Origin of the sequence: Cedecea davisae DSM 4568 (assembly GCF_000412335.2) — a bacterium.
Classification (GTDB): domain Bacteria; phylum Pseudomonadota; class Gammaproteobacteria; order Enterobacterales; family Enterobacteriaceae; genus Cedecea; species Cedecea davisae.
The window spans coordinates 785,923-843,173 of the sequence record NZ_KE161030.1; the positions used below are offsets into that span (position 1 = coordinate 785,923).

Annotated in this window: 51 protein-coding genes (1 of these 51 running past the window's edge); 27 read left to right on the top strand and 24 right to left on the bottom strand. The window is 55.3% G+C overall.

Features of this window, described 5'->3' with window-relative positions:
* Positions 1-104: 104 nt before the first annotated feature.
* Positions 105-914, bottom strand: a complete 810-nt coding sequence (gene proC, locus HMPREF0201_RS03725; RefSeq protein ID WP_016535136.1) for a pyrroline-5-carboxylate reductase — start codon at positions 912-914, stop codon at positions 105-107.
* A gap of 170 nt (positions 915-1,084) precedes the next feature.
* Between proC and HMPREF0201_RS03730 the strand changes: the two genes are divergently transcribed.
* A complete protein-coding gene (locus HMPREF0201_RS03730; protein ID WP_016535137.1) occupies positions 1,085-1,546 on the top strand; it encodes a YaiI/YqxD family protein in 462 nt (153 codons plus the stop codon).
* On the opposite strand, the gene HMPREF0201_RS03735 is transcribed toward HMPREF0201_RS03730, so the two are convergent.
* Entirely contained in the window at positions 1,543-2,283 is a 741-nt protein-coding gene (locus tag HMPREF0201_RS03735; RefSeq protein WP_016535138.1) for a DUF2076 domain-containing protein, read from the bottom strand. The two genes, HMPREF0201_RS03730 and HMPREF0201_RS03735, sit on opposite strands and share 4 nt — an antisense overlap.
* A 353-nt stretch (positions 2,284-2,636) precedes the next feature.
* Between HMPREF0201_RS03735 and aroL the strand changes: the two genes are divergently transcribed.
* The 3 genes from aroL (at position 2,637) to ppnP (ending at position 4,505) form a co-directional block, all read left to right on the top strand.
* Positions 2,637-3,161, top strand: a complete 525-nt coding sequence (aroL, locus tag HMPREF0201_RS03740) for a shikimate kinase AroL (protein WP_016535139.1) — start codon at positions 2,637-2,639, stop codon at positions 3,159-3,161.
* 291 nt (positions 3,162-3,452) lie between these two features.
* The gene (locus tag HMPREF0201_RS03745) at positions 3,453-4,130 is read left to right on the top strand and encodes an AroM family protein (protein ID WP_016535140.1); all 678 of its coding nucleotides are present in this window, start codon (positions 3,453-3,455) and stop codon (positions 4,128-4,130) included.
* An 81-nt stretch (positions 4,131-4,211) separates the two neighbouring features.
* Entirely contained in the window at positions 4,212-4,505 is a 294-nt protein-coding gene (gene ppnP / locus HMPREF0201_RS03750; protein WP_008454495.1) for a pyrimidine/purine nucleoside phosphorylase, read from the top strand.
* 46 nt (positions 4,506-4,551) lie between these two features.
* Here the strand turns inward: ppnP and rdgC are convergent, their stop codons facing one another.
* Entirely contained in the window at positions 4,552-5,463 is a 912-nt protein-coding gene (gene rdgC / locus HMPREF0201_RS03755) for a recombination-associated protein RdgC (protein WP_016535141.1), read from the bottom strand.
* Positions 5,464-5,588: 125 nt separating this feature from the next.
* Between rdgC and mak the strand changes: the two genes are divergently transcribed.
* Positions 5,589-6,500, top strand: coding sequence for a fructokinase (mak, locus tag HMPREF0201_RS03760; protein ID WP_016535142.1), 912 nt, complete (start codon positions 5,589-5,591; stop codon positions 6,498-6,500).
* Positions 6,501-6,561: 61 nt separating this feature from the next.
* On the opposite strand, the gene sbcC is transcribed toward mak, so the two are convergent.
* The gene (sbcC, locus tag HMPREF0201_RS03765; RefSeq protein WP_016535143.1) at positions 6,562-9,717 is read right to left on the bottom strand and encodes an exonuclease subunit SbcC; all 3,156 of its coding nucleotides are present in this window, start codon (positions 9,715-9,717) and stop codon (positions 6,562-6,564) included.
* Complete coding sequence (gene sbcD, locus HMPREF0201_RS03770; protein WP_039897964.1) at positions 9,714-10,931, bottom strand: exonuclease subunit SbcD; 1,218 nt, start codon at positions 10,929-10,931, stop codon at positions 9,714-9,716. Before sbcD ends, sbcC begins: the two co-directional genes overlap by 4 nt.
* 199 nt (positions 10,932-11,130) lie before the next feature.
* Between sbcD and phoB the strand changes: the two genes are divergently transcribed.
* The 5 genes from phoB (at position 11,131) to malZ (ending at position 18,298) form a co-directional block, all read left to right on the top strand.
* Positions 11,131-11,820 carry a phosphate response regulator transcription factor PhoB gene (gene phoB / locus HMPREF0201_RS03775; RefSeq protein WP_008454506.1) on the top strand — a complete coding sequence of 230 codons (690 nt, stop codon included), beginning with the start codon at positions 11,131-11,133 and terminating at the stop codon, positions 11,818-11,820.
* A gap of 22 nt (positions 11,821-11,842) precedes the next feature.
* Positions 11,843-13,150: a phosphate regulon sensor histidine kinase PhoR gene (gene phoR / locus HMPREF0201_RS03780; protein ID WP_016535145.1), complete on the top strand. Its 1,308-nt coding sequence runs from the start codon at positions 11,843-11,845 to the stop codon at positions 13,148-13,150.
* Positions 13,151-13,575: 425 nt separating this feature from the next.
* Positions 13,576-14,895 carry a branched-chain amino acid transporter carrier protein BrnQ gene (gene brnQ / locus HMPREF0201_RS03785; RefSeq protein WP_016535147.1) on the top strand — a complete coding sequence of 440 codons (1,320 nt, stop codon included), beginning with the start codon at positions 13,576-13,578 and terminating at the stop codon, positions 14,893-14,895.
* 71 nt (positions 14,896-14,966) lie between these two features.
* The gene (gene proY, locus HMPREF0201_RS03790; RefSeq protein ID WP_016535148.1) at positions 14,967-16,340 is read left to right on the top strand and encodes a proline-specific permease ProY; all 1,374 of its coding nucleotides are present in this window, start codon (positions 14,967-14,969) and stop codon (positions 16,338-16,340) included.
* A gap of 140 nt (positions 16,341-16,480) precedes the next feature.
* Positions 16,481-18,298, top strand: coding sequence for a maltodextrin glucosidase (malZ, locus tag HMPREF0201_RS03795; RefSeq protein WP_039897965.1), 1,818 nt, complete (start codon positions 16,481-16,483; stop codon positions 18,296-18,298).
* A gap of 57 nt (positions 18,299-18,355) precedes the next feature.
* Here the strand turns inward: malZ and HMPREF0201_RS03800 are convergent, their stop codons facing one another.
* Positions 18,356-18,958: a peroxiredoxin C gene (locus tag HMPREF0201_RS03800; protein ID WP_016535150.1), complete on the bottom strand. Its 603-nt coding sequence runs from the start codon at positions 18,956-18,958 to the stop codon at positions 18,356-18,358.
* Between the two features lie 200 nt (positions 18,959-19,158).
* Complete coding sequence (gene acpH, locus HMPREF0201_RS03805; protein WP_016535151.1) at positions 19,159-19,740, bottom strand: ACP phosphodiesterase; 582 nt, start codon at positions 19,738-19,740, stop codon at positions 19,159-19,161.
* 115 nt (positions 19,741-19,855) lie between these two features.
* On the opposite strand from acpH, the gene queA reads away from it, so the two are divergent.
* The 7 genes from queA to HMPREF0201_RS03840 all read left to right on the top strand — a co-directional run bounded on the left by queA (position 19,856) and on the right by HMPREF0201_RS03840 (position 26,764).
* Positions 19,856-20,926, top strand: a complete 1,071-nt coding sequence (queA, locus tag HMPREF0201_RS03810) for a tRNA preQ1(34) S-adenosylmethionine ribosyltransferase-isomerase QueA (protein ID WP_039897966.1) — start codon at positions 19,856-19,858, stop codon at positions 20,924-20,926.
* A 221-nt stretch (positions 20,927-21,147) separates the two neighbouring features.
* Positions 21,148-22,275, top strand: coding sequence for a tRNA guanosine(34) transglycosylase Tgt (gene tgt, locus HMPREF0201_RS03815; RefSeq protein WP_016535154.1), 1,128 nt, complete (start codon positions 21,148-21,150; stop codon positions 22,273-22,275).
* 21 nt (positions 22,276-22,296) lie between these two features.
* Positions 22,297-22,629: a preprotein translocase subunit YajC gene (gene yajC, locus HMPREF0201_RS03820; protein ID WP_008454538.1), complete on the top strand. Its 333-nt coding sequence runs from the start codon at positions 22,297-22,299 to the stop codon at positions 22,627-22,629.
* A 27-nt stretch (positions 22,630-22,656) separates the two neighbouring features.
* Entirely contained in the window at positions 22,657-24,504 is a 1,848-nt protein-coding gene (gene secD, locus HMPREF0201_RS03825; protein ID WP_071704073.1) for a protein translocase subunit SecD, read from the top strand.
* Between the two features lie 10 nt (positions 24,505-24,514).
* Positions 24,515-25,486: a protein translocase subunit SecF gene (gene secF / locus HMPREF0201_RS03830; RefSeq protein WP_016535156.1), complete on the top strand. Its 972-nt coding sequence runs from the start codon at positions 24,515-24,517 to the stop codon at positions 25,484-25,486.
* A gap of 132 nt (positions 25,487-25,618) precedes the next feature.
* Entirely contained in the window at positions 25,619-25,984 is a 366-nt protein-coding gene (locus HMPREF0201_RS03835) for a VOC family protein (protein WP_016535157.1), read from the top strand.
* Positions 25,985-26,044: 60 nt separating this feature from the next.
* Positions 26,045-26,764: a helix-turn-helix transcriptional regulator gene (locus HMPREF0201_RS03840; RefSeq protein ID WP_016535158.1), complete on the top strand. Its 720-nt coding sequence runs from the start codon at positions 26,045-26,047 to the stop codon at positions 26,762-26,764.
* 26 nt (positions 26,765-26,790) lie between these two features.
* On the opposite strand, the gene HMPREF0201_RS03845 is transcribed toward HMPREF0201_RS03840, so the two are convergent.
* Both HMPREF0201_RS03845 and HMPREF0201_RS03850 read right to left on the bottom strand, forming a co-directional pair.
* Positions 26,791-27,669, bottom strand: coding sequence for a nucleoside-specific channel-forming protein Tsx (locus HMPREF0201_RS03845; protein ID WP_016535159.1), 879 nt, complete (start codon positions 27,667-27,669; stop codon positions 26,791-26,793).
* Between the two features lie 362 nt (positions 27,670-28,031).
* Positions 28,032-28,592, bottom strand: a complete 561-nt coding sequence (locus HMPREF0201_RS03850; protein WP_016535160.1) for a SadB/YajI family lipoprotein — start codon at positions 28,590-28,592, stop codon at positions 28,032-28,034.
* Between the two features lie 153 nt (positions 28,593-28,745).
* Here HMPREF0201_RS03850 and nrdR point away from each other — a divergent pair, with 153 nt between their 5' ends.
* From nrdR to thiL, 5 genes are all read left to right on the top strand, one after another.
* Positions 28,746-29,195, top strand: coding sequence for a transcriptional regulator NrdR (gene nrdR, locus HMPREF0201_RS03855; protein ID WP_016535162.1), 450 nt, complete (start codon positions 28,746-28,748; stop codon positions 29,193-29,195).
* Between the two features lie 5 nt (positions 29,196-29,200).
* Positions 29,201-30,319, top strand: a complete 1,119-nt coding sequence (gene ribD, locus HMPREF0201_RS03860) for a bifunctional diaminohydroxyphosphoribosylaminopyrimidine deaminase/5-amino-6-(5-phosphoribosylamino)uracil reductase RibD (RefSeq protein WP_016535163.1) — start codon at positions 29,201-29,203, stop codon at positions 30,317-30,319.
* A gap of 76 nt (positions 30,320-30,395) precedes the next feature.
* Positions 30,396-30,866, top strand: a complete 471-nt coding sequence (gene ribH, locus HMPREF0201_RS03865; RefSeq protein ID WP_016535164.1) for a 6,7-dimethyl-8-ribityllumazine synthase — start codon at positions 30,396-30,398, stop codon at positions 30,864-30,866.
* Between the two features lie 20 nt (positions 30,867-30,886).
* The gene (gene nusB, locus HMPREF0201_RS03870) at positions 30,887-31,306 is read left to right on the top strand and encodes a transcription antitermination factor NusB (RefSeq protein ID WP_016535165.1); all 420 of its coding nucleotides are present in this window, start codon (positions 30,887-30,889) and stop codon (positions 31,304-31,306) included.
* A gap of 63 nt (positions 31,307-31,369) precedes the next feature.
* Positions 31,370-32,344 carry a thiamine-phosphate kinase gene (gene thiL, locus HMPREF0201_RS03875; RefSeq protein ID WP_016535166.1) on the top strand — a complete coding sequence of 325 codons (975 nt, stop codon included), beginning with the start codon at positions 31,370-31,372 and terminating at the stop codon, positions 32,342-32,344.
* A 32-nt stretch (positions 32,345-32,376) separates the two neighbouring features.
* On the opposite strand, the gene HMPREF0201_RS03880 is transcribed toward thiL, so the two are convergent.
* Genes HMPREF0201_RS03880 through xseB form a run of 4 tightly spaced genes read right to left on the bottom strand, consistent with a single transcriptional unit; the run spans position 32,377 to position 36,441 of the window.
* Entirely contained in the window at positions 32,377-33,351 is a 975-nt protein-coding gene (locus HMPREF0201_RS03880; protein ID WP_039897967.1) for an aldo/keto reductase, read from the bottom strand.
* Positions 33,352-33,405: 54 nt separating this feature from the next.
* On the bottom strand, positions 33,406-35,268 hold the full coding sequence (dxs, locus tag HMPREF0201_RS03885; protein WP_016535168.1) for a 1-deoxy-D-xylulose-5-phosphate synthase: 1,863 nt from the start codon (positions 35,266-35,268) through the stop codon (positions 33,406-33,408).
* A gap of 29 nt (positions 35,269-35,297) precedes the next feature.
* The gene (gene ispA / locus HMPREF0201_RS03890) at positions 35,298-36,197 is read right to left on the bottom strand and encodes a (2E,6E)-farnesyl diphosphate synthase (RefSeq protein ID WP_016535169.1); all 900 of its coding nucleotides are present in this window, start codon (positions 36,195-36,197) and stop codon (positions 35,298-35,300) included.
* A 1-nt stretch (position 36,198) separates the two neighbouring features.
* A complete protein-coding gene (xseB, locus tag HMPREF0201_RS03895; protein WP_016535170.1) occupies positions 36,199-36,441 on the bottom strand; it encodes an exodeoxyribonuclease VII small subunit in 243 nt (80 codons plus the stop codon).
* A 220-nt stretch (positions 36,442-36,661) separates the two neighbouring features.
* Here xseB and thiI point away from each other — a divergent pair, with 220 nt between their 5' ends.
* Positions 36,662-38,110, top strand: a complete 1,449-nt coding sequence (thiI, locus tag HMPREF0201_RS03900; RefSeq protein WP_016535171.1) for a tRNA uracil 4-sulfurtransferase ThiI — start codon at positions 36,662-36,664, stop codon at positions 38,108-38,110.
* A 141-nt stretch (positions 38,111-38,251) separates the two neighbouring features.
* On the opposite strand, the gene yajL is transcribed toward thiI, so the two are convergent.
* Together yajL and panE are read right to left on the bottom strand one after the other, a co-directional pair.
* The gene (yajL, locus tag HMPREF0201_RS03905; protein WP_016535172.1) at positions 38,252-38,848 is read right to left on the bottom strand and encodes a protein deglycase YajL; all 597 of its coding nucleotides are present in this window, start codon (positions 38,846-38,848) and stop codon (positions 38,252-38,254) included.
* The gene (panE, locus tag HMPREF0201_RS03910; RefSeq protein WP_016535173.1) at positions 38,808-39,725 is read right to left on the bottom strand and encodes a 2-dehydropantoate 2-reductase; all 918 of its coding nucleotides are present in this window, start codon (positions 39,723-39,725) and stop codon (positions 38,808-38,810) included. Before panE ends, yajL begins: the two co-directional genes overlap by 41 nt.
* A gap of 140 nt (positions 39,726-39,865) precedes the next feature.
* Between panE and HMPREF0201_RS03915 the strand changes: the two genes are divergently transcribed.
* Positions 39,866-40,357, top strand: coding sequence for a YajQ family cyclic di-GMP-binding protein (locus HMPREF0201_RS03915; protein ID WP_016535174.1), 492 nt, complete (start codon positions 39,866-39,868; stop codon positions 40,355-40,357).
* Between the two features lie 16 nt (positions 40,358-40,373).
* Here the strand turns inward: HMPREF0201_RS03915 and HMPREF0201_RS03920 are convergent, their stop codons facing one another.
* The 6 genes from HMPREF0201_RS03920 to cyoA form a co-directional block, all read right to left on the bottom strand.
* A complete protein-coding gene (locus HMPREF0201_RS03920) occupies positions 40,374-41,738 on the bottom strand; it encodes an MFS transporter (RefSeq protein ID WP_016535175.1) in 1,365 nt (454 codons plus the stop codon).
* Between the two features lie 147 nt (positions 41,739-41,885).
* Positions 41,886-42,773, bottom strand: coding sequence for a heme o synthase (cyoE, locus tag HMPREF0201_RS03925; RefSeq protein ID WP_016535176.1), 888 nt, complete (start codon positions 42,771-42,773; stop codon positions 41,886-41,888).
* Positions 42,774-42,784: 11 nt separating this feature from the next.
* Positions 42,785-43,114, bottom strand: coding sequence for a cytochrome o ubiquinol oxidase subunit IV (locus HMPREF0201_RS03930; protein WP_016535177.1), 330 nt, complete (start codon positions 43,112-43,114; stop codon positions 42,785-42,787).
* The gene (locus HMPREF0201_RS03935) at positions 43,114-43,722 is read right to left on the bottom strand and encodes a cytochrome o ubiquinol oxidase subunit III (RefSeq protein ID WP_016535178.1); all 609 of its coding nucleotides are present in this window, start codon (positions 43,720-43,722) and stop codon (positions 43,114-43,116) included. The genes HMPREF0201_RS03930 and HMPREF0201_RS03935 overlap by 1 nt, the downstream gene beginning before the upstream one ends.
* Positions 43,712-45,703, bottom strand: a complete 1,992-nt coding sequence (gene cyoB, locus HMPREF0201_RS03940) for a cytochrome o ubiquinol oxidase subunit I (RefSeq protein ID WP_016535179.1) — start codon at positions 45,701-45,703, stop codon at positions 43,712-43,714. The genes HMPREF0201_RS03935 and cyoB overlap by 11 nt, the downstream gene beginning before the upstream one ends.
* A gap of 19 nt (positions 45,704-45,722) precedes the next feature.
* Entirely contained in the window at positions 45,723-46,685 is a 963-nt protein-coding gene (cyoA, locus tag HMPREF0201_RS03945) for a cytochrome o ubiquinol oxidase subunit II (protein ID WP_016535180.1), read from the bottom strand.
* Between the two features lie 540 nt (positions 46,686-47,225).
* Between cyoA and HMPREF0201_RS03950 the strand changes: the two genes are divergently transcribed.
* Positions 47,226-48,926, top strand: a complete 1,701-nt coding sequence (locus HMPREF0201_RS03950; RefSeq protein ID WP_016535181.1) for a molecular chaperone HscC — start codon at positions 47,226-47,228, stop codon at positions 48,924-48,926.
* 2 nt (positions 48,927-48,928) lie between these two features.
* Positions 48,929-50,254, top strand: coding sequence for a J domain-containing protein (locus tag HMPREF0201_RS03955; RefSeq protein ID WP_016535182.1), 1,326 nt, complete (start codon positions 48,929-48,931; stop codon positions 50,252-50,254).
* 47 nt (positions 50,255-50,301) lie between these two features.
* On the opposite strand, the gene HMPREF0201_RS03960 is transcribed toward HMPREF0201_RS03955, so the two are convergent.
* Entirely contained in the window at positions 50,302-51,813 is a 1,512-nt protein-coding gene (locus tag HMPREF0201_RS03960) for an anion permease (RefSeq protein ID WP_039897968.1), read from the bottom strand.
* Positions 51,814-52,462: 649 nt separating this feature from the next.
* Between HMPREF0201_RS03960 and HMPREF0201_RS03965 the strand changes: the two genes are divergently transcribed.
* On the top strand, positions 52,463-55,240 hold the full coding sequence (locus HMPREF0201_RS03965) for a flavocytochrome c (protein ID WP_016535185.1): 2,778 nt from the start codon (positions 52,463-52,465) through the stop codon (positions 55,238-55,240).
* A 67-nt stretch (positions 55,241-55,307) separates the two neighbouring features.
* Here the strand turns inward: HMPREF0201_RS03965 and ampG are convergent, their stop codons facing one another.
* Both ampG and HMPREF0201_RS03975 read right to left on the bottom strand, forming a co-directional pair.
* Entirely contained in the window at positions 55,308-56,786 is a 1,479-nt protein-coding gene (gene ampG, locus HMPREF0201_RS03970) for a muropeptide MFS transporter AmpG (protein WP_016535186.1), read from the bottom strand.
* 56 nt (positions 56,787-56,842) lie between these two features.
* On the bottom strand, positions 56,843-57,251 hold the 3' portion of the coding sequence (locus tag HMPREF0201_RS03975) for a lipoprotein (protein ID WP_016535187.1). Its footprint extends 170 nt past the window's final position; 409 of the gene's 579 nt are visible here — the last part of the coding sequence; the start codon falls outside the window, past its right edge; its stop codon occupies positions 56,843-56,845.

Sequence of the window (57,251 nt, forward strand, 5' to 3'; positions counted from 1 at the left end):
TTACTCGATCTAATCTCCTCTCCCTTATGGGGAGAGGGTTGTTACTCGATCCAATCCCCTCTCCCCTGTGGGGAGAGGGTCAGGGTGAGGGGGTGTTTCCAAAATCAGGACTTCCCGAGCAATTCCGACTTCGCCATGCATTTCACCATTGCTTCCATCACGGCGGCGCGGAAGCCTTTCTCTTCCAGCACTTTCACCGCTTCAATCGTGGTGCCGCCCGGCGAGCACACCATATCCTTCAGCTCACCCGGGTGCTTGCCGGTTTCCAGCACCATCTTCGCGGAGCCCATTACCGCCTGGGCCGCAAACTGGTAGGCCTGCTTGCGCGGCATACCGCCAAGTACCGCCGCATCTGCCATCGCTTCGATAAACATAAATACATACGCCGGAGCGGAGCCGCTCACGCCGACCACCGGGTGGATCATTGCTTCGCTGACCACTTCCGCCTGGCCGAAGCTGCGGAAAATGCTTACCGCATCGGCAATATCTTCAGGCGTGACCAGCGCGTTTGGCGTTACGGAAGTCATGCCCGCGTTAACCAGCGCCGGCGTGTTTGGCATGGCGCGGATTATCTTGCGATCGTGGCCGAGCACTTTAGCCAGCGTATCCAGGGTGATGCCCGCGGCAATAGAGATAATCACCGTGTCTTTATTCAGGCTGGAATTCACTTCGCTCAGCACTTTCAGCATGATGTTTGGCTTCACCGCGCCAAAGACGATGTCCGCTATCTGGGCAACTTCCTGAGCGCTTTCGGCGGCATTAATTCCGTACTCTTCGCACAGCGCCTGAACCTTGTCCGGAGAAGGGGTGTAAATCCAGATATTACCGGCCGGAACCAGGCCGCTGGAAATCAAGCCGCCGAGGATAGCCTTCCCCATATTGCCGCAGCCAATAAAACCAATTTTCTTATCCATAGCGTTACTCCATGGTTATTTGTTTCGTTATCTTATGCTTATAGCTTAACGTGCTTTCCGGCACTTAGGCTATGTTTGCGCTTAAACGGCTCCGCAGGCGCAGATAAACTTTGCCATTCTGCAAAAGCACGGCAAAATTGCTCCCATTCCCGCGACAGTCAGGAGCAACAATGCAAATTTGGGTGGATGCCGATGCGTGTCCTAAGGTAATCAAAGAAGTCCTTTTTCGCGCCGCCGATCGCGCTCAGGTGATGGTGACGCTGGTTGCCAATCAGGGATTAAAAACGCCGCCGTCGCGCTTTATTCGCAGCCTGCAGGTGGCCTCGGGCTTTGACGTTGCGGATAACGAAATTGTTCGCCGCTGTGAGAAAAACGACCTGGTTATCACCGCGGATATTCCGCTGGCGGCCGACGTGCTGGAGAAAGGGGCGATTGCGCTGAACCCGCGCGGCGAGCTTTATACACCCGCGACTATTCGTGAGCGCCTGACGATGCGTGATTTTATGGATACGCTGCGCGCCAGCGGCGTGCAAACCGGCGGCCCGGACAGCCTGAACCAGCGCGACCGCCAGCAGTTTGCCAACGAGCTTGAAAAATGGCTGCTGAGGGTCGCGCGGGCGCAGAAGTCTTAAATAAAGCTGTCGTCGTCGTCGCCGTAATCGTCACCGCCAAAATCATCGTTACCGAAATCAGCGTAGTCGTTCGCGTTATCCTGAGGCTGGCTCAGGAACTGCCTGTCATTGACCTGGCTGTAGTCGTTGACGGAATCAAATGAGCTATTGTCGAAAGACGGAGCCGGTTCGTTGATGATGTTGACTATCTCTTCCGGCTGGCTGCGGTGGAACATGCTGGTCAGCATTTCTGCCACCACTACGCCGCCCGCAACGCCTGCTGCCGTTTGTAACGCTCCGGACAGGAAACCGCCGCCCGCGCGTGGTGCGCTGGCCGGTGCGGCCTGAGGCGCGCCGTAACCTGCTGGTGCCGCGTTTGCGCCATATCCGGCATTACCCTGCGGGGCCGAAGAAGCATAATTCTGGCTGCCGGGAATAGGATCGGACCCGCGTGAGCTGTTGCTGTTGCCGCCGCCGAATAGCCCGGCCAGGAAACCACCGCTGCTTTGCTGCTGGCGAGACTTTTGCTCGAGCTCGGCTACCTGGGCTTCCAGCGCCTGAATTTTACCGTTCAGCTGCTTCATTGCCGCTTCCTGGATAAGGATCGTCTGCGCCATATAGTACGCGGCCCCAGGCTGCTGGCTGAGGTGCTGCGCAATCCGCTGTTCTGCGGCCGCATCGCGAGTGGAACTTTGGCTTTCGGCCTGTTTCAGGCGGTCAAAAAGCCCGTCGATAAGACGCTGCTCTTCAGATTGCATGGCTCATACCTCTGTCATAATGAAGACCCGGGATTCAGTGTTGCTCAAATCGGGCGTCGCTTAAACGCCTTAATCGTAAAGCTAACCATAAATGTGTTACCGAATCTCAGATTAAGGGTTGTCATTGGCCTGGCGTTTAAAGTATTGTGGCGCTGTTGGCGGGTGGCGGCTTTAGTTTACACTTGTTGAAGTTTGATTCAGGCCGTTATAGCTGGTTTTTTGCTGAAGTCCTTTGCTGATTGTAATTAAATGTTTACACTATTTTCTCGTACTAGTTTGATGATATCATCGCTATCCGTTCCTGCTTTTGTCCCGTCTGGCCCTCAGGTCAGCGCTTCCGAGGATTATCTCTGATGACTCAACCCCTATTCTTAGTCGGCGCTCGCGGCTGTGGTAAGACGACCGTCGGTCAGGCACTGGCGAGGACGCTGGGTTATGAATTTGTGGATACCGACAGCTTCCTGCTGACCAGCACCGGAAAAAGCGTGGCTGAGATAGTCGCCGAAGAGGGCTGGCCGGGCTTTCGCGCCCGCGAGTCCGAAGCTTTACAGCAGGTAACGGCTCCTGCAACCGTGGTGGCAACCGGGGGCGGCATGGTGCTGGCCGAAAATAATCGCCAGTTTATGCAGGAAAACGGCATTGCCATCTGGCTGCATGCCCCGGCGCAAATCCTGGCCTCGCGCCTGAACGCATCGCCGGAAGAAGGGCAGCGCCCGACGCTTACCGGTAAAGGCGTGACCGATGAAATTGTTGACGTCCTGGCCGCCCGCGAAGGGCTCTATCGCGAGGTTGCATACCATATTGTCGATGCTACCCGCACGCCGGACGCGGTAGTCGAAGCTATCCTCAACGCGCTGCAAATGGCTCGCGCCAGTTAGCCTATACTTAACGCAAATCCCCACCCGAAAGACCGACAGTAAGTGGGGTTATCTTGCTCTTGTCCCTGCTGAAATGCGCTTCGCTTTTCGATAGACAGAGCTTTTATCTGTTTAATTTCTTTAAAATATATTCAGTTAAAAATGTTACCAAGTGGTTGATGATTTGTTAAGGGTTCTGGCGGTATGCTGCGCGATGACGAGCAAAAAACCACGACCCCGGCGAGTTGTCTCATTAAGGATGTGTATCGGCGCAATGGAGAGGGCAGATTCTGAGTAATTGCGGAGCGAAGCATGAGACCAACTGTAGCCATTCTCACTATCGGCAGCGTGTCCGTAAGTGAAGTCCTTCCCTTCCTGACCGAACATATTTCTGAGCAACAAATTACCCACGTTAGCCTGCTGGGCGAGTTGTCTCGCGAAGAGGTTCAGCGGCTTTATTCACCCGCGCAGGGAGAAGCGTCTCTGCTGACGCTACTGGCGGATAACACTCTTACCCACGTCGGCCGCGACAAAATCTCCATCGCCATGCAGGGCATCATCGAGCAGCTGGATAACCAGGGCTACGAAGTCATTCTGTTAATGAGCACCATGCCTCTACTCGGATTAAGCGCTCGTAACGCCATTTTGCTGGAGCCGGACAGGATAATCCCGCCGCTGGTCGCCTCGATTGTTGATGGCCACCAGGTGGGGATTATTTTGCCGATGCCCGAGTTGATTAAGTTTCAGGAGCAGAAGTGGCGCAAGCTAAGCAACCCGCCGCACTACGCCCTGGCTAACCCAATCCACGGCGGCGACGAAGAGCTGCTGGAGGCGGGGCGCAAACTGATGGCGGAAGGGGCGAATGTTCTGGTGCTGGACTGCCTCGGGTTCCACCAAAAACACCGCGATTTACTGCAAAAGCAGCTCGATGTCCCGGTGTTATTGTCCAACGTGCTGGTGGCCAGGCTGGCGGCAGAACTGCTTACCTGAGAGGATTTAACAATTTACGTGACAGGCCCGAGAGTTCACCTCTATAGTGGATTTTTCACTATATCGATAAAGGGCCAGTCCATGCTTCAGAGTAATGAATACTTCTCCGGTAAAGTAAAATCCATTGGTTTTACCAGCAGCAGCACCGGCCGTGCCAGCGTTGGCGTGATGGCGGAGGGGGAGTACACCTTCGGGACCGCTCAGCCGGAAGAGATGACCGTGGTTAGCGGGGCATTGCACGTCCTGCTGCCGGGAGAAACAGAGTGGAAAACCTACGCGGCGGGTGAAGTGTTTAACGTGCCTGGACACAGCGAGTTCCACCTGCAGGTTGCAGAGCCGACCTCTTATCTTTGCCGTTATCTGGCCGATAAATAATTGCGTTTTTTCCCCTCTCTGCGCGTCGCCAGAGAGGGGAAAAGCATTAACGCTGTGCTTCGCCGCCCAGCGCTTCTACCAGGTTGTTGATAAGCGCGGCTAATTCGCCGGTCATCAAAATAAAGTCGGCGTCAAAACGTCCGCCAAAATCTTCCCGCTCGATATCGTCGTTCTGCTCGCGCAGCGTGTCGGCAAACTTCAGGCGTTTAATCGAACCGTCGTCTGCCAGCACAAACTGAATGCGTTCCTGCCAGTCCAGCGCCAGTTTGGTGACCACTTTGCCGGTTTCAATATGCGCGGCGATTTCGTCACACACCAGCTCCTGCTGCTTGCAGCGGATCACGCCGCCGCCTTCGAGAATCGCTTTCAGCTCGGCTTCGTCCATCAGCGCGAAACCGGCCGGCACATCCCCAGACCGCACCCATTCGGTCAGCGTCAGCTCGATTGGATTTTCCAGAGCCAGCGGAACCACCGGCAGCGAACCCAGGCTTTTACGCAGCAGGGCGAGAGTATCTTCGGCTTTTTTCGCGCTGGCGCAGTCGACCATAATCAGGCCGTTTACCGTGTCTATCCACATCATTGTCTGGCTGAAGCGGCTGAAAGCGCGAGGCAGCAGGGAGTGCAGCACTTCGTCTTTCAGGGAGTCTTTCTCGGTCTTTTTCAGCTTACGTGCCTGCTCCGCTTCGAGCTTATTGATTTTGGCTTCCAGAGCCTGTTTGATAACCGGAGCCGGCAGAATTTTTTCTTCTTTACGGGCGCAAATCACAATCTGGCCGTTGGCAACATGGGTTAATGCATCGCTGTGCGAGCCCATCGGCGACACCCAGCCGGTTTTTGCCATGTCCTGGCTGCCGCAAGGGGTGAAGGTGAAGGCGGCTAACTGTTTTTCCATTGCATCCGCCGTCAGCGTGATGTCACGGCTTAGACGGTAAACCATTAAATTTTTAAACCACAGCATGATTCTGTCCCAGATTGTCAGTTAAACGCAGCGGGCATGATAACGAATTGACGGCCTCGTTTCATCGCATTTGCTTAGATGCCATTCTATACTATTGATAATTATCACCAAATGAGGAAGTTCATGTGCGCATAGGTATCGATCTCGGTGGTACAAAAACAGAAGTAATCGCGCTGGCAGATGACGGAAAGCAGCTCTACCGCCACCGGCTGCCAACGCCTAAAAATGACTACCAGGCCACCCTCAAAAACATCGTTGAGCTGGTGCGGCTGGCGGAAGAAGCAACGGGCGAGACCGGTACGGTTGGGCTGGGTATTCCGGGGTCAATCTCCCCTTATACCCGGGTAGTGAAAAACGCGAACTCGACCTGGCTTAACGGCCAGCCGTTCGACAAAGATCTCAGCAGCGCGCTCAAGCGCGAAGTCCGGCTGGCAAATGACGCCAACTGCCTTGCGGTATCAGAAGCTATCGATGGCGCGGCTGCCGGGGCACAGATTGTGTTTGCGGTGATAATCGGCACCGGCTGTGGCGCAGGTATTGCCATCAACGGCCACAGCCTGATTGGCGGCAACGGCACGGCGGGAGAGTGGGGCCACAACCCTCTGCCATGGATGGATGAGGACGAGCTGCGTTTTCGCGCTGAAGTGCCGTGTTATTGCGGCAAACAGGGCTGTATTGAAACCTTTATCTCCGGCACCGGGTTTGGCACGGACTACCAGCGCCTGAGCGGGAAAACGCTGAAGGGCAATGAGATTATCAACCTGGCTGAACAGCAGGATCCGCTGGCCGAGCTGGCCCTGAGCCGCTATGAAACGCGGTTGGCTAAATCTCTGGCGCATATTGTTAATATTCTCGACCCGGATGTGATTGTGCTGGGCGGCGGGATGAGCAATGTGGAGCGTTTGTATCGCACCGTGCCGCAGCTGATTAAGCCCTGGGTATTTGGCGGCGAGTGCGAAACGCCGATTCGCAAAGCCGTGCACGGGGATTCCAGCGGCGTTCGTGGCGCGGCGTGGCTTTGGCCGTTAGAGAAGTAAATCGCACCCCTCATCCTCCAGGAGGGTGAGGGGCGATTTTCGTTATTCCCAGGGTAAAAGGTCAATCCACCGCGAAAACCTTATCCAGCCGGCTCACGCCCAGTCCGTTAATTTTCTTCACTTTAATCTGCACCGGAATACGCTCCTTCATCGCCTCAACGTGGCTGATTACGCCGATGGTTTTCCCGCTGGCGTTCAGGGTGTCCAGCGCGTCGAGCGCGGTATCCAGCGTCTGCGCGTCCAGAGTGCCAAAGCCTTCATCAAGGAACAGCGAGTCGATGCGGGTTTTGTGGCTTACCAGGTCGGAAAGCGCCAGCGCCAGCGCCAGGCTCACCAGGAAGCTTTCGCCGCCGGACAGCGTGCGGGTGTCGCGCACCGCGTCGGCCTGCCAGGTGTCCATAACCTGTAGCTCCAGCGCTTCGCTGTCTTTACGCTGCAACAGGTAGCGGCCGTGGAGGCGATTAAGCTGGTTGTTTGCCAGCCAGACCAGGTTATCCAGCGTCAGTCCCTGGGCAAATTTACGGAATTTATCGCCTTCTCTGGAGCCGACCAGGGCGTTGAGATAGCCCCAGTCCTCCGCCTGAGCCTCGCACTCTTTGATCTCCTGCATCAGCGCCTGCTGGCGCGAGCGGTTCTCTTTGTCGTGGCTTTGCTGCTGCTTTATTTGCCCCTGCTGAGAGGCGTTTTCACGCAGCCGGTGGGCCAGATCTGCAATTTGAGCCTCAAGAACGCTGATGTCTGCTTCTTCGCCGAGTGTTTCCGGGCGTGACGTCAGGTGCTGGGCCAGCGCCGTTTCGGCCTGCTCAAGCAGCGTCGTTTGCTGCTGCTGCTGACGCTCCAGCTGCTGTTTGTGCTGCTCAAGCTCGAGCCGGACGTTTTCTTCCATCAGGGCGCAATGGAACTCTTCTTCGTCGCTGAACTGGCTGGCTGCCAGCGCGGCGCTGAACTGCTCCTGGGCCTCGCGGGCCGCGGCTTCGCTCTGCTGTAGCTGCTGCGCCAGAGACTGACGCTGGCCTTCCAGCAGGTTGCATTCATTGTGCAGAGTCTGCCAGTTTTGCAGCGCGGCCTGGTGCTCAGACTCGGCAAGCATCGCGGGGGCCGAGCCATCGTCCTGAAGGGTTGAAAGCAGCATTTCAAGGGTGGAAAGCTGCTGGCGGAGCTGCGGCAGTTTATCCTGCTGCTGTTGCCACTGTTGGGACTCCTGCTGGCGGGCATCCAGCCAGCTTTGCTCTTCGCCCGGCTGCGGACGCGCAAGGCCAACCTGCTCCAGCGCCGCCTGAAGCGAAGCGTTCCGGGCGTTAAACTCGGCGTTCATCTTTTGGTGCTGTTCGCTGTCTCGCTGGTATTGCGCTTCGAGCGCCTGGCGCTCTGCGAGCTGGCGCAGCTGCTGTTCACGCAGTTCCTGCTCTTCCAGCCACTGGTTCAGAACGTCTTGTGGCGTTAAGGCTATGCTCAGCCCGGCGCATTGCTGCTGCCAGCGGGCCGAGAGTGAGTCTGCCTCTTCCTGTAGCGCCGCGCCTTCATGGACTCGTTTTTCCCGCTGCTGGCGCTGGGTTTCAAGTTGGCCCTTGAGGGCGAAACCCTGCTCGGCGAGCGCGGCGACTTCAAGCTTCAGGGCGGCGAGGCGACGCTGGTTTTCTCCCGGCTCCAGCGCCTTATAGGCCTCAACGGCCGGGTGCTGAGTTGAGCCGCACAGCGGGCAGGGGGCGTCCTTTTGCAACTGAGCACGTTCGGCCTCAAGGCTATGGATCCGTTTTTCCTGCTCGACGATTTTTTCCAGGTCGGCTTCATGCTGGCGTTTATCTTTATACTGCTGGCGTTTTTGCCCCAGCTCGACATCACAAGCGGCAATTTGCTTATCCAGCTCCTCCAGCTCTCGCACCAGCCCTGTTTTGCGTTTTTCCACCGTGGCAAACTGAGGTTGCAGGGCTGCCAGCTGTTGGCGACCCGGCCTGGCGGCCATTAGCTGCTGTAAATGAGTGCTTACTTCTTCCGGCGTTAACGCCAGATTTATCTCCGGCAGTGCCTGTAATTTTTGCTGGCTAACCCACAGTGCCTGCTGTAGACCTTCAAGTTGCTTTTCATCCCGCAGTCGCTGGCTAAAGGCCATGCGCCAGCCCGCAAGCTCGGCGGCCCAGAGGCGATAGCTATCGTGGGCAGAGAGCCAGTCCTGAACCTGCTGAGCCTCCGCCTGAAGTTTTTCAGCCTGAACGGCCGCCAGCAGCCGGGTTTGCTGGCGACTCACCGAGGCGTGGCGTAAGCGCGCATTCACACTTTCCGCCGCTTCGGTATTTTGCTTCAGCGCCTGCTGCTTTTCCTGGAGACGCTGCCAGTGCGGGCGCAGCTTTTCGGCAGGCAGCGCACGAGCCAATTTGTCCAGCTGCGGGGCGGCATCCAGCAGAGCCTGATTAGCGGTATTCAGCCCCAGCCGCTTTTGTTCTTTATCGGCGGTCAGCTTGCCCAGCTGGCTCAGCCAGTCCCGATGCCGCTGGCGCACCTGCTGCTCGGTGCCCAGCGTTTGTTCTTCAAGAGTGAGCGCCTGCAAACTTGCCGTGAGCTGCTGTTGCTGCTCTTCGCTGAGCAGGGCAACGCCCGCCGCCTGAGCCAGCAAATTTTCCAGCCGAATTTTGATTTGCTTGTGGTTTTCAAATACCGCAGCGGAGACGGTGCCGTAGATTTCTGTGCCGGTCAGCTCTTCGAGCAGCGAGGCGCGGTCGTTGGCATCGGCATTTAAAAATGCCGCGAATTGCCCCTGAGAGAGCATCATCGAACGGGTAAAACGGTCGTAATCCAGCCCGGTTAGCGAGGCAACAAGGTCGAGCTTGTCTTTGATTTTGTCCGCAAGAATTTTGCCGTCGCTGATTTGGGCCAGCTCCACGCGCGGCGCCTGAAGGTTGCCGTTTGCCGCATTCCGTGCGCGGTTCTGGCTCCAGAAAGCGCGGTAGCCAACGCCCTTAACCTCAAACTCCACCTCGGCCAGGCACTCGGCGGTGTCTCTGGTCATCAGGTCGTTCTGCGACTGCGATACGCTGCTCAGGCGCGGCGTTTTGTGGTAGAGCGCAAGACAGATGGCGTCCAGCAGCGTGGTTTTGCCCGCTCCGGTCGGGCCGGTAATGGCAAATAGTCCGTTGCTGGCGAAGGGTTCCCGAGTGAAATCAATCTTCCACTCGCCCTTGAGGGAGTTAATATTTTTTAAACGCAGGCTAAGAATTTTCATGCCTGTTCCTCCTGCTGGTGCAGGTCCGAGAGCGTTTGGGCAAACAGCGTTCTCAGCCTGGCGGCGCGTTCTTCTGTAGTTTCTTCCTGGCTAAGGCGGCGCTCAAATACCTCTTCAACGGTCAGCTCGCTTAGCGTCTCTTTATGCTGGCTGGCGATGACCCGCTCGCGCTGTTCGCGGCTGCGGCGCAACAGCACAACTTCTACCGGCAGGGTGTCGGTTAAAGCCTGAACCTGACGCTGCATATCGTGAAGATATTCATCGGTGGCGATTTCGATATCCAGCCAGACTTTTGGCTCGGCAGGGGCATTACGCCACTGCTCAAGCTGCTGTTCTATCTCCCTTAGCGAACCTTTTATCACCGCTAACGGCTGGCTGACCGGGACTTCAAGGGCTTCGACGCCCGCAAGCTGGCCGCCGCTGAATTCAACCAGAAATACGCTTTTAGCTTTGCCCGTTTCGTCGAAGCTGAGTGCAATCGGGGAGCCGCTGTAGCGGATATGTTCGCTGCCGCCAATCTTCTGCGCCCGGTGGATGTGGCCCAGCGCGATATAGTCAGCCGGAGGAAAGTGCTGCGCCGGGAAGGCGTCCAGGGTGCCGATGTAAATGTCTCTCACCGCATCGGATTTGGTTACGCCAACCGTGGTGAGATGCCCGGTGGCAATAATCGGCAGCGGGCGGTCGCCGCGTAATGCGACGGCGGCTTTGTAGCACTGCTGGTAGTGCTCGCTAATCGCCTCCATTAATGAGCGCTGTTTCTCATGGCCGGAAAGCCCGGCCTGGCTGCTTTGGATATCGCGCGGACGCAGGAACGGGATTGGGCACAAAATAGCGCCGGGCGTGCCGTCTTTGTTATTCAGCACCAGCGCCTGCTCTTCCTGGCGATGCCGGGCGCTGGCGATCACGCGAGTATTCAGGCAGGCGAGCAGCTCGCGCGACTCGTTAAGCGTGGCGACGGAGTCGTGGTTGCCCGCCAGCACAACAAGCTGGCAGCCGCTGGCCTGCAACTGCACCACAAAACGGTTATAGATTTCACGGGCGTAGCTCGGCGGCGAGCCGGTATCAAAAATGTCACCCGCTACAATTATGGCATCCACCTGATGTTCGGCCGCCGCGTTAAGCAGCCAGTCAAGAAAGGCCTGGTGTTCAGAAGCCCGGCTTTTGGTATAGAAGTTTTGGCCGAGGTGCCAGTCTGATGTGTGGAGAATGCGCATAACCTGTCCCATGGCAAAGAGGCGAGTTTCCGATTATAAGCTATTGAGCCGCCAGCGTAACCGTGCGCGAAACTCAGCGGCTGTCATAATTCAAAAAGGTGAAATATCGGACGGTCATCTTTTTCATAAATCTGTCACAAATCTGACGCATACTGGCGCACAATTAATAAGAGATGGTCTCTTTTCAACAGGGTAAATCATGGCGAGACGCATTTTAGTCGTAGAAGATGAAGCTCCGATTCGTGAAATGGTGAGCTTTGTGCTCGAGCAAAATGGCTTCCAGTCGGTAGAGGCGGAAGATTATGACAGCGCGGTTAACCTGCTGATTGAACCTTTCCCCGACCTGATCCTGCTGGACTGGATGCTGCCGGGCGGTTCGGGTATCCAGTTTATTAAGCACCTTAAGCGTGAAGCGCTGACCCGCGAAATCCCGGTGATGATGCTAACCGCGCGCGGAGAAGAAGAAGATCGCGTTCGCGGGCTTGAAGTCGGGGCCGACGATTACATCACCAAACCATTCTCGCCAAAGGAACTGGTGGCGCGTATTAAAGCGGTAATGCGCCGTATTTCGCCGATGGCGGTGGAAGAGGTGATTGAGATGCAGGGACTGAGCCTTGACCCGTCCTCGCATCGGGTAATGACCGGTGAAGACCCGCTGGATATGGGGCCAACCGAGTTTAAGCTGTTACACTTCTTTATGACCCACCCGGAGCGCGTTTACAGCCGTGAACAGCTGCTTAATAACGTGTGGGGAACCAACGTTTACGTTGAAGATCGCACCGTAGACGTGCATATTCGCCGCCTGCGTAAAGCGCTGGAAACAAGTGGTCATGACAAAATGGTGCAAACGGTTCGCGGCACGGGTTATCGTTTTTCAACCCGCTTTTAAAATGCTTACAGGAGCGTGACGCGTGCTGGAACGGCTGTCATGGAAAAGGCTGGTACTGGAGCTGATGCTCTGTTGTTTACCGGCGGCTATTCTTGGATTGATCTTTGGCCATCTGCCGTGGTTTTTACTGGCGGCAGTAACCTCCCTGCTGAGCTGGCATTTCTGGAATCTCCTTCGTCTGTCCTGGTGGCTGTGGGTTGACCGCAGCATGACTCCGCCTCCGGGCCGGGGAAGCTGGGAGCCTCTGCTTTACGGGCTGCATCAAATGCAGTTGCGTAACAAAAAGCGCCGTAAAGAGCTGGGTAATCTGATCAAGCGCTTTCGTAGCGGGGCCGAATCGTTGCCCGATGCGGTGGTGCTGACCACGGAAGAGGGCACTATTTTTTGGTGTAATGGCCTGGCCCAGCAACTGCTTGGGCTGCGCTGGCCGGACGATAATGGCCAAAACATCCTTAACCTTCTGCGTTACCCCGAATTCACACAGTATGTGGCGAATCAGCAGTTTAATCGCCCGCTGACGCTGGTGATGAATAATGGCCGCCACCTTGAGTTCCGCCTGATGCCGTATGCCGACGGGCAGTGGCTGATGGTGGCGCGTGATGTGACGCAAATGCATCAGCTTGAAGGCGCCAGGCGTAACTTCTTCGCCAACGTCAGCCATGAGCTGCGCACCCCGCTAACCGTGTTACAGGGTTATCTGGAGATGATGCAGGATCAGGCGCTGGAAGGCCCGCTGAGGGATAAAGCATTACATACGATGCGCGAGCAAACGTCGCGCATGGAAGGGCTGGTTCGACAACTGCTGACCTTGTCGAGAATTGAAGCGGCACCGGCGCTGTCGATGAATGAAAAAATCGACGTTCCGCTGATGCTGCGCGTTGTTGAACGCGAGGCGCAGACCCTGAGCCAGCAGAAGCAAACGCTCACTTTTAACGTTGAGCCTGGGCTACAGGTTTACGGCAATGAAGAGCAGTTGCGCAGCGCCATTTCCAACCTGGTGTATAACGCCGTGAACCATACTCCGGAGGGGACGCACATTACCGTGACCTGGCGGCGTCAGCCGCACGGCGTGGCGTTTAGCGTTAAGGATACCGGGCCGGGGATTTCAGCGGAGCACCTTCCTCGCCTTACCGAACGTTTTTATCGGGTGGATAAAGCCCGTTCCCGGCAGACGGGCGGCAGCGGGCTTGGGCTGGCGATTGTGAAGCACGCCCTTAGCCACCACGACGCGCGTCTGGAGATTGAAAGTAAACCGGGGCAGGGATCGACATTTTCGTTTGTGTTGCCGGAGCGGTTAATCGCCCAGGATCCTGCGGCAGTTGCACATTAATTCACCGCAAGCGTCAAGCTCTGTTTCCACAGGCCAGTTTACTGGCCTTTTTTGTTGGTTTTTTCTCCACTCGTTAAGCGTTAAAGGCGAATTGTTGATTTTTTGTCCGAATGATAAGCCACAATAAATTCGTATAATTGAATTTATTCACTGCCTGCCGTGATTTTTAAAGGATATCTTTCTGGTTTCCCGATCCCTTCTTGTCTTCAAACGCTATAAGCGTTTTAATTGCCCCCCTGTTGTTACCAGACCGACTGAAATTGAGTGGTAATTCGACTAACTATTCTTCGCCACCGATCCGGAGAAGCATATTCCGCTGTCGTTACCGGTAATAACCGCTTTTTTGCCGAACGTTATTTGGAACCGCGTGCGGTTAAAAAATTTGAACGTTTTCAACACCACACATCCACAGGCTGCATTATTTTATGACCTATCATTTAAAATCGCGTGACATCATCGCTCTGGGCTTTATGACCTTTGCGCTGTTTGTGGGCGCGGGCAACATCATTTTCCCCCCAATGGTTGGCTTACAGGCCGGTGAACACGTCTGGACGTCTGCACTTGGCTTCCTGGTCACCGCGGTAGGCTTACCGGTGCTGACCATCGTGGCCATTGCCCGTGTCGGCGGCGGTATTGATAGCCTCAGCTCGCCGATTGGCCGCCGGGCCGGTATTTTGCTGGCGACCGTTTGTTACCTGGCTGTTGGCCCGCTGTTTGCCACGCCGCGCACCACCACCGTGTCGTTTGAAATCGGCATTGCGCCGCTGACCGGTATGGGCGATATGCCGCTGTTTATCTACAGCCTGGTGTATTTCGCGCTGGTGATTGGTATTTCGCTTTATCCCGGCAAGCTGCTGGATACCGTTGGCCATTTCCTTGCGCCGGTGAAAATCCTGGCGCTGCTGATCCTCTCCGCCGGTGCCGTTCTGTGGCCTGCCGGTGGCCTGAGTTCTGCGACCGAAGCCTATCAAAACGCGGCATTCTCTAACGGCTTTGTGAACGGCTACCTGACGATGGACACCCTGGCCTCGCTGGTATTCGGGATCGTTATCGTCAATGCGGCACGTTCTCGCGGTGTGACCGAATCCCGCCTGCTGACCCGCTACACCATCTGGGCTGGCCTGATTGCCGGTGTCGGCCTGACGATTATCTATCTGGCGCTGTTCCACCTCGGGTCTGATAGCGCCAATCTGGTTGAGCAAAACGCCAACGGCGCGGCTATTCTGCACGCCTACGTTGCCCATACCTTTGGCGGAGCAGGCAGCTTCTTCCTTGCTGCGCTGATTTTCCTCGCCTGCCTGGTTACGGCGGTTGGCCTGACCTGCGCCTGCGCGGAGTTCTTTAGCCAGTATTTACCGCTCTCTTACCGCTCGCTGGTGTTTATCCTCGGCCTGTTCTCGATGATTGTATCTAACCTCGGCCTGAGCCATCTGATTCAGATCTCTATTCCGGTGCTGACGGCTATCTACCCGCCTTGTATCGCCCTGGTGGTCTTAAGCTTTACCCGTCCGTGGTGGCACAATTCCACCCGCGTTATCGCACCGGCAATGCTGATAAGCCTGCTGTTTGGTATCATCGACGGCATTAAAGCTTCGGCAATCAGCGATGTACTGCCTGCATGGGCGGCGAAACTGCCGCTGGCGGACCAGGGCCTTGCGTGGCTGCTGCCAACCGTCGCGATGGCGGTTATCGCCGCCGTCTGGGACCGGGCTGCGGGGCGTCAGGTGACTTCCACCGCGCACTAAGAGTTTGATTGTTAACTAACCACGGAGTCGCCCTCCGTGGTTTTTTTATTGTGAAGAGTGGTACAGGATTCATGGAAAACACCAATAAGCTCAAGCGCGGTTTGAGCACCCGGCACATCCGATTTATGGCGCTGGGTTCGGCGATTGGAACAGGGCTGTTTTACGGCTCGGCAGACGCTATTAAGATGGCGGGGCCAAGCGTACTGCTGGCGTATATTATCGGCGGCGTTGCGGCCTATATCATCATGCGCGCGCTGGGCGAAATGTCGGTTCATAACCCCTCTGCCAGCTCGTTTTCCCGTTATGCTCAGGATTACCTGGGGCCGCTGGCAGGCTACATCACCGGCTGGACCTACTGCTTTGAAATATTGATTGTCGCCATCGCCGACGTGACCGCCTTCGGGATCTATATGGGCATCTGGTTCCCGGCGGTGCCGCACTGGGTCTGGGTGCTGAGCGTGGTGCTTATCATCAGCGCCATCAACCTGATGAGCGTAAAGGTATTTGGCGAGCTGGAATTCTGGTTCTCGTTTTTCAAAGTGGCGACCATCATCATTATGATCCTCGCCGGTATCGGCATTATCTTCTGGGGCATCGGTAACGGCGGCCAGGCGACCGGTATTCATAATCTGTGGAGCAACGGAGGCTTCTTCAGTAACGGCTGGTTAGGCATGATAATGTCGCTGCAAATGGTGATGTTCGCCTACGGCGGTATTGAAATCATCGGCATCACCGCGGGCGAAGCGAAGGACCCTGAGAAATCCATTCCGCGCGCGATTAACTCTGTCCCGCTGCGTATTCTGGTGTTCTACGTTGGCACGCTGTTTGTCATCATGTCTATCTACCCGTGGAACCAGGTTGGCACCGAAGGCAGCCCGTTTGTCATGACGTTCCAGCACATGGGCATTACCGCTGCGGCCGGTATTCTTAACTTCGTGGTCATCACCGCTTCTCTTTCCGCTATCAACAGCGATGTGTTCGGCGTTGGGCGCATGCTGCACGGCATGGCCGAGCAGGGCAGCGCGCCGAAGGTATTCGCTAAAACCTCACGTAACGGTATTCCGTGGGTGACGGTTGTGGTGATGGGCTTTGCCATGCTGCTGGCGGTTTACCTGAACTACATCATGCCGGAAAACGTCTTCCTGGTGATTGCATCGCTGGCAACCTTTGCCACCGTATGGGTGTGGATAATGATCCTGCTGTCGCAGATTGCCTTCCGCCGCCGTTTGCCACCGGAAGAGGCAAAAGCGCTTAAATTCCCGATCCCGGGCGGCGTGGCGACGACTATCGTAGGTCTGGTATTCCTGGTGTTTATCATCGCGCTGATTGGTTACCACCCCGACACCCGTATTTCGCTGTATGTTGGCTGCGGCTGGATTGTGCTACTGCTGATTGGCTGGTTCTTTAAACGCCGCCGTCAGCTTGCTACAGCCGAAGCAAAATAAACCCTGAACCCCGCCGCTGGCGGGGTTTTTGTTAGCCTCTCCGCCCCTGTAATCCTCCCCCAAATTAAACCAGAATGATGAGTGATAACGCCTTATGCTGTGGCAAGGTGGCGTCATTTTTAAGCGACGGGAAAGTTACTATGTTGAATGCCTGGCACCTTCCGGTGGCGCCTTTTGTTCAAAAGGGCGAGCAAAAACTGACGATTACGCTTTGGCTGGCGGGCGATGAGCTGCCGGAAAAGGTCGTGCTGCGTGGTGAAAAGGATAACGAAGAGATCTCCGTGGTGATGGTGCGGCAAAAGTCGGCCCCGCAGGAGGGTGTGGTGGCGTGGAAGGGCGCCATTGATACCGCTGAGGGGCAGCCGCGCCGCCGCTACAGTTTCAAGCTGCTGTGGCAGGACAGGCAGCGCTGGTACACGCCGCAGGGTTTTCGTTCTACGCCGCCCGCAAGGCTGGAGCAGTTTGCGATTGATTCCCCGGACGACGGCCCGGCCTGGGTGCAGGATCAGGTGTTTTACCAGATTTTCCCCGACCGTTTTGCCCGCGGTAAAAAACGCGGTCCGGAGCAGGACAACGTCTATTTTCATCATGCCGCAGGGCATGAAATCGTCAGGCGCGAGTGGGATGAAGCGCTCACCGCCGATGCCGGTGGCTCAACGTTTTACGGCGGCGACCTGGACGGCATCAGCGAAAACCTGCCGTACCTGAAAAAGCTGGGCGTAACCGCGCTCTACCTGAACCCGATTTTTACCGCGCCAAGCGTGCACAAGTACGATACCCAGGATTACCGGCAGGTTGACGAGCAGTTTGGCGGCAACAGCGCGTTTCTGCGCCTGCGTGAGAGCACCCGCAAGCTTGGCGTGAAACTGGTGCTGGACGGCGTGTTTAACCACAGCGGGGATACGCATGCCTGGTTCGACAGGCATCAGCAGAGTGATAACGGAGCCTGCCATAATCCCGGCTCGCCGTGGCGAGACTGGTACAGTTTCTCGCAGGAAGGCAAGGCGCTGGACTGGCTGGGATATTCGAGCCTGCCCAAGCTTGATTTCCGCTCGGCTACGCTGGTGGATGAAATTTACCGTGGCGAGCAAAGTATTGTGCGCCACTGGCTACGAGAGCCGTGGGGCATTGATGGCTGGCGTCTGGACGTGGTGCATATGCTGGGCGAAGCGGGCGGCGCAAAGAACAACCTGCTGCACGTCAGCGGCATTACCCGGGCCGCAAAAGAAACCCGCCCGGATGCCTATGTCCTTGGGGAGCACTTCGGTGATGCGCGCCAGTGGCTCCAGGCGGACGCCGAAGATGCGGCGATGAACTACCGAGGCTTTACCTTCCCGCTGTGGGGCTTCCTTGCTAATACCGATATCTCTTACGACCCGCAGCATATCGATGCGCAAACCTGCATGGCGTGGATGGAAGAGTACCGCTCCGCGCTTTCTCATCAGCAGCAGCTGCGGATGTTTAATCAGCTCGACAGCCATGATACGGCGCGCTTTAAATCCATCCTCGGGAAAGACGTTGCCCGGCTGCCGCTGGCCGTTATCTGGCTTTATGCCTGGCCCGGCGTGCCCTGCGTTTATTACGGCGACGAGGTTGGGCTCGACGGAAACAACGATCCGTTTTGCCGCAAGCCGTTCCCGTGGAACAAGCGGGAGCAGGATTTGAGTCTGCTGGCGCTTTATCAGCGGCTGGGCAAACTGCGCAAGCAGAGCCGGGCGTTACGCCAGGGGGGATGCCGGGTTGTCTATGCCGAAGGCGATGTGGTGGTGTTTGCGCGCGTCTACCAGAACGAACGCGTGCTGGTGGCGATTAACCGCGGCGAGGGGATTACCGTGACGCTGCCGTGGGATGCGCTGCTCAGCGGCAGGGCGTGGACGCACCTGGAAGGCGAGGGGCTGCTGGATAACCGCGAGCTGATGCTGCCGGCGGTTTCTGCCTCCGTGTGGCGGAGCCTGTAGGCAGACAAAAACACAAAAGGCCGCATTCGCGGCCTTTTCTTCAAACGTGCTTAGCGATTACAGCTTAGCAACGTTCTCGCTCAGGTACTTGGCAACGCCGTCCGGAGACGCGTTCATGCCTTCTTTCCCTTTTTCCCACTGAGCCGGGCACACTTCGCCGTGCTCTTCGTGGAATTGCAGCGCGTCAACCATACGCAGCATTTCATCGATGTTACGACCCAGCGGCAGATCGTTAACCACCTGGTGGCGAACGATACCGGCTTTGTCGATCAGGAAGGAGCCGCGCAGCGCAACGCCAGCTTCCGGATGCTCGATGCCGTATGCTTTCTGGATTTCACGTTTGATGTCAGCAACCATCGCGTATTTAACTTCGCCGATGCCGCCTTTATCCACAGGGGTTTTACGCCATGCGTTGTGAACGAATTCGGAGTCAAAAGATACACCAACGACTTCTACGCCACGTTTCTGGAATTCTTCGTAACGCTTGTCGAACGCAATCAGTTCAGACGGGCAAACGAAGGTGAAGTCCATCGGCCAGAAGAAGACAACGGTGGCTTTACCGTTGGTGTGTTTTTTGAAGTTGAAGTTTTCAACGATTTCGCCATTGCCCAGTACGGCAGCAGCGGTAAAGTCAGGGGCCGGACGAGTAACCAGGACCATATGTACTCCTGTTAATTTTGTTAAAGTGAGGGTTAACGCAACGGGGGGAGTATAGGTGCTCCGTTCCATGTAGCTCAATGGCATCTTGCCAATCAATCAGATAGGTTTCGGCTATCAAAAACGCAATCAGAACGATGCCGGTAACCAGGATAGCCCTTTTTTATAAAAGGGCAAGATGTTGTAACGCGAACCGAGAACGATCACAAACTTTTTTGTTGCGCCATCGTTATCATGCGCGGGTAGAACTGCCAGAACAGCTGCTCGAGGGCGTCATAGTGCTTATCAAGATCCTGCCATGAGGCTCGTAAAGCATCGAGTTTTGGTCTACGGCTCGCCATGCCGTTAAGCACGTCGGCAATAAATTCCATATCCTGATAGCGCTCCAGCCAGCGTTCACGCCATAAATAATTGTTCAGGTTAATAAAACGCGGCGGCGTGTCGGAAATATGTGGCTCGATTTGCCCGCGAGCGTAGGCGACAAAGTCCTCAAGGCCAATATCCGGGCAGACGGTCGCCCAGTGGCGGGAGAGAAAATGATCCCACATGACATCGAGCGAGATCGGCGAAACGCGGCGTGTTTCGGCGCTAAACCAGGCGCGGGCGACCGCAACCTCCGGCAAACCATCCGTCAGGGCGTCAACCCGGCGGTGCATATAGATGCCGGCAACTATCTCGGGCGAAAAGCTGTCGTCCGGGTTACCGCGCACAAAATCCGCCAGCAAATTTCCCAGCAGCGAACTTCGGGCCAGATGAGCAAGATGCAGGTGGGCGAGAAAATTCATAGCGTGATTATTCCATATATGGGCTTAAAACGGCCATTGTCAGGGTAAACGTGTTGCAGGGAACGCGCCCTGCCACTAGACTAAGCCGCCTGTTTTTAAGTCTGAGTTTTTTACCATGCGCGTTGCCGATTTCTCCTTTGAACTGCCTGAATCCCTGATTGCTCACTATCCACAAGCCGAGCGTAGCAGCTGCCGTTTGCTGTCTCTGGATGGGCCGACGGGCGCGCTCGCGCATGGCACTTTCACCGATCTGCTCGATAAGCTCAACCCCGGCGACCTGCTGGTGTTCAATAACACCCGGGTTATTCCTGCCCGCCTGTTTGGCCGTAAAGCCAGCGGCGGCAAGATTGAAGTGCTGGTTGAGCGCATGCTGGATGATAAACGTATCCTCGCGCATATTCGCGCTTCAAAAGCGCCTAAGCCGGGCGCCGAGCTGCTGCTGGGCGATGATGAAAGCGTACACGCCACCATGACGGCGCGCCATGACGCGCTGTTTGAAGTCGAGTTTAACGACGAACGCAGCGTGCTGGATATTCTTAACAGCATCGGCCATATGCCGCTGCCGCCGTATATCGACCGCCCGGACGAAGAATCAGACCGTGAACTTTATCAAACGGTTTACAGCCAGAAGCCAGGCGCGGTAGCCGCCCCAACCGCCGGGCTGCATTTTGACGAGCCGCTGCTGGAGAAATTGCGTAATAAAGGCATAGATATGGCCTTTGTGACGCTGCACGTTGGGGCCGGGACCTTCCAGCCGGTACGCGTGGACAGCATCGAAGATCACATCATGCACTCCGAATATGCCGAAGTGCCGCAGGATGTCGTTGATGCCGTGCTGGCCTGTAAAGCGCGCGGTAACCGCGTAATTGCCGTCGGCACTACCTCGGTACGTTCGCTCGAAAGCGCCGCACAGGCCGCGACTAACGGCCTGATTGAACCGTTCTTTGGCGATACGCAGATCTTCATCTATCCGGGCTATAAATATAACGTTATCGACGCGCTGGTGACCAACTTCCACCTGCCTGAGTCGACGCTTATCATGCTGGTGTCCGCTTTTGCGGGCTACAAAAATACCCTGCACGCCTACCATGAGGCGGTAAAAGCGGAATATCGCTTCTTTAGCTATGGCGACGCTATGTTTATTACCTGCAATCCGCAGGCGATTAACGAGCGTCCTGGGGAGTAATTTCCCCTCACCCTGGCCCTCTCCCCAAGGGGGAGAGGGAATGATAAAGGGCAACCTCTCTTCTCGAGGAAGAGGGAATAATGCAGGTCTTATTTTTCTCCCTCTCCTTTCCAGGGAGAGGGCTGGGGTGAGGGTCAAACCATCCCCCAAATATTCCGCCGTGAGCACCGCCCACGGCGTTAATTTACTCACCAGACTGTTTCTCTGGTGCTGGAGGAAATGTGAAATTTGAATTAGATACCACCGACGGCCGCGCCCGCCGTGGCCGCCTCGTTTTTGAGCGCGGCACCGTTGAAACCCCGGCCTTTATGCCCGTGGGCACTTACGGCACCGTAAAAGGGATGACGCCGGAAGAAGTGAAAGACACCGGCGCGCAGATTATTCTCGGCAACACCTTCCACTTATGGCTGCGTCCTGGCCAGGAAATCATGAAACTGCACGGCGACCTGCATGATTTTATGCAGTGGAAAGGCCCAATCTTAACGGATTCCGGCGGTTTTCAGGTGTTCAGCCTCGGCGACATCCGCAAGATAACCGAAGCGGGCGTGCACTTCCGCAACCCGATCAACGGCGATCCTATCTTCCTCGATCCTGAAAAATCCATGGAGATTCAGTACGATCTCGGCTCCGATATCGTGATGATCTTCGACGAATGTACGCCATACCCGGCGGACTGGGATTATGCCAAACGTTCGATGGAGATGTCCCTGCGCTGGGCGCAGCGTAGCCGCGATCGCTTTGATTCTCTGGGGAATAAAAATGCGCTGTTCGGTATTATCCAGGGCAGCGTTTACGAAGATTTACGAGATATCTCGGTAAAAGGTCTGGTAGAGATAGGCTTTGATGGCTACGCTGTCGGCGGCCTGGCGGTAGGCGAGCCGAAGGAAGATATGCACCGCATTCTGGAGCATGTTTGCCCGCAAATCCCTGCCGACAAACCACGTTACCTGATGGGCGTAGGTAAACCGGAAGACCTGGTTGAAGGGGTACGTCGCGGCGTTGATATGTTCGACTGCGTCATGCCTACTCGTAACGCGCGTAACGGCCATCTGTTTGTGACGGACGGCGTGGTGAAAATCCGTAACGCCAAGTATAAGGCTGACACCGCACCGCTTGATGCAGAGTGTGATTGCTATACGTGTCGCAATTATTCACGCGCCTACTTGCATCATCTTGACCGTTGCAACGAAATACTGGGCGCTCGTCTGAATACTATTCATAACCTGCGCTATTACCAGCGTTTAATGGCTGGTTTACGCAAGGCCATTGAAGAGGGTAAATTAGAGCACTTCGTGACTGATTTTTACGAGCGGACAGGTAAGCCAGTTCCACCTTTGAACGTTGATTAATTTAATAATGAGGGAATTTTAATGAGCTTTTTCATTTCTGATGCTGTCGCTTCTGCGGGTGCTGCTCCAGGACAGAGTCAATGGACTTTGATTCCAATGTTGGTGGTCTTCGGCCTGATTTTCTATTTTATGATCCTGCGTCCGCAGCAAAAGCGTACCAAAGAGCATAAAAAACTGATGGACTCCATCTCCAAAGGGGATGAAGTGCTGACCAACGGTGGCCTGGTTGGCCGCGTAACCAAAGTAGCTGAAACTGGCTACATTGCTATCGCGCTGAACGACACCACCGAAGTGGTTATTAAGCGTGATTTCGTAGCTGCCGTTCTGCCGAAAGGCACCATGAAGGCGCTGTAATTTTCGTTTTCCCTAAGGGAACTAAACGTGTTAAACCGTTATCCTTTGTGGAAGTACATCATGCTTATCGTCGTGCTTGCGATTGGTCTGCTGTATGCGCTTCCCAACCTGTATGGTGAGGATCCGGCCGTTCAATTAACTGGCGTGCGCGGTGTCGCCGCCAGTGAACAAACGCTGATCCAGGTCGAAAACACCTTAAAACAAGAAAAAATTACCGCTAAATCTGTGGCGCTGGAAGAGGGCGCTATTCTCGCTCGCTTCGATTCTACCGATACCCAGCTGCGCGCGCGTGAAGCGCTGATGAGCGTGCTGGGCGACAATTACGTCGTGGCGCTTAACCTTGCTCCTGCCACTCCTCGCTGGATGTCCGCTATTAGCGCAAACCCGATGAAACTCGGTCTTGACCTGCGCGGTGGCGTTCACTTCCTGATGGAAGTGGATATGGACACGGCGCTGGGCAAACTCCAGGAACAAAACATTGATGGCCTGCGTAGCGATCTGCGCGAGAAAGGCATTGCCTACACCAACGTGCGTAAAGCCGATAACTATGGTGTAGATATTGTCTTCCGCGACGCGAAGTCTCGCGACGATGCCAGCACTTACCTTTCTTCCCGTCATCGCGATCTGGTGTTCTCTAACCAGGGCAGCAACACGCTGCGCGTAGTGATGAGCGATGCACGCCTGAGCGAAGCCCGTGAATATGCGGTACAGCAGAACATCAACATTCTGCGTAACCGTGTAAACCAACTGGGCGTTGCCGAGCCGCTGGTACAGCGCCAGGGTGCAGATCGCATCGTGGTTGAGCTGCCGGGTATCCAGGACACCGCGCGCGCTAAAGAGATCCTCGGCGCTACCGCAACTCTGGAATTCCGTCTGGTGAATACCAACGTTGATGCCTCCGCTGCCGCTGCAGGCCGCGTACCGGGTGACTCAGAAGTGAAGCAGACTCGTGAGGGGCAGCCGGTTGTGCTGTACAAACGCGTGATTCTGACCGGTGACCATATCACCGACTCCACTTCGAGCATGGATGAATACAACCAGCCTCAGGTTAATATCTCCCTGGACAGCGCTGGCGGTAACATCATGTCTAACTTCACCAAGGACAACATCGGTAAGCCGATGGCGACCCTGTTTGTGGAGTACAAAGACAGCGGTAAGAAAGACGCCAACGGCCGTTCCTTACTGGTGAAAGAAGAAGAAGTTATCAACGTTGCGAACATTCAGTCTCGCCTCGGTAACAGCTTCCGCATCACCGGTATCAGCAACCCGAACGAAGCTCGCCAGCTCTCTCTGCTGCTGCGCGCCGGTGCGCTGATTGCGCCAATTCAGATTGTTGAAGAACGTACCATCGGCCCAACCCTGGGTCTGGAAAACATCAAGCAGGGTCTGGAAGCGTGTCTGGCAGGCCTGGTGGTCTCTATCATCTTCATGCTGTTCTTCTATAAGAAGTTTGGCCTGATTGCGACCTCTGCTCTGCTGGCAAACCTGGTGCTGATTGTGGGGATTATGTCCCTGCTGCCGGGGGCGACGCTGACCATGCCGGGTATCGCGGGTATCGTATTAACCCTTGCAGTTGCGGTGGATGCGAACGTACTGATAAACGAGCGTATCAAAGAAGAGATCAGCAACGGACGTACGATACAGCAGGCGATTGATGAAGGTTACAGAGGCGCGTTCAGCTCCATCTTTGACGCCAACATCACCACGCTTATCAAAGTTATCATCCTGTATGCCGTGGGCACCGGGGCTATCAAAGGGTTTGCAATCACTACCGGTATCGGTGTTGCAACCTCGATGTTTACCGCAATCGTCGGTACTCGTGCCATCGTGAACCTGTTGTACGGCGGCAAACGCATCAACAAGCTGTCTATCTGAGGAGTGCGTTGTGGCACAGGAATATACTGTTGAACAATTGAACTACGGCCGTAAAGTCCATGACTTTATGCGCTGGGATTACTGGGCCTTCAGCATTTCCGGCATCCTGCTGATCCTTTCCGTCATCATTATTGGCGTGAAGGGCTTCAACTGGGGTCTGGACTTTACTGGCGGTACGGTAATCGAAATCGCGCTGGAAAAACCGGCCGATCTTGATGCTATGCGTGCTTCTTTGCAGAAGGCGGGCTTTGAAGAGCCGCTGGTGCAGAACTTCGGCAGCAGCCGCGACATCATGGTGCGCATGCCGCCTGCTAAAGGCGAAACTGGCGGCCAGGTTCTGGGCAGCAAGGTTGTAAGCGTGATTAACGAAGCGACCAACCAGAATGCGGCGGTGAAGCGTATTGAGTTCGTCGGCCCTAGCGTAGGCGCCGATCTTGCTCAAAACGGCGCTATGGCGCTGCTGGTTGCGCTGATTTCAATCCTGGTTTACGTCGGCTTCCGCTTTGAGTGGCGCCTGGCGGCCGGGGTTGTTATCTCGCTGGCTCACGACGTGATTATCACCATGGGCGTGCTGTCGCTGTTCCACATCGAGATTGACCTGACTATCGTCGCATCTCTGATGTCGGTTATCGGCTACTCGCTGAACGACAGCATCGTGGTTTCGGACCGTATTCGTGAAAACTTCCGCAAGATCCGTCGCGGTACGCCTTACGAAATCTTTAACGTCTCCCTGACCCAGACGCTGCACCGTACTTTGATTACATCGGGCACTACGTTAGTGGTTATCCTGATGCTGTATCTGTTCGGTGGCGCGCTGCTGAAAGGCTTCTCGCTGACCATGCTTATCGGTGTGACCGTGGGTACGGCTTCCTCCATCTACGTGGCGTCCGCGCTGGCGTTGAAATTGGGGATGAAGCGCGAGCACATGTTGCAGCAGAAGGTTGAGAAAGAAGGGGCGGATCAGCCGTCTATTCTGCCTTAATCCTGCTATAGCCTGATAAAACCGCAGCCTTCGTGCTGCGGTTTTTTTTCGTCCGGTGTTTTCTTGCTGACAGTATGCTGTCAGGAGGGGGTGAGTAGAGTTGCTGCTACTGACAACCAAGGAGAGCAGACAATGAACACCGTAATTAACTGGTTCGAAATCCCGGTAGACAATCTTGAGCGTGCGATCATTTTTTATCATCACGCGCTGGAGATTGATTTTCGACGGGAGCACGTTGCCGGTATCGATATGGCGATTTTCCCTCATGATAAGCCCGCTACCGGCGGCGCTTTGGTTAAAGGCGAGATGTTTACGCCATCCCGCACTGGCGCTGTGGTCTACTTGTACACGGCTAATATTGAAAAGACGCTGCTGAGAATTGGGGAGGCCGGAGGGAAAACGGTTTTTGGCCCGGAAGTCTTACCCGACAACATCGGGACCATTGCGTTAATTATTGATAGCGAAGGCAACTGCGTCGGTTTGCATCAGCCGGCATAAGCCCGGATACTGAAATAAGAGCCTGCCATTCCGGCGGGCTTCACTGCAGGCCTGTTTATTATGAGCCGAAGAGCCGACCGGCTATTTCAAATCGTACAAATTCTTCGCGGCAGACGCTTAACAACGGCAGCCCAGTTGGCCGAGCGGCTGGAGGTTTCTGAGCGCACGATATACCGCGATATCAGAGATCTTTCTTTGTCGGGTGTGCCTGTCGAAGGTGAGGCCGGGTGCGGCTACCGTCTGTTGGCCGGTTATGATCTGCCGCCGTTAATGCTCACTGCTGCTGAGGTTGAGGCGGCGGTTGCGGCGCTAAGAATGGTACAAACCTGGAGCGGTGAGGCGCTGGCGAAGTCGGCTGAGTCCGTCCATGAAAAGCTGATGGCGATACTGACCCCGGAAAAACGTCGAGTGGCGGAGCAAAGCCGCATTATCTCTCCTGATTTTAATAAATTTCCTCAGGTAAAGATCTGGTTTGATCTTCTCCATACCGCAATTGGCGAGCTGAAGGTGGTTCACCTCAGTTATGAGAATGAGAAGGGGGAGCTTTCAGAGCGCGATATTCATCCGCTGGGATTATCGTTCTGGGGAGAGATTTGGATTGTGGTGGCCTGGTGCGAGGAACGCGACGATTATCGCAGTTTCAGGCTGGATCGCTGCCGTGACATGCGTGTGACCGAACGCCGCTATCAGGCGCGTCACGATCGCTCATTACAGGACTTTATTTCGCTTCAAAAGCGTAAAGGGATGCCTGTTTTATCAAAAGAAAAGCCGGTCTGTTGACCGGCTTTTGTCTTCATGCGAAGTGCTTAGAAGTTGTAGCCTACGACGAAGTAGCCACCCCAGCCGGTCGCGTGAACGGTGCCGTCCATCCAGTTCAACTGAGTGCCGTCGTTCCACTGGCCGCCGTTATGGAAGTAACGGGCAACGATGGAGTAGTGCAGGTGAGCGTAGTTCAGGGAAAGGATATGGCTGGAAGCGATAGAGTTGTTGCTACGCTGTTTCAGGCCGTTAGTGCCGTATCCGCTGGTATCGCCCAGGTCTGAACCCCAGTCGAAGTTGGTGAAGCCGATGTAGCTCAGGTTACCGCCCCACAGGGAAGTAATTGGCACGAAGTATTTCACCTTGAAGCGGTAGCCATCCCACTCGTTTTCGTTGTTGGCTTTGTAGTTCTGCCACTGGTATTTGGCGTACACGTTCATGGACAGGCTCATCGGCAGGCCGGTGTCGATGTCGGTACCCAGACCCATGTACCAGGTGCTCTGGCGGCCGGTAGCGTTACGACCCATGTCGTAGATGTAGTTGTTAGCAACATACCATTCTTTGAACGGGCCAAAGCTCAGATCTGCGCCGGTCAGCTTGTCGATGGAGAAGCGAGGTTCGATTTCCATAAACAGTGGGGAACCGTGGTTCCAGATACCTTTCGCCTGGGTGTTACCGCCGAAGAAGACCGGTGCATCCATATAGCCGTAGAAATCGAACCAGTCTTTTTTGGCGAAAGCTTCGTATTCCAGATAGGTATCGTTGCGCAGCTGCGGCCCGAAGCGGGTGTGGTAGCTGCCGACAACGTTAACACTCTGGTGCCACCAGTCGGAGAGGTATTCGCTGTTTTTTGCTTCTTCTGCGCTGGCAGAGAAAGAGCTGGAAAGTGCCAGAACGGTGCCGGCTGCCAGAATAATTTTTTTCATATTTTTAGCCACTGTTTACGTAATTTTGGTGCGAAGCGGATGTGAGATGTCATCCATGGCCGCGGGTTCCAGGGGGAGGACCTTAGCAGCGCGACTATTATAGAAATCCCTGCTCACAAAAATATGTGCTATTTCACATTCTTCTCATATGCGTAATCGATTGCGTTCACGTTTGCGCACAATAAAAACGGCGTGATTGTACCTGCTTCGTCAAATTACGCAAACAAGCGTCAGGTTGTTACAGATAAATGTGACGGGTGTCACGCTGTTGGCGGGCGAGAAACAGGGATTTTGCTTCGCATTTTGTGCGGGCGGTGTGAAAGAGTGTGACGAACTCCCCCGCCGGGCAGGGGAGACGAAGATTACTGCGCTGGGCTAACCGGTGAGGACGAAGCTGGCTGTATGTCGTGAACGCGCACAAAGCCCAGCTGTTCCGGGGTAATGCCGGATAAACGCAGCGGAATGGAGACGTCGCTTGGCGCCAGGATGCTGGCCGGGGCTTCGATTTGCTGCGTCTGAACGTTAACTTCCTGGAAGCTGTCCGTGGTGCCCTGGATCTGGCCCCACTCAACCTTGCCGCTGAAGGCCGGAAGCGGGCTGTTAGACTCGCTCTTAATCAGCAGCGTGGCGCGGGTGCCGTTTGCCTCCGCCGCCACGTTAGTCAGCGACATTTTAAGGCTGCCGAGCTGGCTGTTCAGGCGTGCCGCCGTGTTCGAGCCGGGGAGCAGGTAAACGCCGGTCGTTGATTTGGCGTTCAGGGCATTTTGCTGAGTCAGTTTTACCGTTTGCTGGCTGAGCTTCGTCATTTCCTGGTTTAGCGAGCCGATTTGGCTGCGCATCTGGCGCACTTCGGTTTGCTGGGCGCAGGCGGTCAGGCTCATCAGGCTGGACACCAGGATAATTCTTAGGTAAGTCTTTGTCATGATTGTTTTTTCCTCATTGCCGTTCTCTGATTTAAGCGTAGTTCAGGCAAACTGGAAAGCGCTATTTCTCTCTGCCGGGGCGGCGGTGCCTTTGTACTCCCGCGACTTCGCGGTAAACTATTGTTCATCTTTATAATCCCAGCAGGAAACGCCATGCATTGCCCATTCTGTTTCGCCGTGGACACCAAAGTAATTGACTCTCGCCTGGTGGGTGAAGGTTCATCCGTACGCCGTCGGCGCCAGTGCCTGGTTTGTCACGAACGTTTCACCACCTTCGAAGTGGCCGAGCTGGTGATGCCCAGAGTGGTGAAGAGCAATGAGGTGCGTGAGCCATTTAACGAAGACAAACTCCGCAGCGGCATCCTGAAAGCGCTCGAGAAGCGCCCGGTTAACTCCGACGACGTAGAAATGGCTATCAGCCACATTAAGTCGCACCTTCGAGCAACGGGCGAACGAGAAGTGCCGAGTAAACTGATTGGCAACCTGGTGATGGAGCAGCTAAAGAAGCTGGATAAAGTCGCCTATATTCGCTTCGCCTCGGTCTACCGCAGCTTTGAAGATATAAAAGAGTTTGGTGAAGAAATCGCCCGTTTACAGGATTAGAACCGATGTCCCTTGATGAACAGTTTATGGCTCGTGCGCTTGAGCTGGCTAAGCGCGGACGTTTTACTACGATGCCGAACCCAAATGTCGGCTGCGTAATTGTTAAAGACGGCAAAATTGTTGGTGAAGGTTTTCATTTTCGCGCCGGTGAGCCGCATGCCGAAGTTCATGCTCTGCGCATGGCGGGCGAGCAGGCTCGCGGGGCAACGGCCTATGTGACCCTCGAACCTTGTAGCCACCACGGGCGCACGCCGCCGTGCTGCGATGCGCTTATTGCCGCTGGCGTGGCGCGGGTGGTTGCCGCTATGCAGGATCCTAACCCGCAGGTTGCCGGGCGCGGGCTTTACCGCCTGCAACAGCAGGGCATCGAGGTCAGCCACGGCTTAATGATGAACGAGGCCGAAGCGCTGAATCGCGGATTCCTCAAGCGTATGCGCACCGGTTTTCCATTTATTCAGCTTAAGCTCGGCGCTTCGCTGGATGGCCGCACCGCGATGGCAAGCGGGGAGAGCAAATGGATAACGTCTCCTCAGGCGCGCCGCGACGTTCAGCGCCAGCGCGCACAAAGTGCCGCTATCCTTTCAAGTAGCGCTACCGTACTGGCGGACAACCCCTCGTTGACGGTACGCTGGGACGAGCTGGATAGCGCAAGCCAGTCGCTCTATGAGCAGCAAAATCTGCGCCAGCCGATCCGCATCGTGGTGGACAGCCAGAATCGCGTTACCCCCGGTCATGCTCTGATTAACCAGCCGGGCGAAACCTGGCTGGCTCGCACCCGGGCAGATGAAGAAAGCTGGCCTGAAGGCGTGGAACAGCTGCTGGTGCCGGAGCATAACGGCCATCTCGACCTGGTGGTATTGATGATGCAGCTTGGCAAACGCCAGGTGAATTCAGTCTGGGTTGAAGCCGGTGCCACCCTCGGCGGCGCGCTGCTGCAGGCGGGGCTGGTGGACGAGCTTATCGTCTATCTGGCGCCTAAGCTGTTGGGCAACGATGCCCGCGGTTTATGCGCGCTGCCGGGGCTCGAAAAACTTGCCGATGTGCCGGAATTCAGCTTCAGCGAAGTCCGCCAGGTCGGCCCCGATTTGTGCCTGCACCTGACGCCGGTTTATGGGCGTCAGTAAAACGTAAGCAGTCACGAAAAGATTATGATAAAATCCGCCCCCCTGCGGGGCTAAACAGAACCCGTAAAGGAAGATTATGAACATTATTGAAGCAGCTGTTGCTACTCCAGACGCTCGCGTCGCCATCACCATCGCGCGTTTTAACAACTTCATCAACGACAGCCTGCTGGAAGGTGCTATTGACGCCCTGAAACGTATCGGCCAGGTGAAAGACGAAAACATCACCGTGGTTTGGGTACCGGGCGCTTACGAGCTGCCGCTGGCCGCAGGCGCGCTGGCGAAAACCGGTAAGTACGACGCGGTTATCGCGCTCGGCACCGTGATTCGTGGCGGCACTGCGCACTTCGAATACGTTGCCGGCGGTGCCAGCAACGGTCTGTTAAGCGTTGCCCATGACAGCGGTATTCCTGTTGCCTTTGGCGTGCTGACCACTGAAAGCATTGAACAAGCCATCGAACGCGCTGGTACTAAAGCCGGTAACAAAGGTGCCGAAGCTGCACTGACCGCGCTTGAAATGATTAATGTATTGAAAGCCATTAAGGCCTGATTTTTTGTAAGGGGAAATCCGTGAAACCTGCTGCTCGTCGCCGCGCCCGTGAGTGTGCCGTCCAGGCGCTCTACTCCTGGCAGTTGTCCAAAAACGACATCTCTGATGTTGAATATCAGTTCCTGGCGGAACAGGACGTCAAAGACGTTGACGTTAACTATTTCCGCGAGTTGCTGAGCGGGGTGGCAACTAACAGCGCGTATCTGGATGGGCTGATGAAGCCTTACCTGTCTCGTCTGCTCGAAGAGCTGGGCCAGGTGGAAAAAGCGGTACTGCGCATTGCGCTGTTTGAACTGTCGAAACGTGACGATGTGCCATACAAAGTGGCCATCAACGAAGCGATTGAACTGGCAAAAACCTTCGGTGCCGAAGACAGCCACAAGTTCGTTAACGGCGTTCTCGATAAAGCCGCTCCAGCCATTCGTCCCCACAAAAAGTAATCTTCTGGCCGGGTTCTACCCGGCCTGCTTCTTTCTGCAACTGACATTCTTGAGGTATTACGCATGGCATGCGGTGAGTTTTCCCTGATTGCCCGTTACTTCGATCGCGTAACAAGTTCCCGTCGTGATGTGGAAACCGGTATTGGCGACGATTGTGCGCTGCTGTCGGTCCCCGAAAAACAGCTGCTGGCCATCAGCACCGATACGCTGGTCTGCGGGAACCACTTCCTGCCGGATATCGATCCGCGCGATCTGGGTTACAAAGCTCTGGCAGTTAATTTAAGCGATCTGGCCGCAATGGGCGCAGATCCGGCCTGGCTGACGCTGGCCTTAACGCTTCCTGAAGTCGATGAAGAGTGGCTTGCCGCCTTCAGCGACAGCCTGTTTGAACAGCTGGATTATTACGATATGCAGCTGATCGGCGGCGATACAACCCGTGGCCCGCTCTCTATGACGCTGGGTATTCACGGCATGATCCCTGCCGGGCGCGCGCTTAAGCGCAGCGGCGCAAAAGGCGGGGATTGGATCTACGTTACCGGTACGCCGGGAGACAGTGCCGCCGGGCTTGCCATTGTGCAAAACAGGCTCCAGGTTGCCGACCTTCAGCATGCTGAATATTTACGCAAGCGCCACCTACGGCCAACGCCTCGCGTGCTGCACGGCCAGGCGCTGCGCGATTTAGCTAACAGCGCCATCGATCTGTCAGACGGCCTGATTTCCGATCTCGGCCATCTTCTCAAAGCCAGCGACTGCGGCGCGCGAATCGATCTCGATCAGCTGCCTTATTCCGAAGCGATGCTTATGCACGTTGAGCCGGAGCAGGCGCTGAAGTGGGCGATGGCGGGCGGAGAAGACTACGAGCTGTGCTTCACCGTACCGGAACTGAACCGCGGCGCGCTGGAAGTGGCGATTGGCAACCTGGGCGTGCCTTATACCTGCATCGGCCAGATTGTTTCTGCTTCTGAAGGGCTACAGTTCACGCGTGACGGTAAGCCTGTGACGCTGGACTTGAAAGGTTACGATCACTTTTCTTGCTAGCCTTTGACCCTCTCCCCGAAAGGGAGAGGGGGTTATTTAAAACCCGCCACCGGGTGGCGCTGATAAGGCGTCTCCAGCTCCGCAATTTCCTCCGGCTTCAGCGTTAAATCCACCGCGCCCAGTAAATCATCCAGCTGTTCCTGCCGTGAAGGGCCGACAATCGGCGCGGCAATACCGGGCTTGCTTAGCAGCCACGCCAGCGCGACCTGCGCCCGGGAGGCTCCTTTATCGGCGGCTACATTTGCCAGCCGTTCGGCGACAATCGCGTCGTTCTCGTTGTTGGTCTGGTAGAGCGATTTACCCACTTCATCAGAAACCGACCTTGCCGTGGTATCGCCCCAGGGGCGGGTGAGCTTGCCGCGCGCCAGAGGGCTCCACGGGATAACCGCGATGTTTTCTTGGTAGCAAAGAGGCAGCATGTCCAGCTCCTCCTCTCGATAAATAAGATTGTAGTGATCCTGCATGGAGATAAAGCGCGCCCAGCCTTCCCGAGCCTGCAAAGCCAGCGCCTGAGCGAACTGCTCGCTGTGCATTGAGGATGCGCCGATATAGCGTGCTTTACCGGCTTTTACCACGTCGTTAAGCGCTTCCAGCGTCTCCTCAATCGGCGTGTTGTAGTCCCAGCGGTGAATTTGCAGCAAATCCACATAGTCCGTTCCCAGCCGTTTCAGGCTGTCGTCGATAGCACGCAAAATTTGTGGGCGGGATAAGCCCTGAGGCAGGTCGCCAACCTGGTGATAAACTTTGGTGGCGACAACAACGTCTTCGCGGCGGGCAAAGTCACGCAGCGCACGGCCAAGGATCTCTTCGCTGCTGCCGTCCGAGTAGTTGTTGGAGGTATCGAAGAAGTTAATCCCTTTATCGAGGGCATGGAGAATAAGTTCCCGGCTGCTCTCTTCGGGTAGTGTCCAGGCGTGGCCGCCGCGGTCAGGCTCGCCAAAAGTCATACAGCCGAGGCAAAGGCGGGAAACCCGGAGGTCTGTTTTTCCTAATGTGCTGTATTGCATGGTTCCACTCCTGCTATTGAGATGCTTTAAGCATAGCAGGAGTGGAGGAGGGGATTAGCTAAGCCAGCCGCGGATCCTGGCTTCTATGCCGACGGCATCGAGGCCGATTTCCGCCCGCGCTTCTTCCTGAGTTCCCTGAGGAATAAAGAAGTCAGGCAGGCCAAGATTCAGCACCGGGACAGGTTTACGATGCGCCATCAGCACTTCGTTCACGCCGCTGCCCGCCCCGCCGATAATCGCGTTCTCTTCAAGAGTGACCAGCGAGTCGTGGCTGGCCGCAAGCTCAAGGATCAGCGTCTCATCCAGCGGTTTCACAAAGCGCATATCGACAAGCGTTGCGTTCAGCGCTTCGGCTGCCGCTGCGGCTTCCGGCAGCAAAGTACCGAAGTTCAGCACGGCCAGCTTTTCGCCTTTGCGCTTCACTACGCCTTTGCCGATTGGCAGCATTTCAAGCGGCTCCAGAGTGGCTCCGGTGCCGCTACCACGCGGATAACGTACCGCGCTCGGGCCTTCATTGTAGTGATAGCCGGTATGCAGCATCTGGCGGCATTCGTTCTCGTCGCTCGGCGTCATAATAACCATCTCCGGAATACAGCGCAGGAAGGAGATGTCGAACGCACCCTGGTGAGTTTGCCCGTCGGCACCCACAATGCCCGCGCGGTCGATGGCGAACATCACCGGCAGCTTCTGGATAGCCACATCGTGGATAACCTGATCGTAAGCACGCTGCAGGAAGGTGGAATAAATCGCCACCACCGGCTTGTAGCCGCCGATAGCCAGGCCAGCCGCGAAGGTAACCGCATGCTGCTCGGCAATCGCCACGTCAAAATATTGCTCCGGATACTGGCGGGAAAATTCCACCATGCCCGAGCCTTCACGCATTGCTGGCGTAATCGCCATCAGCTTGTCGTCATGGGCGGCGGTTTCACATAACCAGTTGCCGAAAATCTTCGAATAACTCGGCAGGCCGCCGGTGCTTTTTGGCAGCGTGCCGCTTTGCGGATCAAACTTAGGCACCGCATGGAAGCTTATCGGGTCTTTCTCGGCTGGCGCATAACCACGCCCTTTTTTGGTCATGATGTGCAGGAACTGCGGGCCTTTCAGGCTGCGCATGTTCTTCAGCGTATTCACCAGCCCAACAACGTCGTGGCCATCAATCGGCCCGATGTAGTTAAAACCTAACTCTTCAAACAGCGTGCCCGGCACCACCATGCCTTTGATGTGCTCTTCGGTACGCTTGAGCAGCTCTTTAATCGGCGGCACGCCGGAGAAGACTTTTTTACCGCCTTCGCGCAGGGTGGAGTAGAGCTTGCCGGAAAGCAGCTGAGCCAGATGATTGTTCAGCGCGCCGACGTTCTCGGAGATAGACATTTCGTTATCGTTGAGGATAACCAGCATGTCCGGGCGAATATCCCCGGCGTGGTTCATTGCCTCAAATGCCATGCCTGCGGTTATCGCGCCGTCGCCGATGACGCAGACGGTTTTACGGTCTTTGCCCTCTTTCCCGGCGGCTACGGCAACCCCAATGCCCGCGCTGATGGAGGTCGAAGAGTGGCCGACGCTAAGCACGTCGTACTCGCTTTCCGCGCGCCACGGGAACGGATGCAGGCCGCCTTTCTGGCGAATGGTGCCAATTTTGTCGCGGCGGCCGGTCAGAATTTTATGCGGATAGGCCTGATGGCCCACGTCCCAGATGAGTTGATCGAACGGCGTGTTATAGACGTAGTGCAGCGCCACGGTCAGTTCGACCGTGCCAAGCCCGGAGGCAAAATGCCCGCTGGAGCGGCTTACGCTGTCGAGCAGGTAGCGACGCAGCTCATCGCAAAGCTTGGGCAGGCTCTCTTTAGGCAGCACTCGCAGATCCGGGCTGGCGTCAACCAGAGCCAGGGTCGGGTATTTGGCGATATCAAAACTCATCAGAAATCTAAACTCATCGTTGTTATACGTTATTTATCACGGTGGATAATGTAGTTTGCTAACGCTTCCAGAGCCGTTGTATCCAACGACAGGGTGGAAAGCTCTGCCAGGGTCAGCAGCGCTTCCTGATAGAGATCTTGCGCCTTCGCCTGGGCCTGTTCAAGACCCAACAGCGCCGGATAGGTACTTTTCCCAAGCTGCTGGTCCGCGCCCTGGCGTTTGCCGAGGGTTGCGGTATCGCCGATGACGTCGAGAATATCGTCCTGCACCTGGAAGGCGAGGCCGATGCTTGCCGCGTAGCGATCCAGAATCGGCAGCGCTTTACGGCCCTTTTCTCCGGCGCTCAGCGCGCCAAGACGAACCGCCGCGCGAATCAGCGCTCCGGTTTTATGGCGGTGAATGCGTTCCAGCTCTTCGAGACTAACCTGCTTGCCTTCGGCCGCTAAATCCAGCGCCTGACCGCCGCACATCCCGGCAACGCCGCTGGCGCTTGCCAGCTCAGAAACCATCGCTAAGCGGGAGGCAATTTCTACGCCCGGCATGGGCGCATCACTTAGTATAGAGAAAGCCAGCGTTTGCAGGGCGTCTCCGGCCAGAATTGCGTTCTCTTCGCCAAATTTGATGTGGCAGGTTGGTTGACCCCGGCGCAAATCGTCATCGTCCATTGCCGGTAAGTCGTCGTGAATCAGAGAGTAAGCGTGAATACATTCTACGGCGGCAGCCGGAGCGTCCAGCGCTTCATCGGCTATGCCGAACATTTCACCGGTGGCGTACACCAGGAACGGGCGCAGGCGCTTACCGCCCAATAGTGAGCCATAGTGCATCGCCTGAACCAGTGGACTGTTCTGAAACGGCAGCGGTGCAAGGAAGCGAGAAAGCGCATCATTGACCCGCAACACATGGGCCTGCAGCTGTTGATTAAAGTCCATGTTACTCGGCGTCCGGTGTGAAAGGAGTCAGAGGCGCTTCTTCGCTGTCGCTCAGCAGAATTTGCACGCGCTGTTCCGCCTGCTGAAGTTTCACTTGCCCCTGGCGGGCCAGCTGTACGCCGCGTTCAAACTCGTTGAGCGCCTCTTCAAGCGCAAGATCGCCGCTTTCCAGACGAGTAACTATTTGCTCCAGTTCGACCAGGGCGGTTTCGAAGCTGGCCGGGGATTCAGTTTTTTTCGGCATAGTGAATGTCTGACTCTATTTTAATTCGACGCCGACATGGTAACGGAGTCGATATGATTATCAAGCAAGCTTATGTAACTCGGTTAGGGTGCACAGTCTTAGCGGGAAAATGATATACTTGCGCGCCTCGGATGCAGGTGGCCTGATGCCGCTGCAGTTCTTCTCCTTTAAGCCCGCATTCTGCATAGCATGTCCGGCTGACTAACGAACCCTTACCGCCATGAAGTTTATCATTAAATTGTTCCCGGAAATCACCATCAAAAGCCAATCTGTGCGCATACGCTTTATTAAGATGCTTACAGGGAACATTCGTAACGTTTTAAAACACTACGATGAGAGCCTGGCGGTCGTCCGCCACTGGGACAATATCGAAGTTCGCGCCAAAGATGAAAACCAGCGTATCGCTATTCGCGAAGCGCTGACCCGTATTCCGGGCATCCACCATATTCTTGAGGTGGAAGATGTGCCGTATACCGATATGCACAACATCTTTGAGCAGGCTCTGGAGCTTTATCGCGACAAGCTGGAAGGTAAAAGTTTCTGCGTGCGCGTTAAGCGCCGCGGCAAGCACGAATTCAGCTCGATTGAAGTGGAACGCTATGTCGGCGGCGGCCTGAATCAGCACATCGAGTCCGCTCGCGTGAAGCTGAACGACCCGGATGTGACCGTTAACCTCGAAATCGAAAACGATCGCCTGCTGCTGGTGAAAGGCCGTTATGAAGGTATCGGCGGGTTCCCTATCGGTACTCAGGAAGACGTACTGTCGCTGATTTCCGGCGGGTTCGACTCCGGCGTTTCCAGCTACATGCTGATGCGTCGCGGCTGCCGCGTACACTATTGCTTCTTTAACCTCGGCGGCGCGGCTCATGAAATCGGCGTTAAGCAGGTTGCTCATTACCTGTGGAACCGTTTCGGCAGTTCTCACCGCGTGCGTTTTGTCGCGATTAACTTCGAGCCGGTCGTGGGCGAAATTCTCGAGAAAATCGAAGATGGCCAGATGGGCGTAGTGCTGAAACGTATGTTTGTGCGCGCCGCTTCCCGGGTTGCCGAGCGCTACGGCGTACAGGCTCTGGTGACCGGCGAAGCGCTGGGGCAGGTATCCAGCCAGACGCTGACCAACCTGCGCCTGATCGACAATGTGTCCGACACCTTGATCCTGCGCCCGCTTATCTCCCACGATAAAGAGCACATTATCGATCTGGCTCGTGAAATCGGCACCGCTGATTTTGCCCGCACCATGCCGGAATACTGCGGCGTTATCTCGAAAAGCCCAACGGTGAAAGCGGTTAAGGCGAAGATCGAGGCCGAGGAGCTGAATTTTGACTTCTCGATCCTGGATAAGGTGATTGAAGACGCGACCAATATCGACATCCGCGAAATTGCTACTCAGACTCAGCAGGAAGTGGTGGAAGTTGAAACGGTTAACGCTTTCGGCCCGAACGAAGTGTTGCTGGATATTCGCTCTAACGACGAAGTGGATGAAAAGCCGTTTGTGCTGGAGGGCGTAGAAGTGGCCACGCTGCCGTTCTACAAGCTAAGCACTAAATTTGGCGATCTCGATCAGAGTAAAACCTATTTGCTTTGGTGTGAGCGCGGAGTGATGAGCCGCCTGCAGGCGCTGTACCTTAGCGAGCAGGGCTTTAAGAATATTAAGGTGTACCGCCCGTAAGGGATAAGCTCTCAAAAGGGCTGACCCTCACCCCGACCCTCTCCCTGGAAGGGAGAGGGAGGATTCTTGCTAGTGTCCTCTCCCTGGCACCGCTCTGGTTCCCTCGCCCCTTTGGGGAGAGGGTTAGGGTGAGGGGAGAGGCTACTGATAATCCCGGAAGCTGTAAATTCCCGCCGCCAGCACCAGCTGCTGCGAAACCTCGTGCGCCTTCTCGCGGCTCACCAGCAGGTCGATAATCTTCAGCGCAAAATCAATCGCCGTGCCCGGACCCTGGCTGGTTAACAGGTTAACTCTCGGGTCCCACACTACTCTTTTATCCTGCCATTGCCCTTCAGGAATCGTCTCTTTCAGCCCGGGGAAACCGGTCATATTACCTATCGGGAACAGTTCGTGCGGCACCAGAACCGTGCCAGCGGCGGCGCAAATTGCCGCAACGATTCGCCCTGAAAGATGGAATTGACGCACGGTTTCGACCAGCAGCGGGCTGTCGCGGAAGCATTCGGCCCCTTTCAGGCCGCCGGGCAGCACGATAATGTCGAAATGGTCATCGGCCACCTCCACCAGCGGCACATCAGCCAGCAATTTAACGCCACGAGAGCAGACAATTGTTAAATCACCGTCGCCGGCAACGCTTGCGGTTGTGACTTTAATCCCGCCGCGCACCAGCAGGTCAATGGTGGTGACCGCTTCGGTCTCTTCAGTTCCAGGTGCCAGGCAGACCAGCGCTTGTGCGCTCATACTCATTCTCCTTACGTTTAACCAGCTCATAGAGGCGGGCGTTGACCGGGACAGGTATTCCATGTGCCCGCGCCCGGCGCAGCAGGTAGCCGGTGATATAATCAATTTCCGTGTGGCGTTCGAGGCGGATGTCCTGAAGCATTGACGAGGTGTTTTCAGCCGTGCTGCAAATCACCTGCTCCACATAGTCCAGCAGACTCTGCTGCGAGGTATGGTGACCTTCACGCTCCATCACCTGCGCGACTTCATAACAAATGCTGGCAACCTCTTCCTTATGCTCCGTCAACTCGCCGTTGCTGCAGTCATAGATTGCCGTTAGCGGGTTAATCACGCAGTTGACCGCCAGTTTGTTCCAGCTCGCCGGGCTGATGTTGTCGTGCCAGGCTACGTCGGGCAGCGCGGCGTGCAGCGCATCCGCAAGATAGCTGTATTCGCTCGCTTTTGCATTCCCGGGGCCAATATGGGTAATACCCGAAGCGACGTGAACAATCACGCTGCCGTCTCGTTTTGCCGCCTGAGTAGTCAGCCCCAGCAGCAGAGGCTGAGAAAGGGACCGCAGTTCGTCCAGCGTGCCCATGCCGTTATGCAGCAGCAAAATGGGGCAACTGGTGGGAAGCTGAGCGGCCAGGGTGCGCACGGCGTCGGAAACCTGCCATGCCTTGAGCGTCACCAGCAGCAGGTCGCTGGCGGCGAGAAACTCAGGATCGTTAGCAATAAACGACTTGTTGAATACGCGGCCGTCGGTGTTATCAAGCAGATTTACGTGGCAATACGGCTGCGGTACGCGCAGCCAGCCCTGAAGTTCATGACCTTGCTTATGTAGTGCCGTCAGCCATAGCTGGCCCAGCGCACCGCAACCCAGCACGGTGATTTTCATTATTGCCTCCCCACCCGAATACCGCACGGGTGTTAAACTTACTCTCTATTATAGCGTTATCGGCTTTCTGGCTGCTTAACAGGTTGTTTTGCTCCGCTCAGCGGGTATTATGCAACGCAAACCAGAGAGGGAGAAAACACATGCCATCTTTTGATATCGTTTCTGAAATCGACATGCAGGAAGTGAACAACGCGGTAGAAAACGCCGAGCGCGAGCTGGCGACCCGTTTTGACTTCCGTAACGTGCCTGCGACCTTTGAGCTGAATGAAAAAAATCAGACTATCAAAGTCGCCAGCGAGTCTGACTTTCAGGTTAACCAACTGCTGGACATCCTGCGTGCCAAGCTGCTGAAACGCGGCATCGAAGGGAGCTCTATCGATGTGCCGGAAGAGTTCGTGCACAGCGGTAAAACCTGGAGCGTGGAGGCTAAACTGAAGCAGGGTATTGAAGCCAGCATTGCTAAAAAAATCGTTAAGCTGATTAAAGACAGCAAGCTTAAGGTTCAAACGCAGATCCAGGGCGAAGAAATTCGCGTGACCGGTAAAGCCCGTGATGATTTACAGGCGGTCATGGCGCTTATCCGTGGCGGTAATCTGGGGCAGCCGTTCCAGTTCAAGAACTTCCGCGACTGACGATCTGAAGGGGCGGTTACGCCCCTTTTACCAACTGCTCAATCTCATATCTGTTGGTCAGCTTACTGTCGATTTTCACGTAGGCGCTGCGCTCTTCAGGAATAATATTCGCCTCGCTCACGCCCGGCTGCGCCAGCAGTCTCGCCAGCATTCCCGCGTCATCGACGCTGCTCTCCGGTAATTCAATTCGCAGGCTGCTGACGTACGGCGGTTCCTGCATCGTCCAGCTTACCAGCAGCCAAACCGCTGCCAGCAGCGCGCCGGCCAGAAACACGGTTTGAGAATCAAACAGCCCGTTCAGCCAGCCGCCGAGCGACCCGCCGATAGCTACGCCCAGAAACTGGCTGGTGGAGTAAATACCCATCGCCGTGCCTTTATAGCCAGCGGGAGACTCTTTGCTGATAAGCGAAGGCAAAATCGCTTCCATCAGGTTAAAGGCCAGGAAGAACAGCTGCACGCCGATGACCAAATCCCAGAAATGCGGGCCTGCGCCCCACAGCACAATTTCAGCAATCAGCAGTACCGCCACGCAGCCGACAAAGACGTGCTTCATGCGGCGCTTAACTTCGGCGTAGATGATGAATGGCACCACCGAGACAAAAGAGATAAGCATAGTGAAAAGGTAAATTTTCCAGTGCTGAGCGGCGGGGAAGCCAGCCTGCTCCAGCTGCCCCGGCAGAGCCACGAAGGTGGACATCAGCATGATGTGCAGGCACATGATGCCGAAGTTTAACTTCAGCAGTTTTGGCTCGGCAATGACCTTGCGAAAACAGCCCTTAACCATGCCGGACTCACGGTTCAGAACGTGAGTTTTGGAGTTTGGCACCACCCAGAGGGTGATTAAAATACCGCAGCTTGCCAGCACCGCAATCATCCAGAACAGCGCCTGCAGGCCGAGCGCCTGGGTGATGATTGGCCCCAGCACCATCGCGATGGCGAAGGTCACGCCGAAGCTGACGCCAATAAACGCCATGGCCTTAGTGCGATTCTGCTCGCGGGTCAGGTCTGATAGCAGCGCCATCACTGCGGCGGCAATTGCGCCTGAACCTTGTAAGGCACGGCCAAGAATAACGCCCCAGATAGAGTCGGTGAGGGCGGCAATAATGCTGCCGATAACAAAGATAGCCAGGCCGCCGACTATCAGCGGTTTGCGGCCAATGCGGTCAGAGAGCAGGCCGAATGGAATTTGAAACAGCGCCTGAGCCAGGCCGTAGATACCAATCGCCAGGCCGATAAGCGCTTCGCTTGCGCCCTGTAAAGCCATACCCCAGGTGGTAAGAACCGGCAGCACCATAAACATGCCCAGCATGCGCAGCGAAAAGACGGTTCCTAAACCCCACGTCGCTCGTAGCTCGACGGGCGTCATTCTGTAATCGTTCATTACCACCTCAGATAAAAAGTCGGCCTTAGTGTAGTGCGAGGGAAGGGGAGGGTAAATGGATAGTTATTTAACAGATATTACAGCGCTGATGCTTTGATGATATTAATAAAAAAGGGCACCGAAGTGCCCTTTTATACTGTTCGTGACTTACCAGACGTAAGTCAGCAGATTATGTGAGTCTGGCACCATGAAATCGACCGACATCATTACGCTTAGCGAGGTGATGGCGACGATGGAGAAGATGAACAGCTTGCGCGCCCATACTTTATCGTCTTCCACTTTATAGCCCCGCAGCGCCATGCCCAGCCACCATACGCTTACCGCGGCGGCAACGACCAGGTATTTGTACCCGGCGTAGCCACCCAGAGAAAGCATCAGCGTGGCAACGGCAAAAGCGATGATATACAGCGTAATGTGGTTTTTGGCGACCGAAATGCCTTTTACCACCGGCAGCACCGGAATGTTAGCCGCCTGGTAATCTTTAAAGCGGAAGATGGCAATCGCGTACGAATGCGGCATCTGCCACAGGCTAAAGATAGCCAGCAGAATAGCGGCCCCGGTATCGAACTCGTTGGTCACGGCGCAGTAGCCGATAACCGGAGGAGCCGCGCCGGACAGGCTGCCAATCAGGGTGCCGTAGACCGAGTGGCGTTTCATGTAGAGGCTATAAACCCCGACATAAACCACAAAGCCCATCACGGCCAGCCACATTGCCAGTGGATTAGCACCAAACCACAGCAGCATGAAGCCAGCAATACCCAACAAGGTGGCATACACCAGCGAAATTTTCGGTGAAATCAGGCCTTTAACCAGCACCCGATTCTTCGTCCTCTCCATCTTCTGGTCGATGTCACGGTCGATAAAGTTGTTATAAACACAACCCGATGCGACTACCAGCGACACGCCAACCAGGGTGTAGAGAAACAGGGGATAATTAATGCTGCCCTTCGAGGCCAGTAAAAATCCCCCAATGACAGAAATTAAATTGCCGAAAATAATTCCTGGTTTCGTTACTTGCAGGTATTGCTTAATCATACACGCCGCTCTTAGTGAACCATCATGTTCAGGTTGAGGTTCCACATAATCCAGATCGAGCCAATCACCAGAATGGCGATAATCAGCACCGTAAAGGCGAAGGCTACCAGGTTCCAGCGTTCACTCGAAGAGGTGTTCAGATGCAGGAAGCATACGAGATGCACCAGAATCTGTACTACTGCGGTCACCAGGACCACGCCAAGCATAGTGCCGTGAGAAGCGGTTCCTTCCATTACAATCCAGAACGGGATAGCCGTCAGGATGATAGACAGGATAAATCCTGTCATGTAAGTCTTCACGCTACCGTGGTGGGCGCCGCTGTGTTCAGTTGAATGACTCATTACATCGCCCCCATCAGATACACTACAGAGAATACGCAGATCCATACCACGTCAAGGAAGTGCCAGAACAGGCTCAGGCACATCAGACGCGCACGGTTGGTATTGGTCAGGCCGCGACGGGACACATGAATCATCATGAATGCCATCCACACCAGACCAGAGGTTACGTGCAGACCGTGGGTGCCGACCAGCGCGAAGAACGCTGACAGGAAGCCGCTACGATCCGGGCCGAAGCCTTCTGCAATCAGGTGATGGAATTCATAGATTTCCATCCCAACGAAGCCCGCACCGCACAGGAAGGTCAGCGCAAGCCAGGAGATAACCTGGCTTTTGTTTCCCTTGTTCATGGCGATGATTGCCATGCCGTAGGTGATGGAGCTGACCAGCAGCAGGGCGGTTTCAACCATAACGAACGGCAGTTCGAAGATATCTTTACCTGACGGGCCGCCAGCCGTGCCGTTCACCAGAACGGCATAGGTTGCAAACAAGCAACAGAACAGAATGCAGTCGCTCATCAGGTAGATCCAGAAACCAAAGACCTTATTGGTTCCCGCATCGTGGTGCCCGTGCTCCGCGGCGTGGGCGTTATTTACAGTCTCAGTTGCCATTTTTCAGCCCTGCTTTTTTGAGTTCTTCGAAATGCTGATTTTCCAGTTTTTCGACTTCAGCAACCGGAACATAGTAATCCACATCTTCGTCGAAGCTTTTCGCAATCCAGGTGATGATGATGCCGGCAAAGCCAACAATCGCCAGCCACCAGATATGCCAGATCATGGCAAAACCAAACACGGTGCTGAATGCTGCAATAATGATACCGGCTGCGCTGTTGCGCGGCATATGAATCTCTTCATAGTGCGCAGGCTGCTTGTACGCTTCGCCTTTCTCTTTCATCTCCCAGAATGCATCACGTTCGTGAACGTGCGGCAGGTGGGCGAAGTTATAGAACGGAGGCGGAGAAGAGGTTGCCCACTCCAGCGTACGGCCACCCCACGGGTCACCGGTCAGGTCGCGGTTCTGCTCACGGTCACGGATGGAAACGTAGAACTGAATCAGCTGGCACAGAATGCCCAGAGCGATAAGCGCCGCACCGCAGGCTGCAACAACCAGCAGGGTGTGGAACTGTGGATCGATCTGCTGGCTCAGACGACGAGTCATGCCCATGAAGCCCAGAACGTACAGCGGCATAAACGCAACGAAGAAGCCGATGATCCAGAACCAGAAGGCGCGTTTGCCCCAGGTTTCGTTCAGCGTAAAGCCGAAGGCTTTTGGCCACCAGTAGGTCAGACCTGCGAAGCAACCGAATACCACGCCGCCGATGATAACGTTGTGGAAGTGTGCAATCAGGAACAGGCTGTTGTGGAGCACGAAGTCCGCGCCCGGCACCGCCAGCAGAACACCGGTCATGCCACCGATAGAGAAGGTGACGATGAAGCCAATGGTCCACAGCATCGCGGAGTTAAAGACGATGCGGCCCTGATACATGGTGAACAGCCAGTTGAAGATCTTCACCCCGGTCGGGATGGCGATAATCATGGTGGCAATACCGAAGAAGGCGTTTACGTTCGCACCGCTGCCCATGGTGAAGAAGTGGTGCAGCCAAACGATGAACGACAGAACGGTAATCGCGATGGTCGCCCACACCAGAGAGGTGTAACCGAACAGACGCTTTTTAGAGAAGGTAGCAACCACTTCAGAGAACACGCCAAACACCGGCAGCACCAGGATATAAACTTCCGGGTGGCCCCATGCCCAGATGAGGTTGATGTACATCATCATGTTGCCACCCATATCATTGGTAAAGAAATGGGTGCCAAGGTAGCGGTCAAGGGTCAGTAGTGCGACGGTCACGGTGAAGATTGGGAACGCGGCGATAATCAGTACGTTAGTACACAGCGAAGCCCAGGTGAACACCGGCATTTTGAACATAGTCATGCCAGGGGTACGCATATTCAGGATAGTAACGAAGAAGTTAATACCCGTCAGCGTCGTACCGATACCGGACAGCTGGAGACTCCAGATCCAGTAATCAACCCCGACGCCAGGACTGTACTCAATGCCCGATAGCGGAGGATAAGCAACCCAGCCGGTCTGTGCGAATTCGCCAACGCCCAGTGACAAGTTTACCAGCACCACGCCGACAACGGTGAACCAGAAGCTCAGGTTGTTCAGGAATGGGAAGGCAACGTCACGTGCGCCAATCTGCAACGGCACAACCAGGTTCATCAGGCCGATAACAAAAGGCATCGCCACGAAGAAGATCATAATAACGCCGTGGGCGGTAAAGATCTGGTCGTAGTGGTGAGGCGGCAGGAACCCTGCTTCGCCGGCGGAGGCCAGCACCTGCTGGCTACGCATCATGACCGCATCGGCAAAGCCGCGCAGCAGCATGACGATAGCGACGATAACGTACATTACGCCAAGGCGTTTGTGGTCAACCGAGGTTAGCCACTCTTTCCATAAATATTCCCACTTACCGAAGTAAGTGATAGCCGCAAGCAGCGCCAGTCCCCCGACGATGATTGCCGCAACCGTAACCATGACAATTGGCTCATGATACGGGATTGCATCCAGTGTAAGTTTTCCGAACATCGTATTATTCCTCGGCCCCTTAGTGAGAGGTTTCCGCGTGACTCATGTCCATGCCTTCCATACCTTCCATGCCTTTCATATCGTCATGGGAAGCTTGTTCACCTTCCGGCTTGGCCATGTGCATGCTCCCGTGTCCCATAAATTTGTTAATAACGTCTTTAAACAAATCAGGTTTAACACTGGAGAAGTATTCGACTTTGTTGTATTCGCTTGGTGCGGCCAGTTTCTCGTAGGTCGCCATATCGTTCATGACTTCCGGAGACTGTTTCGCTTTAGCAACCCATTGGTTAAAGGTGTCCATATCCGGGGTGGCGATAGCCTTGAATTTCATCCCGGAGAAGCCTTTACCGCTGTAGTTTGACGAAATACCGTCGTAGGTGCCCGCTTCGTCGGCAATCAGGTGCAGTTTGGTCTGCATGCCTGCCATTGCGTAGATTTGGCTACCCAGGCGCGGAATAAAGAAGGAGTTCATCACCGAGTTAGAGGTGATTTTGAATTCCACTGGGGTGTTGGCCGGGAAGGCGATTTCATTCACCGTAGCGATACCCTGCTCCGGATAGATGAAGAACCATTTCCAGTCCATAGCGATAACTTCGATGGTCACCGGCTTCGCTTCGTGCTCCAGCGGGCGGCTAGGTTCGAGAGCGTGAGTGGTTTTCCAGGTCAGTACCGCGAGGAAGATAACGATAAGGATAGGAATCGTCCAGACCACAGCTTCAACTTTGTTCGAGTGCGACCAGTTTGGGCTGTATTTGGCGTCTTTGTTTGAAGCCCGATACTTCCAGGCAAAACCGATAGCCATTGCAATTGCAGGGATAACGACAATCAACATCAGGCCGATGGCCGTCAGAATCAATGAACGTTGTTCCAGTCCGATCTGTCCTTTGGGATCAAGGAGTGCAGAATCACAGCCACTGAGTAAAAATGTGCCTGCGATTAATGACAGCCATCCCAAACTTTTATTGTATTTCCTGAGTCTCATTTAACGACCTCAATTCCAGGGAGCTCTATTGTCGTTTAAAGTGTGCCGGCATTTTACGGGAAGGTTACATTACTGTAAACATGAATGGCTCAGTGTCAGTAGGGTGTTACTGGGTTCTGCCGCCGATGTCACACAGAATGCAACAAACTGTAAAATCTAGCGTTGGTGCGCGGTAGCTGAAGGATATAACGAAAACCTATCTCAGGGGAAATAGACCGGGAAAATTGGTATAACCAATCAATTTAAAATACATTTGATTAACAATGCGGCAGCATTTGTCACATATTTTCAACAAATATTAATTTCGCACCGGGCTGAATCGTTAAGGATAATCTTTTAATCTGTGTGGAACAAAGTAATTAAAGAAAACTGTATTTAATTACGATAAATAGTCCACGCCTGTAACAGTTAAACGCTGCGCTATTATTAGACAAAAAAAGTCACTCACCGGTATTAATTATTTTTATCGTTGAGCCGCAGCGGGACTACAAGAAAGGCACGCGGTTAATTTATAGACACAATCACTACAGGGATAAGGTAATGACAGGAAATAACTCACCCATTATTGGCATCGATCTCGGCACCTCTAATAGTGCCGTTTCCTGGTTTAGTGAAGATGCAGCGCGCTTGATAGCCGCCGCCGGAGAGGGGCGACTGACGCCTTCCGTTGTTGGTCTGGACGACGAAGGCCAACTGCTCATCGGCGAAGCGGCAAAAGCCCGCCTGGTTAGCCACCCTCATCTTACGGTTGCCAGCTTTAAGCGCTATATGGGCACCGAAAAAATATTCACCCTCGGGGACAAGTCATTCCGCGCCGAAGAGCTCTCCGCGTTAGTGCTGCGGAAATTAAAAACCGATGCAGAAGTTGCTCTGGGTTGCGTTATTACGCGGGCGGCGATAACCGTTCCGGCTTATTTTAACGACGCTCAGCGTAAAGCGGTTAAAGCCGCCGGGCTGATGGCCGGGCTGGAAGTTGAGCGTTTGTTAAATGAACCCACCGCGGCGGCGCTGGCCTACGGGCTTGCCGACAGCCGCGAGCAAAAGTTCCTGGTCTTTGACCTGGGCGGCGGTACTTTTGATGTCTCCATTGTCGATATGTTCGAAGGCGTGATTGAAGTTCGCGCCAGCAGCGGGGACGCCTGGCTGGGTGGGGATGATTTTACCGAAGCCCTGCGCCAGTGGATGCTTAGCCGTTACCCTCAGCTGACGCTGGATAACCCGGAGCTGGCGGCGAGCCTGACGCGCCAGGCCGAGTCTCTGAAACAACAGCTCAGCGGCCAGGATTTGGCCAGCGCAAGCCTGACTTATGGCGGCGAGGAATATCGCTGGGAGCTAAACGAAGCCACTTTCCAGGAGTGCTGTAGCGGGCTGCTATCCCGATTAAAGAAACCGGTGGTTCAGGCGCTACAGGATGCGCAGTTCGACGCCAGCCAGCTCGATAGCGTCATTCTGGTCGGCGGCGCAACGCGTATGCCGCTGGTGCGCCAACTGGTTACCCGCATGTTTGGCCGCTTCCCGCGTAACGAACTGAATCCCGATGAAGTGGTGGCGCTGGGCGCTGGCGTTCAGGCCGGATTAATCGCGGAAGACAGAGCGCTGGACGACCTCGTGCTCACCGACGTTATGCCTTATTCGCTGGGAATCGAAGTTGCCCGCCGTCACGGCGACAGAATAGAAGAGGGGTTTTTCTCACCGCTGATCGAGCGCAACGCTTTTGTGCCCGTCAGCGTGATGCAGAGCTTCAGCACGGTGAACGATAACCAGCGCCAGATTGATATCGAGGTTTATCAGGGCGAGTCGCGCAAGGTCAGCGACAACCTGCTGCTCGACAGCATGTCGGTCAAAGTTCCTGCCCGCAAAGCGGGAGAAGTTAGCGTGGACGTGCGTTTCACCTATACTCTCGACGGCATTCTGGAAGTGGAATGCAAAGTCAGCGGGGAGCAAACCGCTTCGACAATGATTATAGAAAAGGCTCCGGGGACATTGAGCCAGGAAGAAATAGCCCTGCGCTTAAAGCAGCTGGATGCTCTTAAACAGCATCCCCGGGATATTCCTGAAAACCGCCAGCTGGCCGCCGAGGCGGCAAAACGCTATGAACAGACGCTGGGCGACAGGCGGCAAATTATCGACCACTACGCCACGCAGTTTGAGCAGGCTCTGGAGCGCCAGGATTTACGCCTTATCGCCGCCGCGCGGGACGAACTGCGCCGGGTGCTGGACCAGCTTAACGACGGACTGTAAACATGGCGACAATATGGGATGTGCTGGGCATTGCGCCCACAACGGATGAAAGTGAAATTCGCCGTGCCTATGCGCGCGAGCTGAAGCAGCGGCGGCCGGACAAAGATCCGCAGGGGTTTCAGGCGTTGCGCGAAGCGTTTGATAGTGCCAAACGCTATGCGAGTTCGCCGGAGCCGGTCTGGATAGATGCCGGGGAGAGTATTCTGCTCGATGAGCTTCCTGCTGCGCCGGATGACGTTTATCAGCAGATTGATGTGCAGGCCGAACCGCCGGAAGAGGCCTGGAGCAGGAACGAACTTTGGGACAAGGCGCAGGCGCTCGCCTCGCAGTTGGTCCGGGATGAAATAACCGGCTTTGGTGAGCTAAACCACTATCTCGATCAGGATATTCCCGACGCGCTGGAAGCCCGGCAGGCGTTCAGCCTGATGCTCGCCGAAGCGCTGAGCGAGCAGCCCTGGCTTTATCGTAGTTTGCTGAATAACATCTCGGCGATGATGGACTGGCAGCTTGATAGCTACCGCTCATCGCACCTGCCCGACTGGACTCTGCATGCTCTTGAGGTACAGATAGCCAATACCGAGCGAGAAAACTACTGGTTAATACTAGAGCGGCAATACAGCGAAGGTTGGCTCAATCGGCTGAAGTGGCGTCTGTTAACGCAAAAGGGCACGCCTCTCCCCTGGTGGGCGCGGCTGATGCCGGACTTTGTTCAGCAGTTAAGAAATCAGGTCAGTGAGCTGCGGCAGCAGTTTCCTTTATTACAGGAGAGGCTTAACCCGGTGCTGCTGGAGGCGATTTATAAGCCGGGCCTGGCGCTGAGTCGGGGGGCGTTAATTGCGGTGCTTTTCTGGGGTTACACGGCTTATGTCGCAGGCTACCAGTCATCACACCAGGCCGTGCAATCGATAATTATGCTGGCGATTGTGGCCGCATATATTTGGGTTTATCCCGAACTCGAACGTCGCTGCGAACCGGGTGGGAAAGCTTACAGAATACAACATTCTGCTGTCTGGCTTGTTTCGCTGGGCCTTCTTGTTGTCGCACTTTATCGCGCGTGGCACGGCGTAACCTATTGGCCAGGCAAAGAGGCTGAGGCCGAGACCGGAAGAGCCTTTGTGATGATGTTTTTTATCGCGGTACCCGTCTGCTGGATCCTTTGGTTGAAACGCAGAGAGTGGCGAATGCTGCCCATAAGCATCGTTGTCACCGTCATTATGTTCCCGATATTGTTTATCCGGCAGCTTCCCATGCTGGCGAATTTACTGGGTTTCCTGCTATTGGCGATGCTCTATGGCATCGGTATCCCTGCGGTCTACTTCGTGAAATAAAAAAGCCCCCGATTCTATCGGGGGCTTTTTGCTTCATAAAGCGGGTATCAGAACATCAATACCATCCACGGATAGCTGATAAGCATCAGCGAGCAGAGGAAGATGGCGCCGAAGATGGTGCCCATCCGCCAGTAGTCTTTGGTCGGCAAGTAGCCGCTGCCGTAGTAAATCGGGCTTGGGCCGGTGCCGTACGGGGTAATAATCCCCATCACCCCGAGCGAGGTCACCATCATCAGGCAGAATACCGGCATGTTGATGCCCGGAATCGACGCGGCAATGGTCAGCGTCGCAGGCAGCAGCGCGGTGGTGTGCGCGGTGGTGCTGGCGAACAGGTAGTGCAGCAGATAGAAGGCAACCAGCAGCATAACCGCTGAAACCTGCGGGTCGAAGCCGTGCAGCAGAGCCGCGCCTTCTTTACCCAGCCAGGCGATAAAGCCCACGCGCGCCAGGCCATCCGCCAGCGCCACCAGGGTGGCAAACCAGGCGAAGGTATTCCAGGCCGGTTTATTGCTGACAATGTCGTTCCAGTTCAGGACCCCGGTCCACAGCATCAGAATGATGACCAGCAGAGCGGCCATCGCCGGTTCAATCCACGCGGCTGCAAAAATCCACATCAGCAATGCGCTACACACAAACAGCAGCAGCAGGATTTCGTTACGCGACAGTTTGCCCAGTTTTTCCAGCTCCGCGGCGGCCCATTTTGGCACTTCGTCATTCACCTTCACTTCCGGCGGATAGAACCAGTAGGCCAGCAGCGGCATGGTGAGGATAAGCAGCACGCCCAGCGGCAGGAAGGCAAGGAACCACATGCCCCAGGAGATCTCGAACCCGATAATGCTTTTTACCAATGCCAGTGCCAGCAGGTTAGGGGCCAGGGCGGAGAGGAACATCGAGCTGGTGATACAGGCCGCGCTGATAGCGACCCACATCAGGTAGGAGCCAATTTTGCGCGAGCTTGGATCGTTAGGCAAAGAGCCGTAAAGCGGCGGCAGGTTGGCAATAATCGGGTAGATTGTGCCTCCGCTGCGCGCGGTATTGGACGGGGTAAACGGCGCCAGCAGCAGGTCTGCGAAGGTAATCGCATAGCCCAGCGTCAGGCTGCGTCGGCCCAGATACTTCACCAGGATCAGCGCCAGACGGCGGCCGAACTGGGTTTTATCGTAGCCTGCGGCAAACATAAAGGCGCCGAAAATAAGCCAGACGGTTGAATTGCTGAAGCCGCTAACGGCCCACTGGAAGGACTGGCCGGCCAGTTTGAACTTAGGGTCGGCCATTTCCGCAGGGCTAAACAGCAGCCACTGGCTGAACAGAGCTATCACCACGACGCCGGTTAAGCCAATAACGGCCCCCGGCAGAGGTTCAAAGATCAGCCCGACAATCACGCCGACGAAGACGGCGAAGAAGTGCCACGCATAGGGTTCTAACCCCGCCGGAACCGGCAGAAGTAATATAACTATGCTTATCAGGATCGGTAAAAATAGCAGTATAAAGCGCTTTTTATTCTCCGCTTTCGGAGGCGGAGCTTTTGCCGCTGCGCTTATTGTTGAAGTGTTAGTCATAGCCTGTGCCTTAAAGTTATCATGATGAATTCGATTAATATTCCCTGCATAACCTGTTTCCTGAATTTTATTTCTGCCTAATCTCTTATAGGCAGATTTTGATGCATTCATGATAGTTTTTTTAACTGATGCAAATCTGACCGCTTACCGCACCAGGTGCCCGCCTCCATTTACCCACATATTTAATGCGCCATTAATGATTGCTTCTTGTATCTGTCATGATACTGAAACAATTAGTAATTATCCCTTTCTTTGCATTATGCTCGTTAGCTGTTGGTATTTAATTCTGGATTTTGTTTAGCAAAAAACCAATGATTTTATTTAAATAAAAAAATCAGTTTTGTTATATCCATAGTATTTTAGTGGTTAAAGATCAAATCTTGAGCGATGCCCGGTTTGCCGCTGCGTTTAGTTTCTTGTCGGCTTCGGTGGAATAGGTTTTGAATAAAACCTTTTATTATTCATGGTTATTATTTGCATTTGCTTTTTTAAAACCGTTGACTAACATTCGAAAAATATATTCCGCGAAATAGCCGATTTCCGTTCAATAGATCAATCTGTTTTTTTACTCCCTGATAATTGTGTTGCCTGCCGGGGCTACTCATTGAGTGCCGGACAATGTCGACCTCACTTGCTGGAATGATAAATAATGAACTCCCAGACTCCACTCCTGAAGCCACTTACCCTGCCTAACGGCGCGGTGCTGAAAAACCGCCTGATTATGGCGCCAATGACCACCTGTACGGGTTTTTACGACGGTAGCGTACCGAGCGACCTCGTTGAATATTATCGCGCCCGCGCCGGGACTATCGGCACCGTCATCGTCGAGTGCTGTTTTATCGATCCGAAAGGGCCCGCGTTCCCCGGCGCTTTAGCCATCGACAGCGACAACAAAATCCCGGGCCTGGCAAGAATTGCCAGCGCGATTAAATCTCAGGGTTCTAAAGCAATTTTGCAGATTTACCACGGCGGCAGGATGGTGGAGCCGGAGCTGATTGGCGGCAAAACGCCGGTTGCGCCGAGTGCGATTGCCGCACCGCGTGAAGGCGCGACTACGCCTCAGGCTTTAACCGCCGAAGAAGTGGACGTGATGATCACCAAATTTGGTGATGCGGTAAACCGTGCGATTAAAGCCGGGTTCGACGGTGTTGAAATTCACGGGGCGAACACCTACCTGATTCAGCAGTTCTACTCGCCAAACTCTAACCAGCGTGACGACAAGTGGGGCGGCAGCCGCGAAAATCGCGCACGTTTCCCGATGGAAGTGCTGGAAATCACCCATAAGATGGCAAGCCGCTTCGCCGACGCCTCCTTTATTATCGGCTACCGCTTCTCTCCTGAAGAGATTGAGGTCCCCGGGATCCGCTTCGACGACACCATGTACCTGCTGGAAAAACTGGCCGAGCGGGGCGTCGATTATCTGCACTTCTCCGTGGGCTACTTCAAGCGTGCGTCGATTGTTGATACTAAAGATCCGACGATGTTGATCGACAAATACCATGCCATGCGTTCCGAAACGCTGGCGAAAGTGCCGGTTATCGGCGTGGGCGGAGTGGTTAACCGCAAAGAAGCCGAAGAGGCGCTGGGCCTGGGTTACGATCTGATTGCCGTGGGTAAAGCGTGTATTGCCTACCCGGACTGGGCCGACCGCATCCTGAAAAATGAAGCGCTCGACCTGTTTATCGACAACACCAAACGCGAAGAACTGCTGATCCCTGAGCCGCTTTGGCGCTTCTCGCTGGTGGATGCGATGATCCGCGACGTCAGCTCTCCGGGGCGCAAATACAAAGCGGGCGTCTTCCAGGAGAAGGTGGAAGCCGAAGCGCTCAAACTCAAAATCAGCGTTACGCTGGATACCGACCGTATCACCGACATCACCCTGGTTCAGGATGATTCTGTGGACGTCGATTTTACCTCCAGCTTTGAGGTTCTGCGCTCGCGCATGCTGGTGGCCAACAGCCCATACGTTGATGCGGTGACCGGAGCAACGACCCAGAGTGAGGCGCTGAAAAAGGCCGTTTCCCGCGCGCTTACCGCTTCCAGCAAAGAACACGTTATTGAAGAAGGCGGCAACCCGAACGCACCCCAGAGCTACGATGTTGCGGTTATCGGCAGCGGCGGCGCTGGCCTGGCGGCGGCTATTCGTGCCTCCGATGCGGGCGCTCGCGTGGTGATTATCGAGAAGATGCCAACCATCGGCGGGAACACCATTAAAGCTTCCGTGGGGATGAACGCGGCTGAAACACGCTTCCAGGCGCTGAAAGGAATTAAGGACAGCAAAGAGCTGTTCTACCAGGAAACCCTGAAAGGCGGCAAATTCCGCAACAACACCGAGCTGCTCAAAGAGTTTGTCGAGCGCGCGCCGGGCGCTGTGGAGTGGCTGGCGAGCCTGGATATCGTGCTCAACGATATCACCATCACCGGCGGGATGAGCATTGACCGTACCCACCGGCCTGAAGACCGCTCTGCGGTTGGCGGCTTCCTGATAAGCGGCCTGGTGAATAACGTTAACCAGCGCAGTATCGACGTCTTGCTGGATACCACCGTGGAAGAGATCCTGCACGAAAACGGTGTGGTAACCGGCGTGAAGATCGCGAACGAATATAATGAGCACCATACCCTGCTGGCGAAGAGCGTGGTGGTGGCGACCGGCGGCTTCAGCGCCAACCGTAAAATGGTTGTGCACTATCGCCCGGAACTGAAAGGCTTTGTGACCACCAACCATAAAGGTGCGACCGGCAGCGGTATCGCCCTGCTGGAAAAAATTGGCGCCGGAACGGTAGATATGGACCAAATCCAGATCCACCCGACGGTAGAGCAGACGACTTCGTATCTTATCTCTGAGTCGATTCGCGGCGGCGGCGCAATTCTGATTAATCAGGAGGGCCAGCGCTTCTATAACGAACTGGAAACCCGCGACAATGTTTCCGCGCAGATTATTGCCCTGCCGGAGAAAAGCGCGTGGATCTTGTTTGATGAGCAGGTTCGCCAGAATAATAAAGCGGCCGATGAATATATCGCCCGTGGCTTTGTGATTAGCGCGGCCACCGCGGGTGAGCTGGCGCTGAAGCTGAATATGGAGCCTGAAGCGCTGCAGCAGACGCTTGAGCGCTACAACGGTTTCGTGAAGCAGAACAAGGACGAAGATTTTGGCCGTACCACCGGGCTGCGTTTCCCGCTGGAACATGGCCCGTTCTACGCTATTCGCATCGCGCCGGGGGTGCACCACACCATGGGCGGCGTTACCATTAACACCGAAACCGAAGTCGTAAATGACCAGCAACAGGTCATTAAGGGCGTCTGGGCGGCGGGCGAAGTCGTCGGCGGCATTCACGGTGCCAACCGTATCGGCGGTAATGCCGTGGCGGATATCATTATCTTCGGTACGCTTGCCGGGCAGAATGCGGCAGCACACGCCCTGGCTTAAGGCAATAAAAAACCGGAAATATCGCTATTTCCGGTTCTCTTCGAAGGGGCGGGCGACCGCCCTTTTTTTATCCGAGCAAGGCGGTTTTGCGCAATGCCAGGAAGTCCAGCACCCCGCCAAATAAAATCCCACCGATGGCGAACAGAGCACCCCATTCCAGCAGTTGTACGCCGAATTCCCACTCGGTGAACCCGAGGGCATTGCTGATGACCACCAGCAGCCAGGCCGCCAGCAGCAGGCAGCCGAAGCTCAGCGCGCGCAGGGCGAGGCGGTAGGCCGAAGCGAATTCGCTGCGTTGCATAAAGCGTTCGGTTTGTTGGGTAAATTCCAGCGTGCGTTTGCAGACCAGCAGCAAAAGAATGCCCGGCACCGCGGCGACCACCGAGAACAGATAGAAAGTCGGCCAGCCGTGCGCCTCAACAAACCATCCCGCTATCGGCCCGACATACACGCGGCCCACGGCGGACAGGGCGGACAGCAGGGCAAACTGGGTGGCGGAAAATGACTTATTGCACAGGGTCATCAGCAGCGCGACGAAAGCGGCTGTCCCCATACCGCCGCACAGGTTCTCGAGGAACACCGCGCTTGCCATGGTAATGATATCTTTATCGGTAACCGACAGCAGCCAGTAACCGGCATTAGACACGCCCTGCAAGATGCCAAAAATCAGCAATGCACGGAACAGGGTCAACTTTTGCATCAGCATCCCGCCGAGCAGCGCGCCGACGATGGTGGCGCACAGGCCGAGGGTTTTATTCACCATGCCCACTTCGCCCGCATCAAACCCTACGCCACGGATAAGGAAAGTGGTGGTGAGGCTCATGGCAAAGGCGTCGCCCAGCTTATAAAGCACAATTAACAGCAAAATCAGCCAGGCGTTATTGCGGCCAAAGAAGTCCCGCAGCGGCTCAACCACGGCGCGTTCCAGGCTTTTTGGCACCGGAATGGCGTCCGTCGGCTCAGGCGCTAAAAAGGTCGCAATAATACAGGGTACCAGCAGGGCGGCCATCAGCCAGTAGGTGGCCTGCCAGCCCAAATAGCGGTCCGCTATCCACAGCGCAAGCCCGCCGGAAACCAGCATCGCAAGGCGGTAGCCGAGAACGCTTATCGCCGCCCCGGTACCGCGCTCCTCGACGGAGAGCACGTCGGTTTTCCAGGCATCAAATACAATATCCTGAGAAGCGGAGCAGAAGGCGATTATCACCGCCAGCGCGGCCATCCAGCGTAGCTGAGAAGCGGGTTCAAGGAAGCCCATGGCGGCTATCGCCACCAACAACAGAATTTGCGTAATTAACAGCCAGCCGCGACGCCGCCCGAGCAGCGGGGGCGTATAGCGGTCCATGACCGGCGACCAAAGAAATTTAAAGACGTAGGCCTGGCCGACGAGCGAGAAAAAACCGATGGTTTTCAGGTCGATGTTTTCGACCGTCATCCAGGCTTGTAACGTACCGGAGGTCAGCGCCAGGGGGAGGCCGGACGCGAAGCCAAGGATCAGTAAAATAGCTGATTTCGGCTGCTGAAAGATGCGCAGATAATGATTGGACATGGGGGATTGTACAAACTCTGTTGTTGGCCCGCGCGAGCGGGCCAACGGGGCAAAAATTAACGAGCGTTCTGTTTGATAAAGTCGTGAACGCTGGTGTCCTGAGCCATATCAGCAATGGTATCGGTCAGCACGGAGTTAACCGCATCGGCGATATTTTTATTGGTGGCCTGGAACGCACCCTCAACGTTGTAGTTGGAGCGGTAGTTTTTGGTCATCTTGTTGCCGTTTTTGGCGGTAGCAATAATCGAGATGTCCGCTTTAGTGGCGATGTTGTAGCGCACGTTGCCCTGGGAAACGTCCGCATACAGCTGGTTAACGATGATCTGCAGGTCAACCGGGCTGCTTGGTCCAATCATATACCCGCGCGCGGTCATCTGTTTTTCCAGCACTTCTTGCAGCAGGAAGCGCAGGTCGCGGGATGGAGTCAAGGTGACCAACTGGTTGTCACGAGTGACTTTTGCCAGC

What these genes read in the sequence shown, in the direction of transcription:
- proC (WP_016535136.1), bottom strand. Translation starts at nt 914, where the DNA reads ATGGATAAGAAAATTGGTTTTATTGGCTGCGGCAATATGGGGAAGGCT.
- HMPREF0201_RS03730 (WP_016535137.1), top strand. Translation starts at nt 1,085, where the DNA reads ATGCAAATTTGGGTGGATGCCGATGCGTGTCCTAAGGTAATCAAAGAA.
- HMPREF0201_RS03735 (WP_016535138.1), bottom strand. Translation starts at nt 2,283, where the DNA reads ATGCAATCTGAAGAGCAGCGTCTTATCGACGGGCTTTTTGACCGCCTG.
- aroL (WP_016535139.1), top strand. Translation starts at nt 2,637, where the DNA reads ATGACTCAACCCCTATTCTTAGTCGGCGCTCGCGGCTGTGGTAAGACG.
- HMPREF0201_RS03745 (WP_016535140.1), top strand. Translation starts at nt 3,453, where the DNA reads ATGAGACCAACTGTAGCCATTCTCACTATCGGCAGCGTGTCCGTAAGT.
- ppnP (WP_008454495.1), top strand. Translation starts at nt 4,212, where the DNA reads ATGCTTCAGAGTAATGAATACTTCTCCGGTAAAGTAAAATCCATTGGT.
- rdgC (WP_016535141.1), bottom strand. Translation starts at nt 5,463, where the DNA reads ATGCTGTGGTTTAAAAATTTAATGGTTTACCGTCTAAGCCGTGACATC.
- sbcC (WP_016535143.1), bottom strand. Translation starts at nt 9,717, where the DNA reads ATGAAAATTCTTAGCCTGCGTTTAAAAAATATTAACTCCCTCAAGGGC.
- sbcD (WP_039897964.1), bottom strand. Translation starts at nt 10,931, where the DNA reads ATGCGCATTCTCCACACATCAGACTGGCACCTCGGCCAAAACTTCTAT.
- phoB (WP_008454506.1), top strand. Translation starts at nt 11,131, where the DNA reads ATGGCGAGACGCATTTTAGTCGTAGAAGATGAAGCTCCGATTCGTGAA.
- brnQ (WP_016535147.1), top strand. Translation starts at nt 13,576, where the DNA reads ATGACCTATCATTTAAAATCGCGTGACATCATCGCTCTGGGCTTTATG.
- proY (WP_016535148.1), top strand. Translation starts at nt 14,967, where the DNA reads ATGGAAAACACCAATAAGCTCAAGCGCGGTTTGAGCACCCGGCACATC.
- malZ (WP_039897965.1), top strand. Translation starts at nt 16,481, where the DNA reads ATGTTGAATGCCTGGCACCTTCCGGTGGCGCCTTTTGTTCAAAAGGGC.
- HMPREF0201_RS03800 (WP_016535150.1), bottom strand. Translation starts at nt 18,958, where the DNA reads ATGGTCCTGGTTACTCGTCCGGCCCCTGACTTTACCGCTGCTGCCGTA.
- acpH (WP_016535151.1), bottom strand. Translation starts at nt 19,740, where the DNA reads ATGAATTTTCTCGCCCACCTGCATCTTGCTCATCTGGCCCGAAGTTCG.
- queA (WP_039897966.1), top strand. Translation starts at nt 19,856, where the DNA reads ATGCGCGTTGCCGATTTCTCCTTTGAACTGCCTGAATCCCTGATTGCT.
- yajC (WP_008454538.1), top strand. Translation starts at nt 22,297, where the DNA reads ATGAGCTTTTTCATTTCTGATGCTGTCGCTTCTGCGGGTGCTGCTCCA.
- HMPREF0201_RS03835 (WP_016535157.1), top strand. Translation starts at nt 25,619, where the DNA reads ATGAACACCGTAATTAACTGGTTCGAAATCCCGGTAGACAATCTTGAG.
- HMPREF0201_RS03840 (WP_016535158.1), top strand. Translation starts at nt 26,045, where the DNA reads ATGAGCCGAAGAGCCGACCGGCTATTTCAAATCGTACAAATTCTTCGC.
- HMPREF0201_RS03845 (WP_016535159.1), bottom strand. Translation starts at nt 27,669, where the DNA reads ATGAAAAAAATTATTCTGGCAGCCGGCACCGTTCTGGCACTTTCCAGC.
- HMPREF0201_RS03850 (WP_016535160.1), bottom strand. Translation starts at nt 28,592, where the DNA reads ATGACAAAGACTTACCTAAGAATTATCCTGGTGTCCAGCCTGATGAGC.
- nrdR (WP_016535162.1), top strand. Translation starts at nt 28,746, where the DNA reads ATGCATTGCCCATTCTGTTTCGCCGTGGACACCAAAGTAATTGACTCT.
- ribD (WP_016535163.1), top strand. Translation starts at nt 29,201, where the DNA reads ATGTCCCTTGATGAACAGTTTATGGCTCGTGCGCTTGAGCTGGCTAAG.
- ribH (WP_016535164.1), top strand. Translation starts at nt 30,396, where the DNA reads ATGAACATTATTGAAGCAGCTGTTGCTACTCCAGACGCTCGCGTCGCC.
- thiL (WP_016535166.1), top strand. Translation starts at nt 31,370, where the DNA reads ATGGCATGCGGTGAGTTTTCCCTGATTGCCCGTTACTTCGATCGCGTA.
- HMPREF0201_RS03880 (WP_039897967.1), bottom strand. Translation starts at nt 33,351, where the DNA reads ATGCAATACAGCACATTAGGAAAAACAGACCTCCGGGTTTCCCGCCTT.
- dxs (WP_016535168.1), bottom strand. Translation starts at nt 35,268, where the DNA reads ATGAGTTTTGATATCGCCAAATACCCGACCCTGGCTCTGGTTGACGCC.
- ispA (WP_016535169.1), bottom strand. Translation starts at nt 36,197, where the DNA reads ATGGACTTTAATCAACAGCTGCAGGCCCATGTGTTGCGGGTCAATGAT.
- xseB (WP_016535170.1), bottom strand. Translation starts at nt 36,441, where the DNA reads ATGCCGAAAAAAACTGAATCCCCGGCCAGCTTCGAAACCGCCCTGGTC.
- thiI (WP_016535171.1), top strand. Translation starts at nt 36,662, where the DNA reads ATGAAGTTTATCATTAAATTGTTCCCGGAAATCACCATCAAAAGCCAA.
- yajL (WP_016535172.1), bottom strand. Translation starts at nt 38,848, where the DNA reads ATGAGCGCACAAGCGCTGGTCTGCCTGGCACCTGGAACTGAAGAGACC.
- panE (WP_016535173.1), bottom strand. Translation starts at nt 39,725, where the DNA reads ATGAAAATCACCGTGCTGGGTTGCGGTGCGCTGGGCCAGCTATGGCTG.
- HMPREF0201_RS03915 (WP_016535174.1), top strand. Translation starts at nt 39,866, where the DNA reads ATGCCATCTTTTGATATCGTTTCTGAAATCGACATGCAGGAAGTGAAC.
- HMPREF0201_RS03920 (WP_016535175.1), bottom strand. Translation starts at nt 41,738, where the DNA reads ATGAACGATTACAGAATGACGCCCGTCGAGCTACGAGCGACGTGGGGT.
- cyoE (WP_016535176.1), bottom strand. Translation starts at nt 42,773, where the DNA reads ATGATTAAGCAATACCTGCAAGTAACGAAACCAGGAATTATTTTCGGC.
- HMPREF0201_RS03930 (WP_016535177.1), bottom strand. Translation starts at nt 43,114, where the DNA reads ATGAGTCATTCAACTGAACACAGCGGCGCCCACCACGGTAGCGTGAAG.
- HMPREF0201_RS03935 (WP_016535178.1), bottom strand. Translation starts at nt 43,722, where the DNA reads ATGGCAACTGAGACTGTAAATAACGCCCACGCCGCGGAGCACGGGCAC.
- cyoB (WP_016535179.1), bottom strand. Translation starts at nt 45,703, where the DNA reads ATGTTCGGAAAACTTACACTGGATGCAATCCCGTATCATGAGCCAATT.
- cyoA (WP_016535180.1), bottom strand. Translation starts at nt 46,685, where the DNA reads ATGAGACTCAGGAAATACAATAAAAGTTTGGGATGGCTGTCATTAATC.
- HMPREF0201_RS03950 (WP_016535181.1), top strand. Translation starts at nt 47,226, where the DNA reads ATGACAGGAAATAACTCACCCATTATTGGCATCGATCTCGGCACCTCT.
- HMPREF0201_RS03955 (WP_016535182.1), top strand. Translation starts at nt 48,929, where the DNA reads ATGGCGACAATATGGGATGTGCTGGGCATTGCGCCCACAACGGATGAA.
- HMPREF0201_RS03960 (WP_039897968.1), bottom strand. Translation starts at nt 51,813, where the DNA reads ATGACTAACACTTCAACAATAAGCGCAGCGGCAAAAGCTCCGCCTCCG.
- HMPREF0201_RS03965 (WP_016535185.1), top strand. Translation starts at nt 52,463, where the DNA reads ATGAACTCCCAGACTCCACTCCTGAAGCCACTTACCCTGCCTAACGGC.
- ampG (WP_016535186.1), bottom strand. Translation starts at nt 56,786, where the DNA reads ATGTCCAATCATTATCTGCGCATCTTTCAGCAGCCGAAATCAGCTATT.